Annotated in this window: 53 protein-coding genes, 1 tRNA gene and 1 pseudogene (2 of these 55 cut by a window edge); 28 read left to right on the top strand and 27 right to left on the bottom strand. The window is 54.4% G+C overall.

Features of this window, described 5'->3' with window-relative positions; translation table 11 throughout:
• On the bottom strand, positions 1–405 hold the 5' end (the start) of the coding sequence (locus WCX19_RS01935; protein ID WP_373004154.1) for a hypothetical protein. The gene continues 417 nt to the left of window position 1, outside the view; the window shows 405 of its 822 coding nt (coding positions 1–405); it begins with the start codon at positions 403–405; its stop codon lies beyond the left edge, outside the window.
• Between the two features lie 255 nt (positions 406–660).
• A pseudogene (locus tag WCX19_RS01930) lies at positions 661–852 on the bottom strand (hypothetical protein); the annotation flags it as partial.
• 47 nt (positions 853–899) lie between these two features.
• Between WCX19_RS01930 and WCX19_RS01925 the strand changes: the two are divergent.
• A complete protein-coding gene (locus WCX19_RS01925; protein WP_373004151.1) occupies positions 900–1,550 on the top strand; it encodes a DUF3800 domain-containing protein in 651 nt (216 codons plus the stop codon).
• A 128-nt stretch (positions 1,551–1,678) separates the two neighbouring features.
• On the opposite strand, the gene WCX19_RS01920 is transcribed toward WCX19_RS01925, so the two are convergent.
• The 12 genes from WCX19_RS01920 to WCX19_RS01865 form a co-directional block, all read right to left on the bottom strand.
• Positions 1,679–1,855, bottom strand: coding sequence for a hypothetical protein (locus WCX19_RS01920; RefSeq protein WP_373004149.1), 177 nt, complete (start codon positions 1,853–1,855; stop codon positions 1,679–1,681).
• A gap of 151 nt (positions 1,856–2,006) precedes the next feature.
• On the bottom strand, positions 2,007–3,392 hold the full coding sequence (locus tag WCX19_RS01915; RefSeq protein ID WP_373004146.1) for an NAD(P)(+) transhydrogenase (Re/Si-specific) subunit beta: 1,386 nt from the start codon (positions 3,390–3,392) through the stop codon (positions 2,007–2,009).
• Between the two features lie 3 nt (positions 3,393–3,395).
• Positions 3,396–3,707: an NAD(P) transhydrogenase subunit alpha gene (locus tag WCX19_RS01910; RefSeq protein ID WP_373004143.1), complete on the bottom strand. Its 312-nt coding sequence runs from the start codon at positions 3,705–3,707 to the stop codon at positions 3,396–3,398.
• Entirely contained in the window at positions 3,704–4,894 is a 1,191-nt protein-coding gene (locus WCX19_RS01905; protein ID WP_373004140.1) for a Re/Si-specific NAD(P)(+) transhydrogenase subunit alpha, read from the bottom strand. Before WCX19_RS01905 ends, WCX19_RS01910 begins: the two co-directional genes overlap by 4 nt.
• A gap of 73 nt (positions 4,895–4,967) precedes the next feature.
• Complete coding sequence (gene arcS, locus WCX19_RS01900; protein ID WP_373004137.1) at positions 4,968–6,614, bottom strand: archaeosine synthase subunit alpha; 1,647 nt, start codon at positions 6,612–6,614, stop codon at positions 4,968–4,970.
• On the bottom strand, positions 6,611–8,062 hold the full coding sequence (gene tgtA / locus WCX19_RS01895; RefSeq protein ID WP_373004133.1) for a tRNA guanosine(15) transglycosylase TgtA: 1,452 nt from the start codon (positions 8,060–8,062) through the stop codon (positions 6,611–6,613). The genes arcS and tgtA overlap by 4 nt, the downstream gene beginning before the upstream one ends.
• 46 nt (positions 8,063–8,108) lie before the next feature.
• On the bottom strand, positions 8,109–8,684 hold the full coding sequence (locus WCX19_RS01890; RefSeq protein WP_373004130.1) for a TIGR00296 family protein: 576 nt from the start codon (positions 8,682–8,684) through the stop codon (positions 8,109–8,111).
• Between the two features lie 379 nt (positions 8,685–9,063).
• Entirely contained in the window at positions 9,064–10,068 is a 1,005-nt protein-coding gene (locus tag WCX19_RS01885; protein WP_373004127.1) for a substrate-binding domain-containing protein, read from the bottom strand.
• 502 nt (positions 10,069–10,570) lie between these two features.
• A complete protein-coding gene (locus tag WCX19_RS01880; protein ID WP_373004123.1) occupies positions 10,571–10,924 on the bottom strand; it encodes an STAS domain-containing protein in 354 nt (117 codons plus the stop codon).
• A 353-nt stretch (positions 10,925–11,277) separates the two neighbouring features.
• Positions 11,278–11,362, bottom strand: a tRNA-Leu gene (locus WCX19_RS01875).
• Between the two features lie 68 nt (positions 11,363–11,430).
• Entirely contained in the window at positions 11,431–13,260 is a 1,830-nt protein-coding gene (locus WCX19_RS01870; protein WP_373004120.1) for an AMP-binding protein, read from the bottom strand.
• Between the two features lie 262 nt (positions 13,261–13,522).
• A complete protein-coding gene (locus WCX19_RS01865) occupies positions 13,523–15,190 on the bottom strand; it encodes an AMP-binding protein (RefSeq protein WP_373004117.1) in 1,668 nt (555 codons plus the stop codon).
• A gap of 189 nt (positions 15,191–15,379) precedes the next feature.
• Here WCX19_RS01865 and WCX19_RS01860 point away from each other — a divergent pair, with 189 nt between their 5' ends.
• Complete coding sequence (locus WCX19_RS01860; protein WP_373004114.1) at positions 15,380–15,934, top strand: TATA-box-binding protein; 555 nt, start codon at positions 15,380–15,382, stop codon at positions 15,932–15,934.
• A gap of 296 nt (positions 15,935–16,230) precedes the next feature.
• Here the strand turns inward: WCX19_RS01860 and WCX19_RS01855 are convergent, their stop codons facing one another.
• The 5 genes from WCX19_RS01855 to WCX19_RS01835 form a co-directional block, all read right to left on the bottom strand.
• The gene (locus WCX19_RS01855; RefSeq protein ID WP_373004239.1) at positions 16,231–18,921 is read right to left on the bottom strand and encodes a DEAD/DEAH box helicase; all 2,691 of its coding nucleotides are present in this window, start codon (positions 18,919–18,921) and stop codon (positions 16,231–16,233) included.
• Between the two features lie 5 nt (positions 18,922–18,926).
• Entirely contained in the window at positions 18,927–19,697 is a 771-nt protein-coding gene (locus WCX19_RS01850; RefSeq protein ID WP_373004111.1) for a metallophosphoesterase, read from the bottom strand.
• Positions 19,694–20,467 carry a hypothetical protein gene (locus WCX19_RS01845; protein WP_373004108.1) on the bottom strand — a complete coding sequence of 258 codons (774 nt, stop codon included), beginning with the start codon at positions 20,465–20,467 and terminating at the stop codon, positions 19,694–19,696. Before WCX19_RS01845 ends, WCX19_RS01850 begins: the two co-directional genes overlap by 4 nt.
• Positions 20,468–20,573: 106 nt before the next feature.
• Positions 20,574–21,092, bottom strand: a complete 519-nt coding sequence (locus WCX19_RS01840; RefSeq protein ID WP_373004105.1) for a tetratricopeptide repeat protein — start codon at positions 21,090–21,092, stop codon at positions 20,574–20,576.
• A gap of 26 nt (positions 21,093–21,118) precedes the next feature.
• Entirely contained in the window at positions 21,119–22,135 is a 1,017-nt protein-coding gene (locus WCX19_RS01835) for a DUF3821 domain-containing protein (RefSeq protein WP_373004103.1), read from the bottom strand.
• A gap of 171 nt (positions 22,136–22,306) precedes the next feature.
• On the opposite strand from WCX19_RS01835, the gene WCX19_RS01830 reads away from it, so the two are divergent.
• The 22 genes from WCX19_RS01830 to WCX19_RS01725 all read left to right on the top strand — a co-directional run bounded on the left by WCX19_RS01830 (position 22,307) and on the right by WCX19_RS01725 (position 44,640).
• The gene (locus tag WCX19_RS01830; RefSeq protein WP_373004100.1) at positions 22,307–23,275 is read left to right on the top strand and encodes a replication factor C small subunit; all 969 of its coding nucleotides are present in this window, start codon (positions 22,307–22,309) and stop codon (positions 23,273–23,275) included.
• Positions 23,276–23,283: 8 nt separating this feature from the next.
• The gene (locus WCX19_RS01825) at positions 23,284–25,395 is read left to right on the top strand and encodes a minichromosome maintenance protein MCM (RefSeq protein WP_373004098.1); all 2,112 of its coding nucleotides are present in this window, start codon (positions 23,284–23,286) and stop codon (positions 25,393–25,395) included.
• Between the two features lie 13 nt (positions 25,396–25,408).
• Positions 25,409–25,786 carry a dihydroneopterin aldolase family protein gene (locus WCX19_RS01820; protein ID WP_373004095.1) on the top strand — a complete coding sequence of 126 codons (378 nt, stop codon included), beginning with the start codon at positions 25,409–25,411 and terminating at the stop codon, positions 25,784–25,786.
• Positions 25,758–26,585: a TatD family hydrolase gene (locus tag WCX19_RS01815; protein ID WP_373004092.1), complete on the top strand. Its 828-nt coding sequence runs from the start codon at positions 25,758–25,760 to the stop codon at positions 26,583–26,585. The genes WCX19_RS01820 and WCX19_RS01815 overlap by 29 nt, the downstream gene beginning before the upstream one ends.
• A 68-nt stretch (positions 26,586–26,653) precedes the next feature.
• Positions 26,654–26,947: a DUF424 domain-containing protein gene (locus tag WCX19_RS01810; RefSeq protein WP_373004090.1), complete on the top strand. Its 294-nt coding sequence runs from the start codon at positions 26,654–26,656 to the stop codon at positions 26,945–26,947.
• Between the two features lie 3 nt (positions 26,948–26,950).
• Entirely contained in the window at positions 26,951–27,991 is a 1,041-nt protein-coding gene (locus WCX19_RS01805; protein ID WP_373004086.1) for a 60S ribosomal export protein NMD3, read from the top strand.
• 14 nt (positions 27,992–28,005) lie between these two features.
• Positions 28,006–28,884: a class I SAM-dependent methyltransferase family protein gene (locus tag WCX19_RS01800; RefSeq protein ID WP_373004083.1), complete on the top strand. Its 879-nt coding sequence runs from the start codon at positions 28,006–28,008 to the stop codon at positions 28,882–28,884.
• The gene (gene coaBC, locus WCX19_RS01795) at positions 28,881–30,047 is read left to right on the top strand and encodes a bifunctional phosphopantothenoylcysteine decarboxylase/phosphopantothenate--cysteine ligase CoaBC (RefSeq protein ID WP_373004080.1); all 1,167 of its coding nucleotides are present in this window, start codon (positions 28,881–28,883) and stop codon (positions 30,045–30,047) included. Before WCX19_RS01800 ends, coaBC begins: the two co-directional genes overlap by 4 nt.
• An 84-nt stretch (positions 30,048–30,131) precedes the next feature.
• Positions 30,132–30,998 carry a pantoate kinase gene (locus WCX19_RS01790; RefSeq protein ID WP_373004077.1) on the top strand — a complete coding sequence of 289 codons (867 nt, stop codon included), beginning with the start codon at positions 30,132–30,134 and terminating at the stop codon, positions 30,996–30,998.
• Positions 30,995–31,726, top strand: coding sequence for a 4-phosphopantoate--beta-alanine ligase (locus WCX19_RS01785; protein WP_373004074.1), 732 nt, complete (start codon positions 30,995–30,997; stop codon positions 31,724–31,726). The genes WCX19_RS01790 and WCX19_RS01785 overlap by 4 nt, the downstream gene beginning before the upstream one ends.
• The gene (locus WCX19_RS01780; protein ID WP_373004071.1) at positions 31,689–32,711 is read left to right on the top strand and encodes an AAA family ATPase; all 1,023 of its coding nucleotides are present in this window, start codon (positions 31,689–31,691) and stop codon (positions 32,709–32,711) included. The genes WCX19_RS01785 and WCX19_RS01780 overlap by 38 nt, the downstream gene beginning before the upstream one ends.
• Before the next feature lie 331 nt (positions 32,712–33,042).
• On the top strand, positions 33,043–33,387 hold the full coding sequence (locus WCX19_RS01775; protein ID WP_373004068.1) for a DUF5350 domain-containing protein: 345 nt from the start codon (positions 33,043–33,045) through the stop codon (positions 33,385–33,387).
• Positions 33,388–33,559: 172 nt separating this feature from the next.
• Positions 33,560–33,916 carry a hypothetical protein gene (locus WCX19_RS01770; protein WP_373004065.1) on the top strand — a complete coding sequence of 119 codons (357 nt, stop codon included), beginning with the start codon at positions 33,560–33,562 and terminating at the stop codon, positions 33,914–33,916.
• On the top strand, positions 33,903–34,430 hold the full coding sequence (locus tag WCX19_RS01765; protein ID WP_373004061.1) for a nitroreductase family protein: 528 nt from the start codon (positions 33,903–33,905) through the stop codon (positions 34,428–34,430). The genes WCX19_RS01770 and WCX19_RS01765 overlap by 14 nt, the downstream gene beginning before the upstream one ends.
• A gap of 36 nt (positions 34,431–34,466) precedes the next feature.
• Positions 34,467–34,805: a DUF555 domain-containing protein gene (locus WCX19_RS01760; protein ID WP_373004058.1), complete on the top strand. Its 339-nt coding sequence runs from the start codon at positions 34,467–34,469 to the stop codon at positions 34,803–34,805.
• Entirely contained in the window at positions 34,802–35,698 is an 897-nt protein-coding gene (locus tag WCX19_RS01755) for a carbohydrate kinase family protein (RefSeq protein WP_373004056.1), read from the top strand. Before WCX19_RS01760 ends, WCX19_RS01755 begins: the two co-directional genes overlap by 4 nt.
• Positions 35,699–35,702: 4 nt before the next feature.
• Entirely contained in the window at positions 35,703–36,359 is a 657-nt protein-coding gene (locus WCX19_RS01750; RefSeq protein WP_373004053.1) for a diphthine--ammonia ligase, read from the top strand.
• Positions 36,359–38,098: a DUF2070 family protein gene (locus WCX19_RS01745; protein ID WP_373004050.1), complete on the top strand. Its 1,740-nt coding sequence runs from the start codon at positions 36,359–36,361 to the stop codon at positions 38,096–38,098. Before WCX19_RS01750 ends, WCX19_RS01745 begins: the two co-directional genes overlap by 1 nt.
• A gap of 888 nt (positions 38,099–38,986) precedes the next feature.
• Entirely contained in the window at positions 38,987–39,742 is a 756-nt protein-coding gene (locus WCX19_RS01740; RefSeq protein WP_373004047.1) for an RNA-guided endonuclease TnpB family protein, read from the top strand.
• Between the two features lie 297 nt (positions 39,743–40,039).
• Positions 40,040–41,296: a response regulator gene (locus WCX19_RS01735; protein ID WP_373004044.1), complete on the top strand. Its 1,257-nt coding sequence runs from the start codon at positions 40,040–40,042 to the stop codon at positions 41,294–41,296.
• 528 nt (positions 41,297–41,824) lie between these two features.
• Positions 41,825–42,166 carry a hypothetical protein gene (locus tag WCX19_RS01730; RefSeq protein ID WP_373004040.1) on the top strand — a complete coding sequence of 114 codons (342 nt, stop codon included), beginning with the start codon at positions 41,825–41,827 and terminating at the stop codon, positions 42,164–42,166.
• A 329-nt stretch (positions 42,167–42,495) separates the two neighbouring features.
• Positions 42,496–44,640: a SpoIIE family protein phosphatase gene (locus tag WCX19_RS01725; RefSeq protein ID WP_373004037.1), complete on the top strand. Its 2,145-nt coding sequence runs from the start codon at positions 42,496–42,498 to the stop codon at positions 44,638–44,640.
• Positions 44,641–45,050: 410 nt separating this feature from the next.
• On the opposite strand, the gene WCX19_RS01720 is transcribed toward WCX19_RS01725, so the two are convergent.
• Complete coding sequence (locus WCX19_RS01720) at positions 45,051–45,977, bottom strand: DUF4349 domain-containing protein (protein ID WP_373004034.1); 927 nt, start codon at positions 45,975–45,977, stop codon at positions 45,051–45,053.
• Between the two features lie 843 nt (positions 45,978–46,820).
• Between WCX19_RS01720 and WCX19_RS01715 the strand changes: the two genes are divergently transcribed.
• From WCX19_RS01715 to WCX19_RS01705, 3 genes are all read left to right on the top strand, one after another.
• On the top strand, positions 46,821–48,023 hold the full coding sequence (locus WCX19_RS01715) for an argininosuccinate synthase (protein ID WP_373004031.1): 1,203 nt from the start codon (positions 46,821–46,823) through the stop codon (positions 48,021–48,023).
• A gap of 100 nt (positions 48,024–48,123) precedes the next feature.
• Positions 48,124–49,623 carry a methanogenesis marker 14 protein gene (locus tag WCX19_RS01710; RefSeq protein WP_373004028.1) on the top strand — a complete coding sequence of 500 codons (1,500 nt, stop codon included), beginning with the start codon at positions 48,124–48,126 and terminating at the stop codon, positions 49,621–49,623.
• A gap of 13 nt (positions 49,624–49,636) precedes the next feature.
• Positions 49,637–49,912 carry a hypothetical protein gene (locus WCX19_RS01705; RefSeq protein WP_373004025.1) on the top strand — a complete coding sequence of 92 codons (276 nt, stop codon included), beginning with the start codon at positions 49,637–49,639 and terminating at the stop codon, positions 49,910–49,912.
• Between the two features lie 37 nt (positions 49,913–49,949).
• Here WCX19_RS01705 and argF read toward each other — a convergent pair whose 3' ends face one another.
• Genes argF through WCX19_RS01685 form a run of 4 tightly spaced genes read right to left on the bottom strand, consistent with a single transcriptional unit; the run spans position 49,950 to position 53,212 of the window.
• Positions 49,950–50,861, bottom strand: a complete 912-nt coding sequence (gene argF, locus WCX19_RS01700; protein WP_373004022.1) for an ornithine carbamoyltransferase — start codon at positions 50,859–50,861, stop codon at positions 49,950–49,952.
• On the bottom strand, positions 50,862–52,145 hold the full coding sequence (gene purD, locus WCX19_RS01695) for a phosphoribosylamine--glycine ligase (RefSeq protein WP_373004236.1): 1,284 nt from the start codon (positions 52,143–52,145) through the stop codon (positions 50,862–50,864).
• Positions 52,146–52,202: 57 nt separating this feature from the next.
• Complete coding sequence (gene pyrE, locus WCX19_RS01690; protein ID WP_373004019.1) at positions 52,203–52,706, bottom strand: orotate phosphoribosyltransferase; 504 nt, start codon at positions 52,704–52,706, stop codon at positions 52,203–52,205.
• A 5-nt stretch (positions 52,707–52,711) separates the two neighbouring features.
• Entirely contained in the window at positions 52,712–53,212 is a 501-nt protein-coding gene (locus WCX19_RS01685) for a CDP-2,3-bis-(O-geranylgeranyl)-sn-glycerol synthase (RefSeq protein WP_373004233.1), read from the bottom strand.
• 162 nt (positions 53,213–53,374) lie between these two features.
• Here WCX19_RS01685 and tes point away from each other — a divergent pair, with 162 nt between their 5' ends.
• Positions 53,375–54,838: a tetraether lipid synthase Tes gene (gene tes, locus WCX19_RS01680; protein WP_373004016.1), complete on the top strand. Its 1,464-nt coding sequence runs from the start codon at positions 53,375–53,377 to the stop codon at positions 54,836–54,838.
• 520 nt (positions 54,839–55,358) lie between these two features.
• On the opposite strand, the gene WCX19_RS01675 is transcribed toward tes, so the two are convergent.
• The 3 genes from WCX19_RS01675 to dnaG form a co-directional block, all read right to left on the bottom strand.
• On the bottom strand, positions 55,359–56,294 hold the full coding sequence (locus tag WCX19_RS01675) for an ornithine cyclodeaminase family protein (RefSeq protein ID WP_373004013.1): 936 nt from the start codon (positions 56,292–56,294) through the stop codon (positions 55,359–55,361).
• 759 nt (positions 56,295–57,053) lie between these two features.
• A complete protein-coding gene (locus WCX19_RS01670) occupies positions 57,054–57,335 on the bottom strand; it encodes a UPF0058 family protein (protein WP_373004010.1) in 282 nt (93 codons plus the stop codon).
• A 63-nt stretch (positions 57,336–57,398) separates the two neighbouring features.
• Positions 57,399–57,671, bottom strand: partial view of a DNA primase DnaG gene (dnaG, locus tag WCX19_RS01665; protein WP_373004007.1) — the end only. Its footprint extends 972 nt past the window's final position; 273 of the gene's 1,245 nt are visible here — the last part of the coding sequence; the start codon falls outside the window, past its right edge — the gene reads right to left on this strand; it ends in the stop codon at positions 57,399–57,401.

Below are 57,671 nucleotides of genomic sequence, written 5' to 3'. Positions count from 1 at the left end.
CGAAATACTTGAATTTGCAAAAAAATTTGTTGGGTCTAAAATAAAAATAAAAATAACATATAACGGTATTGATAAAATTATGTAGTTAAGAAACATCTCCGGAAAATTAATTTGAAACGGTGTCAATTTTTCATCAGTTTGTAAATAATCATAAAGCCATTTTGGAAAAACACACTTATCAGAATATTCTCTATGATATACGCCGATTCTGGATACAAACTGGGATATTATAACAATTCCTATGACGCTAATAAAAACAAGTGTAAAAACCATATAGCAATATGCCATAGCTAAAGTTGATATGGCCGATAAAAATGGATAATATATCCAACTAATGAGTATTGTTGTAACAACAAATACTATAAGAGAGATAAATTTTATTAATTTTTTTAGTTCATGCGCCATGTCAGTATTTATTAAAGAATATGCAGTATGCCATATTAATAGACTGTTATATCCCCGGAATATGTGGTACTAAAAAATATCCATACTGACAGTCGAAAGGTCCATTATACTCCAGAATAAACAGTTCTCTTCTTGGTCAAGGCCCTCACTCCCCTACCCCGCCGTGCCCCGTGAGGGGCCCTGATGCGGGGAACCCTCGTTTTTATTCCCTAAAAGTAACCCGCTCAATTCTGAAAGAGAGGGATACAGAATGATCTAACCCTTTTTCAGCGTCTCCTTCAAAAACTGCCCCGTATAACTCTCCTTCACCGCAGCCACCTTCTCCGGCGTCCCGGTCGCCACGATCCTCCCCCCGGCATCCCCGCCCCCGGGCCCGATATCGATGAAGTAGTCCGCGGACTTGATCACGTCCAGGTTGTGCTCGATCACCACAACCGTGTTGCCCTTCTCCATCCAATGCTACCTATAATAAGCAGTTAGGGGGAATTTTCCCTGTGCACATCTACATCGACGAATCCGGGGATATGGGGTTTACCGGTCGCTCATCTCCTTACTTTGTCCTTGCGGCCCTCATTGTCCATGACCCGCTCCCGATCCGTCGCTGCTTTGCACGGCTGCGAAGGACAAAACTCAAGAAAAAATACCGTGAACTTCCGGAATTCAAGTTCAATAATTCAAGTGCAGAGATCAAGCGGCGCATCCTTTCCTGCATTGCAGCGGCAGATGTCGAGATCTGTTATTGTGTGCTTCGGAAAAAGCAGGTTCACGGACACCTGCGCAGCCAGCACCAGATCGTCTATAATTATCTGACGGGTTTATTGATCTCAAAGATCATCGGTAAGTACCACCCTTCCGGGGAAATTGAGATCACGGTAGATAAATCCTTAAACGGTATTCAGCGGGAGGCATTTAACCAGTACCTCGTATTCAAAACAATGGAAAAAAATCCCATTACGGCCCCGAAAATACCCGCAATCAGGATCGATCATACTGACTCTGCGTGTGAACCCTGCATCCAGGCGGTCGATTTTGTCGCCGGGGCATTGCACTACCAGTACCGTGAGGATGACGATACGTACCGGCGCATAATTGACGGTAAAATCTCAATAGCCCTTGATTTTTTCAAAGGGATGCAGAAACGATAGTGAACCCTTCCCTACTTCGTCCCATCCACCTCAGGGTGGCATCATCCTTTTCGGGAAGGACTTACTCACTGTCTATAGAATATGTATTGTATTATTAATAAACTTCGATCTTCTGACACCTTTTGCCTCTACTCCTTCCCCTCAAGCATCGGCTTGTAGAACTGCCCCGTATAACTCCCCTTCACCGCCGCCACCTTCTCTGGCGTCCCGGTCGCCACGATCTCGCCACCGGTATCCCCGCCCCCGAGCCCGATATCGATGAGGTAGTCTGCGGACTTGATCACGTTCGGGTTGTGCCCGGTCACGACAGCCGTATTGCCCTTCCTGACAGGATGCCTGGGCTACTAGATTACTAGCGACAATCTGAGAGAAATAGAATCAATTTTCCTAAAATACCTAAAGGATTCTTCATCCCGACTAAAAAAGAAAATTTCTGGTTTCTGTAAGGATGAAACCTTACAACTTCTTTAACGCCTGCACGAGTTTCCCGACGGTTTCCTGTGCATCGCCGTAGAGCATCCGGGTGTTGTCCCGGTAGAACAGGTCGTTTTCGATTCCCGCAAAACCCTTCCCCTGGCCACGCTTGAGGACGACGACATTCTTTGCCTGGTCGACGTCGAGGATGGGCATGCCGAAGAGCGGGCTTCCCTGCCGGTGCGATGCCGGGTTGACGGTGTCGTTTGCCCCGATAACAAGGACGACATCGGTGCTCGGGAACTCCGGGTTGATCTCGTCCCGGTCGAAGAGGTGGTCGTAGGAGACTCCTGCCTCGGCGAGGAGCACGTTCATGTGCCCGGGCATCCGGCCGGCGACCGGGTGGATCGCGAACTTCACCGGGATGTCTTTTGATTCGAGCAGGTCGGCGAGCTCCTTGACCTTCTGCTGGGCCTGGGCGACTGCCATGCCGTAGCCGGGAGCAATAATTACCTTGTCTGCGTAGGCAAGCAGGATCGCGGCATCATCGGCCTCGATCGATTTCATGCTGCCCTGGATCTGCACGTCTTTCTCCTCGGTCGCGCCAAACGCACCGAAGAAGACGTTTGTTATCGACCGGTTCATCGCCCGCGCCATGTTGAGTGTCAGAAGCGAACCTGCGGCGCCGACAATGATACCGGCAATGACCATCGCGTAGTTGGGGGTCGCAAACGAGAATCCGTCAAGCGCAACGGCAAGACCGGTGAATGCGTTGTACATCGAGATGACAACGGGCATGTCGGCCCCGCCGATGGGCAGCGTCATGAGGAGCCCGAAGCCGAGCGCGAGGATGAAGAACAGCGGGAGGTACAGGGAGACGCTGAGCGGTACCCATGCCGGCTGGAGGACGACAAGCACACCGGCGATGATCGCGAGGGCAAGGACCGCCATGTTGAGGATCTTCTGGCCCGGGAAGGTGATCGGCCGGGGCCGCATCCAGCCCTGGAGTTTCAGGAATGCGATGATGCTCCCCGCAAACGAGACGCCCCCGATAAGGCCGCCGACAACTGCAAGTGCACTGGTGGCGGGGTTCGTGGTGCTGAGGAGCGCGACTGCCGAAATCCCGGCCGCTGCGCCGCCGCCCATGCCGTTGTAGAGTGCTATCATCTGCGGCATATCGGTCATCGCGACGCGCTTGGCCGCAAAGTACCCGAAGCCTCCGCCGATGACGATCGCTATTGCCATCAGGGCGAAGTTGGTGAGGTTCGGGGTCAGGAACGTGACGAGCGTTGCGATGACCATCGCGGCGCCGGCCCAGACAATCCCGCTCCGTGCCGTGAGCGGGTGGCTCATCCGCTGGAGGCCGACGATGAAGAAAAAGATCGTCGCGATATAGATCGGGTCGATCACCCAGGAAAGGTCGATCATCCCTTAAGCCTCCTTCTTGGGCTTTTTCCCGCTGCGGTCAAACATCTGGAGGATCCGTTCCGTGACCACGTAGCCACCGGTGACGTTTGCCGCGCCGAGGACGACTGCGATAAACCCGATGATCTGTTCCAGGGGTGTGGTCGCAAGGCCGAGCGCGACCATAGCGCCGACAAGCACGATCCCGTGGATGAAGTTCGAGCCGCTCATGAGCGGCGTGTGGAGAATGACCGGGACCCGGCTGATGACGACATAGCCGGTAAAGGCAGCGAGCATCACGATGTAGACCGCGGTCCAGAGCGTAGTGGAATCAATCATGGCTTTCCTCCGTTCAGGAGATCGCTTGTCGGTTTATGGACGACCTTCCCTGCGTGGACCAAGAGGCTCGCGGTCAGGATCTCGTCGGTGAATTCCGTGACAAGCGTCCCTTCCTTCGTGATAAGGAGGGCAAGGAACGACTGGAGGTTCTTTGCGTACATCTGGCTTGAGTGGAATGGCACCCGGGCCGGGAGATTCTGCGGGCCGATGATCATAACGCCGTGCTCATGGATTGTCTTACCCACCTGAGTCAGCTCGCAGTTGCCGCCAGATTCGGCAGCCATATCGATGATAACAGCACCCGGTCGCATCGTCGCGACGGTCTCTTTTGTCACAAGGACCGGGGCCTTGCGGCCCGGGATTGCGGCTGTCGTGATGACGATGTCTGCCCGTGCGACTGCGGCAGACACCATCTGTTGTTCCTGTGCCTTCTCTTCTGGGGTGAGCTCGCGGGCATATCCGCCCTGGCCTTCGGCGTTGATCTCAAGTTCGAGGAACTTTGCGCCGAGGCTTCTGACCTGCTCGCCGGCGGCGCGCCGGACATCGTAGGCTTCGACAATGGCGCCGAGCCTCTTTGCCGTGGCGATCGCCATGAGGCCGGCAACACCGGCCCCGAGGATGAGCACCGTTGCCGGACGGATTGTGCCGGCGGCGGTTGTCAGCATCGGAAGGAACTTCGGGCAGTTGTCCGCACCAAGGACGGCTGCCACGTACCCGCCGGCGGTTGCCTGCGAGCTGAGCGCGTCCATGCTCTGGGCGCGGGTGATCCGCGGGACAAACTCAAGGGCAAAGGCAGTGATCTTCCGGTCGCGCATCCGTGCGATCGCATCGAGGTTGCGGGCCGGGTTCATGAACCCGATGACCATGGTGCCTTCGGAAAGCATCTCAACATCGGCAACGGTCGGGGGCTGGACGCACAGCACGACCTTTGCGTCGGAGAAGAGTTCGGCCCGGCCGGCAACGATTGTAGCGCCGGCGGCGGTAAAGAGATTGTCGGGGTAGTACGCGCCGGTCCCTGCGTCATGCTCGATCCGGACCACGTGGCCCGCTTTCGTGAGCTTCTGGACGACCTCCGGCACTGTCGCCACCCGCTGTTCTCCCGGGGTCTGCTCCTTTGGAACAGCAACAATGACCGGATTTATCCCTTTTGTATCCTGTGCACTGGCGGGAGCGCTCAAAACTTCCACCCGCCCTGTTCGGCTTTTAGATGACGGAACAACGTTTTCACTCCATGGATGATCTGCACTTGTATCGTATGCGTTAGATCGCAAGCTTCTTTATTTTACGCACCCGGACGGCAACGCCACGCTTGGAATTTTTCATTTCAGCCGCCGACATCGCGGCCCGGCCGGTCGCCATCGCCTTTGGCCCGACCACGAGCACTTCGTCGCCGTCCCTGATTTCGGGATCGGCATCGACCACGCCCGGCACGAGCACGTCGCCCTCGGGCAAAAAGTCGCTGATTGTCACGCGGTAGCCCTGCGGGATCAGTTCCCAGCCTTCAAAGGTCGGGCGCAGCAGGCCGTTCCCGGTGTCAATGGAAAAGCGCTGGATGTTCGCTTTGGCATAGAACAGCTCCGGGAAATGGCCCCGGGACAGCATGCTTTTTGTGTCGACATCGCAGCCGAACTGGTACGAGAGCATCCCGTGGAGCCGGTCATCCTTTACCCGGCGTTCGCTGTCAAGCGCCCGGCTAAGTTGAGTGAGGGCTTCATCGCCGGTCGGGTGCTCGCGGCAGGAGTATTCAAGCGTGATCCCGCAGGTTTTTGCCGCCATCTCCGCGACCTTAAGCGCCCCGCCTTCGAGGTGGGCGATCACCCGCTCATACTTGTGCAGGGTAAGGTAGCGGGCGACAATGTCCGAGATGTACGCGCACTCCTCCGCGTCCCAGTACCCAGTGACCGGGACATCGTAGTGCATCGCGGGATACACGCATTCGAGTTCCCGGGGGACAAGACCGAGCGGCGAGGTGATGATGAGCTCATGGGCCCGGCCGTTAATCGCCATCTGGAACCGGCGGTGGCTCTGCGAGAGCGAGTAGGGTTTCTTTGCCGAGCAGGGGAGGAGGACGGCGACCGTTGCCTTCGGGGGTTTATAGCGGTAGAGAAGCCGTTCGGCAAACCGCCTGACCTCGACTCTCTGCATCGATTCCCCGGAGTTTGCCCGCATCACGCCGCTCCGTGCGACCGGGGCATACGGTTCTGTCCCGGCATAATCCACGTCAAGGTGGCGCATGATGGCGACATGGTTTGCATTCATCCGGCACCGGGCCTCGACAAGCTCCCGGAGCTTGGACTGCCCGATGAAATACCGGACGAGCGCGACCTCGCCTTCAAGGGCGAGCCGGTTGTGCAGTTTCAGGTCGCCGTTCCGGCAGCCTTCGCACGCGCAGATGCCAGCTTTCTGTGCATCGGCCGGGAACTCTCCTTCCGGCGTGCAGAATCGTCCCTGCGCTGATTTGAGATCGGCTGCGATGTAATCAAAGAGGCCGAATCCCGAATAACAGAGGATATGGACATTTGACGGGAGGGCGGTGCCCGGCGCGTACCAGAGCGTATCGGTCGGCGTCTTCTCCCGGATATTTTTAAGCCATTCGGCATACCTGCGGGGATTTGAGAGGGCCGTGTGCCAGTTTGCGACCATCACGACATCGCCGCTCTCGGCCGGGTTCTCAAGTGCCGGGTGGATCGTGACCGGCTGGTCCGGGCCCCGGGGAATATAGGTCTTTACCAATTCCGCAGGTGCAGAGAGCGGGACATTCGTGCCGCTGCGTGACGCGAGCGTTGGAAAGACTGTTTCTGTTTCAAGCACCGCGGGAAATGGAACCTGCGGGACGGGCCCGCCCTCGCAGGTGAGGATACCGGACCGGGCAAGGCCGTCGCGTTTCCTGATATCGATCCGGATCATTCGATCAGCTCCGCAGTATCGCCGATTTCTTCGGTAAAGATGTTTTTCCATTCGGCATGGAGGCCACAGACCCGGATCCGGCATCCCTTGTGGCTGTCTGCAAGCATACGGATCCCTTTGCATCCCTGCCTGACCATCGCCGCATCCCACTCGGGGATCTCGCTCTGGCCGATGGGGAAGGTCTCCTTTAAGTCCGGGGGATAGGGTCCGAACGGCGGCTTGAAGTACAGTACGGTGTCGTATCCCTCGCGGATGCCGTTGTCGCACGCGACAAGAACATTTTCCCCGAGGCGCTGCCGGGCAATCATCCGCTGGTACCGCAGGACCTCGGTCCGGGCGCAGCTCTCGTCGCCCCGGTAGAAGAACCGGCGCTTGTGGGCCCGGTCGAACTGTTCGAGTTCTGCGTTGTGCTGGAGCAGCCTCCGGTACCCTGACAGGAGCTGCGGGTGGTTCCGGCACCGCTCGTCCACGAGTTCCCAGAGCGTGCCGTCCGTGATCGCCTGCCGGATCCGTGCAATCTCTGCGAGGGTGACGGCAAGGTTGTGGAGGGCCAGAAGCCGGGTCCGGTCTTTTGCGGTGCGGAGCTGTTCTGCCGTATGGCTCCGGCAGACTGCACACGAGCAGGGGAGATCGGCGAGTTCGTCGATCTTGAAACTCCCGTGCGTGGTGAGGTACCGCCCCTCTTTTGCATAGAGCGCGTAGGCGGCGGAATCAAAAAGGTCGCAGCCCATTGCGGCGGCGAGCGCAAACATCACGGGATGGCCGGCGCCGAAGAGGTGGATGCAGGCCGAGCGCGGGAGCGTGCGTTTTGCGGCAAGGACCACGTCCACGAGATCCCGGTACCGGTAGGATTCCATGAGCGGCACGACCGCACCGATCGGGCAGAATGCGAAACCGAGGTCGCCGACTTCCTTTCCCGCCCGTTCGCGGAGGTCGGGGTAGAGACTGCCCTGCACCGGCCCGGCAATCGGGGCATCGTTCCCGAAGAGTTCCTTTGCCTCCCGGAGGCGTTCCATCGTGATCGCGAGTTCCCGTTCCGCGGTCTCGCGATCCGCGTCCGGGGAGGTGGGGATATCGAGCGGCACCCAGATGTCGCTCCCGATGTCGCGCTGGTAGGTGAGGGTCTGCTCGTTTGTGATCGAGACCTGACCGTAGACCGAGAGCTGGAATGACCCGGAATCGGTCATGATAACGCCGTCAAAATCGAGCAGTTTGTGGAGGCCTTCCTCTTTGACTCTCTCGCTGTACTGTTTGCTCTGCGAAAAAATGTAGGCGTTTGTAATAAGCGCCTCGACACCCATCTCCCGCAGTTCCTTTGGGGTGACAAGCATCAGGTGGGGGTTGATGACCGGGAGCAGCGCCGGTGTCCGGATCACTTTTTTCCCGGCGACCAGTTTACCGGTTCTGCCTGCAATATCGCTGTCCAGGCTCTCGAATGAAATCGCCATGCAGTGGGGGTACTCCTTGTAGCCTTAGGATACGCACGCCGCTCTGTTAAACCGATCCCTTAAACGAGCCGGTAAAGATCTGGCCCTCGAAGGTGAGGATCTCGATGATAGGCTGCTGCCAGCAGTGGGTCGGGAGTCCTGCCTTCTGGCAGGTCTGGTCGAGGAATGTTTTTGCATCCCAGTGGTACTCGGTTGCCACCTGGGGGAGCAAGAGGCCGCTCGTGCCATAGCCCCGGGCAATCAGGCCGTGGCGTCCGACCTCGATATGTGTCGGCCGGTCGGCCGGGTCGCAGTCAAGCGGGACCGGGATCGTGAGCACGGTCACTTCAAAATCAAGAGAGGCAACTTCGTCCTTTTTTACACCCGGGAACCGGGGGTCTTCGAGCGCGGCAGCAACCGCGGCACTCTCAATGGCCTCGCCAAGCGGCAGGACCGGGTAGGGAAACCCGATGCAGCCCCGGAGCTCGCCGCTTTTCGTTAGGGTCACAAAGACCCCGCGTTTCTCAGAAAAGACCGGTGTCAGCGGGATCGCCGGCTTTGGCTTTTTTGTGATCGTATACTCAATGGCCCCCCGGGCGAGCCGGACGGCAAGCAAACCTTCATCGGGAGTCAGCAGCTGCATGATACAAATCACCTGTTCTGTGACACATTCTGCATGGCCCGTTTAATTAGTTATCCCTAATGGGACTCAGTATTTCTCTGATTTTTCTTCCGCCAAAAAAATAATCAACAACGATACCGACCCTAACCCTAAATTGGAGTTTTCATTATCGGGATTTTATCAATAATACCGAGAGTTGAATAAATATACTCCCAAATCATCATGCGAAACGGATCTAACCTAAAGATGGCGAATATCTACAGTCCTTGATCCTCTATTTAATGTTCTGCGGACCGGCTCACCTTACTCGAACTGCTAAATAACTTATTTTTAAAAAATATCCATAGGAACAAACGAGCCTCGGTCGGCCGGAATTAAAAAAAGGGAAAGTCTGGGAGAGTTATACCGGGGATACGAATCCCGAGCTTGTACAATTGAATTGTGCTGCCTTGCTCACATCCGGTGTCAGTGACGTAAAAAGACTCTTCTTGTAGGTATCCACACCATACGTACCGACAACCTGCTTCCCCTCATCTGACATAAGCCAGTTAATGAACCGATCGGCCTGTACCTCATTTACATTCGGGTTCTTTGCGGGATTTACCGCGATTGCGCTGTACCGGTTCAGAAGATCATTCCCTTGTATTACAAGGGGCGTAAGCTGGAGCTTGCTCTTATACGCAAGGAACGTCCCCTCATCAGTCAGCGTGTATGCATTTTTCTCGCTGGCAAAGACCAGTGTATCGCCCATTCCCTTGCCGATTGAAACATACCAGGGACCTGAATTTGAAATGTCAGTCGTGTAATTGAACCCGGCTTTCTTCCAGAGTCCCTGCTCGGCTGTGTGGGTACCGGAGCTGTCACCACGTGACACAAAGGTAACGTTTGCCGTACCGTTCATGCCCGCTGCTCGGATCTTTGCAAATGCATCTTTAGGAGTAAGGTTTGCAATGTGGGCAGGATCATTTGCTGGCCCGACAATCATGAAATAATTGTATGCAAAGCAGCGTGCGTTTGTACCATACCCGTTACTGATGAAGGTCTGTTCCTGTGACGGGGAGTGTACAAGCAGGAGATCCGCATCGCCCCGCTGTGCGAGCTGGATTGCCTGACCTGTGCCCTGTGAGGTGATCTTCAGTTTAACGCCGGTTTCTTTCTGGTAAACATCCTGTATGTGGTTGAGAAGTCCTGTATCATAGAGACTTGTCGTTGTAGCAATAATGAGCGTTTTTGAATCATGCACGACGGGTGTTGCAGTCGCGGTTGGAACCACCGTTGTCGTGGTTGCATTCACGGTTGGAACCACCGTTGGAATATCAGTTGGAGTCGCGGTTGGGGTTGTTGTGGTCTTTGATGCGGATGGAGTACTCGTACATCCGGTGCTCAACACGATCAGAAAAATCACCAGTGATATGGCGAAAATAAATGAAAGTTGTCTCTTCGACATATGATATATTGTCTGAATAATGTTATTTAGTTATTACGATATTTAGCCCCTGAATTGTAATTGAAGGCATTTAATTTAATTCTTTCAGGTTAACTCCCGATGAAAAAATATTAACAATTACTATAAATTAATACTTTTACATAAACTTCAGACGTTATTTTTTAGAATTACAGGGATCACAATCTACCACCTGAACGAACACAGGATAAAATATGATTGTTTAGCTTCTTTTGAAAAGCATACAATTTGCATTAAATTTTTAAAAATGGGGTATTAGTAATTCCTGACATTTAACAGCATAAATTTTATCAGGAATTACTTTATTTAAGTATTACCTGTAAAAGTTTGATGAAAAGTCGGTATGAGATACGTGCCAGTCCAACGAGCCATACAAATTGTTGGACAGACCCCTCTCATATCCTTTTATTCAAAGACCAAAACAAAAATCTAATCCGGGTTTTTAACGGTTCTTTTCCGTATTTTCGCTGGATAGTGCCTGCAGTGCCTCTGGAACCGAGGGAACTACATGAAAAATCCGGTTAAATCCAGACATTTCAAGAATCTTATTAGTAAACCCTTCACTTTTCTCCACGAGGATGAGGGGAGTTCCGTGTACCTGGAGGCTGCGTTTAAATTCATGCAGCGCCCTGAGCGCGCTGCTATTGACATACTCGACCTGAGTCACATCGAGAATAATTGGCTTATCCGGAAAATTAAAAGTGGCTACGCCCAGTTCTTCAGTAAAATAGGAATCCATCCTGCCGGTTATGGTCAGGATCAGCACACCACGGATAACATTTGTTGAAATCTCCATATTTATTCCTCTATTGCTTTGAATATCTGACGCGCATTGCCCATACTTTGATTAATCCATGGGCGGGTATAATCTTTTTGCATCTACCCGCAGTCCAATTACATTAAACAATGTAGCAGATGTTCCCCCCGATCATAGTCTCCCCTCCGGTTCCCCCGGATATTGATCGGGATGTTTGCCATCTGCATGGGAATCATACTGCCGATTTCCAGATGGGGACGAATATTGTAATACGTCTGCATCCAGATAGCAGATCCTCCCTGCATTTAAGTGGGCGGTTCTCATGCCCGATAAATATTCGTCTGGGTCAAATAAAAAAAAGGATGGTTTTGAAGCGACAGAAAAAACAGAAATGCGAGGGATGGGATTCGAACCCAAGAACTCCTGCGAGACTAGGCCCTGAACCTAGCGCCGTTGACCTGGCTTGGCTACCCTCGCGCTTGTATAGATTATGTTCCCGGTTTAATAAATGTAGGGGAAAACGGTACAGAGGGGGGATGCAGTGATTATAGTTTCTGCCCGTTTGCATACCGCTTGAGTTCCTTCTCCCGAAGTTCGATCCTGCGGATTTTGCCTGATATTGTTTTTGGGAGGGAATTGACAAACTCGATTGCCCGGGGATACTTGTAGGGTGCCGTGACCTTTTTCACATGGCTCTGGAGATCCTTGACCAGCGTCTCCGATGGCGCAAAGCCGGGTTTCAGGATCACGAACGCTTTGACAATCATGCCCCTGATATCATCCGGTGAACCCACGACGGCCGCTTCCTGTACGGAAGGATGTTCGAGTAATGCACTCTCTACCTCGAACGGCCCGATCCGGTAACCCGATGCCTTGATAACATCATCATCGCGGCCGATAAACCAGAAGTACCCGTCCTCATCTTTGTACGCTTTGTCGCCAGTATAATACCAGCCATTCACAAATGACTTTTCGTTCTCTTCGGGATTGTTGAGGTATTCCATGAACATCCCAACAGGTTTTGGTTCAGTCTTGATCGCAATCCGGCCTTCTTCGTGGACACCAACCGGGTTTCCATTCTCATCATGGAGCTCGATGACCCAGCCCGGCGAGGGTTTACCCATTGACCCAAACCGTGCTTCCATGCAGGGGAACGTCCCGATACAGAGCACCATCTCTGTCTGGCCATAGCCTTCGTAGATAGTGAGGCCGGTTGCATCCTTCCAGGCTTTTATGACTTCGGGATTGATCGGTTCGCCAGCACTCACACAGTGCCGGAGTTCGGTGAAGTCGAATTTGTCGAGATCGGCAAGGATCAGCATCCGGTAGATTGTTGGCGGGCAGCAGAAAGTAGTGATCCCGTATCTTTCTATAAGAGGCAGGAGCTCGGTTGCATTGAACCGGCCCCGAATATCGTAGACGAAAATGGCCGCACCTTCAAGCCATGGACCGTACAACTTGCCCCACGCGCTTTTTGCCCAACCGGTATCCGAGAAGGTGAAGTGCAAGTCGTTGGTGTGAACATCATGCCAGAACCGGGAGGTGATGATATGGCCGAGCGCGTAACTCTGGCTATGGACCACCATCTTCGCCTCGCCGGTTGTCCCGGACGTAAAGAAGATCACCATCGGATCCGTAGCCTTGGTCTTTTTCATGCCTGTAAGGTTGACCAGTTTTGCAGAGACCGGTGCAGGGTAATCGAGCTCGACCTGGTAACTGATCCAGTGCTCACGTTTCCCGTCAATCATCAACCGGCAGGTCAGGGACGGGCATTCATTAGCGATGGAGTCAATCTTGTCAGCCTGGTCCTCGGAGGTGATCACCATCTTGATCTCTGCGGCATTGATCCGATATTTGAGGTCGTGCGGGGTGAGCATGGTCGGCGCCGGACAGTAGATCGCTCCGCGCTTGATGAGTGCGATAGTGGCGATCCACCACTCCGGCACCCGGGGCAGCATGATCATGACCCGGTCACCCTTGTTGACACCGTACTTGATGAGCATGTTTACGATCTGGTTTGAGAGTCGCATCAGGTCCCAGAACGTGAACTTTTTCTCCTCGCCCTTCTGGTTGGTCCAGATCATCGCAAGCTTGTTCCGGTCTTTTTTTGCCCAGGCATCAATCACGTCAAACCCGAAGTTGAAGTATTCGGGGACATCGAGATGAAAGTCACGGTACGTCGCATCGTAGTCCTGCATATTAGGCCCGGACGCACCGGGTGCAGGTATTGCACACGCAAGAATCGGTGCATTTGTGGTCAGATGCCCGGTGCAGGCTTCAGCGATCCAGTCGGAGCGCGAGATCTTCCGATGTTCACAAATCTTGTCGATATTTTCCGTCAGGGTATCATCCATGGAAACTGAATACCGCACCATGACTGATCTGTATGGTGGTGCACTTTATCATCGTTTTGCTTTTTTATGCACCAAAAGCGTTTGTTATCCGGCAGGGAACGGGCAGTTTGGCGTTTGTTTTTCCCTTATGGATGTCCAGCGCAGGGATAAGTGCACCATTCCGCAACAGATAATGCTTAAGATAAAAAAGTCCGGGTGAAAACTGTATACTCCGCAGAAAATCAGCAGTGGCAGGCAGGATACCGGTCAGGGTACCCTGACCTTGGCCAGCCTGCCACCGGGATTACTTAAATTCCCGGTACTTCTGCAGTTCCTTCTCGCGCAGTTCGGCCCTCCGGATCTTGCCGGAATGGGTCTTTGGAAGTTCGGTGACAAATTCGATTTCCCTCGGGTACTTGTACGGCGCCGTAGTGCGTTTCACGTAGGACTTGATCTCTTTTACCAGCGTTTCAGATGGCTCGTAACCCTTGTTTAAGACAACAAATGCCTTGACGATCAGACCCCTGATCCGGTCCGGCACTCCCACGACGGCTGCTTCCTGCACGGACGGGTGTTCGATGAGCGCGCTCTCCACCTCGAACGGTCCGATCCGGTAACCGGACGATTTGATCACGTCATCGTCACGGCCGATGAACCAGAAGTACCCGTCCTCATCCTTGTACACCTTGTCCCCCGTATAATACCAGCCGTTTACAAACGATTTTTTGTTCTCTTCGGGGTTATCGATGTATTCCACAATGAGGCCGGGTGGCGGGGGGTTACAAGAAATCGCAATCCGTCCCTCCTCCCGAACACCAACTGGTTTACCCTCATCGTCGTGGATCTCCACGTTCCAGCCGGGCGAGGGTTTCCCCATAGAGCCGGGTTTTACCTCAAGGCACGGGAACTCGGCGACACAGCAGCACGTCTCGCTCTGCCCGTAGCCTTCGCGGAGGGTAAGTCCTGTTCCCTCCTTCCATACCCGGATCACCTCAGGGTTGAGCGGTTCACCCGCGCTCGTGCAGTGGCGCAGGGAGGAGAAATCAAACTTGTCGAGATCGGCAAGGATCAGCATACGGTAGATCGTGGGCGGGCAGCAGAACGTCGTGATCTGGTATCTCTCAAGGAGCGGGAGCACTTCAGTCGCGTTAAATTTCCCGACAAAGTTGTACACAAAGAGGCAGGCGCCCTCGATCCACTGGCCGAAGATCTTACCCCATCCACACTTTGCCCAGCCGGTATCGGTAACCGTAAAGTGCAGATCGTTGTGCCGGATATCCTGCCAGAAACGGGCGGTGACGATCTGACCGAGCGGGTGAGCGTGGTTGTGGAGCACCATCTTTGGCTCCCCAACAGTACCCGATGTGAAATAGATCATCATCGGATCGGTGCTTTTTGTGCGCTGCTGGTCCGGGATACTCACGGAATGGTGCGAAACCGGCGCCGGATAGAGAAGCTCATAGGGCCAGCTTGCCCAGCCGTCGAGTTCGCCATCAACAACAAACCGACAGGTAAGTGTCGGGCACTCGTTGCAGATCTCCTCAACCTTGCCCGAATTTTCTAGATTGGTAATGACCATCCGGAATTTGCCCTTGTTGACCCGGTATTTTATATCCCTTGGGGTGAGCATGGTCGGGCATGGGCAGAAGACCGCGCCGAGCTTGATGAGCGCAACTACAAAGATCCACCATTCGGGAATCCGGGGGAGCATAATGAGAACCCGGTCGCCCTTGTTGATCCCGTACTTCAAAAGGACGTTTGCTGCCTGGTTGGAGAGGTTGGACATATCGAGAAAACTGAACTTCTTTTCCTCGCCCTGCTGGTTTGCCCAGATCATAGCAAGCTTGTTACGGTCCTTTTTGGCCCATGCATCAACAACATCAAAACCGAAGTTAAAGTACTCGGGAACCTCGATTGAGAATGTCGCCGTGGTCTGTTCGTAATTTTCCATGTTATGCTGGTCTTCACCCATAGAATCAGCCTGGTAATTGCCTGAATATTGAGGGTATTTCCATTTCAATCTGTCTTTATTCATGCAGTATCTCTCTGCTTAATGATCGGTTTTTGCCGTTCACCCAACCGTTCCCCGTCAGAGGATACTAATCAGGCCATAAAGATTCTCCATTAGTATTATGATTGGACAGACTGCATAGTACACAGGATGGCTGACAAACGGTACGATTCATTGAAAATTGAGAATGTCGTGGCTTCCGGAACCATTGCCGAGTCCATTGATCTTAACGATGTATCCAGCAAGATCAAGGGCTGCGATCTCAACACGAAACGGTTTCCTGGTGCGGTCTACCGAATTGAGAACCCCAAAATTGCATCCCTGATCTTTTCCTCGGGCAAAATAGTGCTCACCGGCCTCCGTAATAACCAGGCATTAAAAGAAGGCCTTGCGATTATCATCAAGAACCTCAAGGAAGCCGGTGTCGAAACACTCGACGTTCCCAGAGTTGAAGTTACCAATATAGTCTGTTCCTACGATATCGGCAAGTACATTAACCTCAACAAGGTTGTTGTCACCCTCAATCTCGAAAATATCGAGTATGAACCAGAGCAGTTCCCGGGCCTTGTATACCGTGTCAAGGATCCAAAGATTGTCGCACTCCTCTTCTCTTCCGGAAAGATCATCCTGACCGGTGGGAAAACGATCGAAGATATCAAGAGAGGGCTCGATTTTCTCGAACAGAAACTTGAAAGCATTTTGTAATACAGGTGCCGGCATCGTACCTGCACCACGATCTTTTTTATAATATTATCCAAAAAAAAAACCCGCATGAAGTCAAAGATTTCGCACCAAAGCAATGAAAATTTTGCACTCCAAACTCGAATTTCCATTTGCCTGCTCTATCGACTGAAGTTTTCAAAATTTTCATGACAAATTCACTGCGCTCATTTCGGCACCGTACTCCCTGCAGGCATACCGTTGTTCTGCACGTTTCAGATAAAAACGGTTTATCATAACGGCAAGCTGTTGAAGCCTTCCCCGGGAATTGCAGGGAAAAGTTACGACCAGTACCGGTGAGTCTGAATAAAGTTCCGCTCTGCCTTGAGGATCTCGCGGTAGAAAGCATCGCCATCCGAAAGGGTCGCAAGGATCCGTGAGGCGTTTTCGGGACCCACGCCCCGTGCCGAGAGCGCGATCACAGCTTTTTTCCCGCTTGAAAGTACGATGTTAGCGTTCCGGATCAGGCGCTGCTCGATAGCCCGCTCATCTGAGGTCTTCTTTGTTTTTGAGAACACGTCGTACGCTTCGGCCTCGTAGGGCTTGATTGCAGCAATCAGCCGAGCGCCGCATTTCGGGCATTGGGGCTGTTCGGGAACCCGCGAGACTACGGTGCGGCTTTTCCAGTTCCGGCAGTTCATGCACGCAAGAATGACCTCGTCCTGTTCGAGCCGCCGTTTCAGGGTTGCAATCACTGCCTGGTCTGCGGTCGGCGGCGGGATCTGGTCACGAGAGGAAAGGATGCCATCCGCCCCAATGATCGAATGGGGGCCGATAACAACTTCGATGGTGCCCTTTTTTATCATGCCGACAATCTGCGCTGCGGCATCCACGTCCATGTAACCGGACAATAGTTCGCGGTATGCTTCCTGCTGGACAACCGTGTTGTCGAAATAGTCGAGCAGGCGCTGGATGCTGATCCTTTCGTAGTCCGCATCCGGATCAATTGCACCAAATTTTTTTGCGATCTGCACCAGTTTCCATTTGAAGAGCGCCGTGCGCTTCAGGGCGAGTTTAAGGATGCCGGGCATGTGGGCGGGTTCAAGGGCCAACAGGAAATCACGGACATCCGCTGCCCGGATCGCGGAAGGGAGCCGGAGCAGGATCCGGTATGCGTCCAGTTCGATCCCCACGGTCGTCCCGTGCCGTGCAGAGATCAGGATCGAGAGCACCCGGCCGAGCGCCTCGTTTGCCTTATGGCCGGCGCAGACATTGCAGACCACACCGTCATCAATGTTCTCAAAGGTGATGAGCCGGTCGGTCGGGATTTTGCACCGGTTCTTCTCCATCTCAGAAAGGATGTGAGCGGCAAACGCGATGCTCTCTTTTTCTTTTGTATAATTTGCCGTGGTGCGCTCGCGCCGGATCGCCCCGACCTCGCGGGCGACCGCAAACGGGACCGGGATCTGCTCGCCCTCCCATGACGGCAATTCACCAATCGCTTTTTTCGCCGGTTCTACCGTGAGCCGGCCGTCGTTCATCTCCAGCACCCGCCAGAGCTGGCCCTTGGTGATGAAGACCGCGCCGGTATGCACCCAGCCGACCACGAACGATTCGTCAAGCGACCCAACCGTCCGGCGCGAGACCATGTCGAAGATCGGGATCTTGCGCTCGTCGTGGATCATCGAGAGGTTGCCCGAGAGGTAGCGCCGGGCCCGGGCGGTCGTGACAATACGGCTGCCATCGATCCGGACGAGCCGGTGTTCTTCGAGCTGGGTGCAGACATCGTCAAGGAGCGTGCCGCACCCGGCAAAGATCGCGGATCGTTCTACGATCGCGCGGATACGGGAGCGTTCGATCTCGCCATACTCCACGGCAATTGCGGCGATCTGGTTGGCGAGTACATCGCCCGCGTTCGTATCCGGCACCACCGGCTCGATCTCGTTTGCCTTTGCCCGCCGGGCGATCACGAGCGATTCCAGCAGGTCGTCAAATCCCGTCGCAAGGATTGTACCGCGCGAGATCGTATTGAGCTGGTGGCCGGCCCGGCCGACCCGTTGCACGAGCCGGGCAACTTCCCTCGGGGAGCCGAACTGGATCACGTGATCGACCCGGCCGATATCGATCCCGAGTTCCATGGACGATGTGCAGATGAGGGTCCGGATCTCGCCCTTCTTGAACCGCTCCTCGGCATCGATCCGGATCTCCTTTGAGAGCGAGCCGTGATGCACCTCAACATCGCCCCGGGAGTACAGGGCATGGCCGAGCGCCTCGGCGGTCACCCGGGTGTTGACAAAGACGAGTGTCGAGCCTTCGTTCCCGAGCAGCCGGTCGAGCGCCTGCACCTGGTGCTTGAAATTATCGCCGACATAGCTGACGGTGATCTCCAGATGTTTTGCGACCGGCACCTGCACGATCTCGCAGTGCCGCGCCCCGCAGAGGAACTGACCGATCGTCTCCGGGTTCCCGACAGTCGCGGAGAGTCCGATGCGCTGGAACTCCCCGGCATACTCCGCGAGCCGTTCGAGTGCGACCGTAAGCTGCGCCCCCCGCTTGCTCCCCGCCATCTCGTGGATCTCGTCGATGATCACGAACTGCACGTGTTCGAGGTGCTTACGGAGCCGCTTTCCCATGAAGAGCGCCTGGAGCGTCTCCGGGGTCGTGATGAGCAGGTCGGGAGGCGAAAGCGCCTGCTTCCTCCTCTCGCCCATAGGGGTGTCACCATGGCGGACGCCAACCGTGAGGCCCAGTTCATGGCACCACCATTCCATCCTCGCAAGGATATCCCGGTTGAGGGAGCGTAAGGGCGTAACATAGATCGCCTTGAACCCGCCGCCGGCCGGCATTTTCAGGAGCGCGTCAAAGACCGGGAACATCGCGCTCTCGGTCTTGCCGGTGCCGGTCGGGGCGATCAGGATGAGGTTTTTCTTCGCAAGGATAAGGGGAATCGCCTGCTCCTGTGCCGGGGAGAGCCGGGTAAAGCCCCGTTTCCTGATACACTCGCGGACTTTTGCATCAAGCAGTTCCAGCACCACGGTCAGTCACGCCCCCTATCGTCCTCATCGTCCAGCAGCATCGCGAGCGTGCCGATATAGGTCCCGTCCGCAAGGATAATCTCTGCATCGTCCTGTTTCATGCACCGCGAAATGGGCGAGAATGGGTCGCGGGCGATCTTGATGATGTCGTAGCCGGCGATCTCGTTGAACGCGGGTACAAAGAGAGCGCGGGCGGGAGTCGGGCTGACGCTGTCCGGCATTTTGAGGCCGAGTGCTTCAGTATCGATTCCTGCCCGCAGGTATGCCGGCGCCTGGAGGGAACAGCCCACCTCGTCGTACAGGCTGACCTGCGGGTGGTGGTGACCGGTGACAATGAGGTGGCCGCCAAGGTCCGGGGCCGGGTACGTGTGGCCGTGGAGGTACGCGACGCCATCGATGACTTTACCCTCTTTTGGCTGGAGTTCGCCAGGTTCGAGGAACCGTTCGATGCCGATGTCATGGTTCCCCGGGAAAAGAAGAAAGGGGATACGGCGCCGGATCGTATCGAGGATCCCCGGGATCTCTCTCCACTCCTGACGGGTGAGCGAGGGGATGCTGTGCTTGACGTCCCCGAGAATGATGAGCCGGTCCGGCTGTGTTGCATCAACCGTCTGCATGAGCCGGGCAAGGCGTTCGGTACTGTGGCTTTTGAAGTGCATGCCGTGTGCGGCGAGATCTGCCTCGATCCCGAAGTGGAGGTCAGCAACGATGAGCAGGCGCTCGGCGTTCTCGATCACGAGCGCCGGGCCGTCTTTAATAAATTCCATTTTCATAACGGTTTGACGTATCCTTTCTGGGGCTGATAGCAGTCGTCGTTTTCAACAAGCGTCCGTATCGCGGCAAGCACGGCGTCCTCGGTATGTCCTCCGATGCCCGCCTCATCGATCACATCCTGCACGGCCACACCCCGGGGGCCGCTTTTTGCATGGATAATTTCCATGATGATCGCGCTGATATCGGCCTCTGCGGCCGGGGGTGCCACCGGGACAGTACTAACACCGGCAAGTGCACTTTCGATCAGTGCGATCATCTCGCGGAGCCGCTCCCTGGTGAGCCCGTAGTGCCGGACAACCGTCCCTGCCCGGGGATCGGTGACCTGCCCTTCGATCACAGAGAACAGTGTTTCGAGACGGGTAATTGTCATATCCGCTGTCATGGTGATCCAGCGATCGCGGACGGCCCGGTCGATCACCTGCACGTACTCGGGCCGGACAGAGACCGCCCAGCCCCTGTTTCTCTTGTAGATCTGCGCGGTTCCCGTGACTGCAACAAAGGACGGGACCGGGATCTCACGGAATTGTCTGGTGATCGCGGCCTGCCGCCCCCCGGAAACAATGTCGAACGCCCCGGTCGGGTCGGCCACCCGGCAGTGGAGTACATCGGCGATCTCCGCAACCTCGGTGAGCGCTCCGCAGAGGTACAGCGACCGGCACCATGCTCCGCCCGGGGTCACGACCCAGGCCGGGCTCCCGGCATCGTCGGCCGGTACCGCAAGGGTCGCTCCGGAAAAATCCCCGGCAAAAACACGGGTTGCACCTTCCATGGTTGTAATCAGTACTTTTGTAAAAGAGAGGTATTCAAGGTATAGGCGTTGATAAGCGGTCGGAGCAGAGTACACACGCAGGGTGGCAGAATTCCAAAAAATTGTATTATGGGTGTTTCAGCGTCGGATCGAGCGCGGTGGCATTCGCGTACGCGGCATCCGCTTCCGAGATCCTGCCTTCAGCCCTGAGTGCATTGCCCTTGTTGTACCATGCGATGGATCGCAGGGTTGTCAGGTTCCCGGGTGCGTTGATCGCAACATCTGCTGCCGCAATGGCCTCATCATTCCTGTCCAGCATGGCCAGGATCCCGGCCCGGTTTGACTGGATCAGGGGCGTGAGGGAACTGACGTTTTGTGCGAGTGCAGCATCTGCCGCTTCCAGCGCGTCTTTGTAGTTCCCGGCATTTGCCAGATCCACGCTCTTTGAGTACAGTGAGCCGGCTGACGTGAAGGATGCTGACGTATTTGCCGGCACCACCGGAACCCACGGGCCCTGCTTTGTGAGGACCAGCCCGGCGACAACTGCAATGCAGATGACCAGCACAACACCAATTGCAAAGAGGTAAGTCCTAGGTATCCTTGTTGCGGGTTTTTTCTCCGCATTTTTGCTGTTTTTAGGGCTCATGAGATAAAAGAAGGGATGAATTACGATTAATACTTCCGTTTCACCGTAATTGCGAGTGCCGCGATGCCAAGACCGATGAGAGCAATTTCAGTGGGTAGTGGGGTATAGGTCGTCTTTTTCGGGATCGTTGTAGCCGACGACTGCGCGGTCACCTGCTGTATGGGAGTTATTAATCCCGTCACTGGGGCCGTCGTCCCGGCCGGGGCGGTCAGGGACGGCAGTACAGTCGGTGATGGGGTAAACGTGTCGGCAATAAAGGTAATGGGTTTGTCCCCGCTCCTGACCGTCCCGTATACCGCAGTACCATTGTAACTGCTGCTCATATGGTTGAGGTCCTGCGTGACCACAAAGGTATAGGTACCTGCCGAGTAAACGCTGCTACCGTCAGTACTTTTAGCGTTCCGGTCCCATGCAGGGCCGTTTTTCCAAATATACGGTGAGGACTTGATCAACGGGTTGCTGTCAAAGTTGAGAATCTGGGTGGTCGACGCTCCCAGGTTCCCGGTATAGATCTGGGGTATGACCGCTCCGGAAGGGGATGTAAGTTTTACAGTAAAAAAACTGTCTGCCGGGTTATAGTTAGGACGCTTTGAATAATCAAGCGCCATGTACAGGTTTGTATCGATCCTGTATGTGATATTCGCAGACATCGGGACTGACTGGCCTGTGATGTCTTTATTGGCATCAACATCCCAGATCGAGAGGTCAATCCGGGGCTCGTACAGGACAAAGACCGGTGTCTCTGGTTGAACATCGTGCGTGTACCAGGTGCCATTATAACCGGTGAAAATGTCAGGATTGACGTAGAACGATTTTGCATCCCCGGAAATTGTTACCGTCTTTGACGGCTCACCACTCCTGTCAGAACCGGCTGGCCACCATGCCATCACGGTGTGCCCATTCATAGGCGCGGTAAGGTCCAGGTTGCGCTCGCCAATAAAGACCGGTGCGCCATTGGTTACCTTGGTCAGGCTCGCGGCGCCCGGGACAAGAATGAGGCACATGAGCAGGAGAAAAACAAGAAGGATGCGGCTCGGTATCATGAAAAGTAATTTCAAAACTCTTATGATAAAGATTATTACATTCTCTAGTGATAGCAAAAGGACATTTTTCGGGCCATGCAGGATCGTGCCTGGATGTACCGGACACTTTGAGCAGGAAAAAACAACATAGTCCAAAGTCAATCTAGTCATACAACGCGAAGGAGGATGTGCATGGACGAGAACCATACTATCTGGATAGAGAAATACCGGCCGACAAAACTTGCGGATATTGTCGGGCAGGACGAGATAGTTGAGCGGCTCTCATCTTACGTAAAGTCTGGTAATCTCCCTCATCTCCTTTTTACCGGGAGCGCAGGTGTGGGAAAAACAACCGCAGCGGTTACCCTTGCGCATGAATTCTTTGGTGAGTCATGGCAGATGAACTTCCGCGAGCTCAATGCGTCCGACGAGCGTGGGATCGATGTGGTGCGCAACCAGATCAAGCAGTTTGCCCGCACGACACCCCTCGGGGATGCAACCTTTAAGGTCCTTTTCCTTGACGAAGCCGATGCGCTGACGACCGATGCACAGGCTGCGCTGCGCAGGACAATGGAAAGTTATGCGAAAACCTGCCGGTTCATCCTTTCGTGCAACTACTCATCGAAGATCATTGACCCTCTCCAAAGCCGGTGTGCGATCTACCGGTTTCGGCCACTTGCACCGCAGGCAGTAAAAGAGGAGATTGGCCGGATCGCAACAAAGGAGGGACTGAAGGTAACTCCCGATGCGCTGGATGCCATGGTCTATATTGCCCAGGGCGACATGCGCAAGGCGATTAACGCCCTGCAGGGTGCCGCGATTATTAGTACAACGATCGAGGCCCCGATGGTCTATGCGATCACATCCAATGCCCGGCCGGATGAGATCGAAGAACTCCTTCGGCTTGCCCTTGCTGGGGAATTTGACGGGGCCGAATCCCTGCTTATGCACCTGCTTCACGAACGGGGGATTGCACCGAACGAATTGATCAACCAGTGCTACCGGGCGCTTGTGAAACGCGGGATGGACAGGGCACTCAAAGTGGAACTGATAGATGCCCTTGGAGAGACCGATTTCCGGCTCTCGGAGGGGGGAAACAGCGACATCCAGATGGAGGCGCTGATCGCCCGGTTCGTGCTTGCGAGCACAAAGAAGCGGTGAGATAAAAAATGGAGAAGGCACCCGAACTGCACCAGGGAGACCGGACCGACGACTGGGCCCGGCTCCTCAAAAGCCGGTACAAAAAGGAGCTCGGCGAGATCTCGCGCCTGTACCCGCACAAGCGCTCGCTTTTTATCGATTACCGGCAGATTGAGCGGTTCGGGAAGGCGGGTATCACCCTTGCCGATGAACTGCTGGAGAACCCCGGCAAGGTGCTCGAAGATGTCTGGGATGCGATAAAAAGCAACCAGCTGATCCGCACGAAGGATGGGAAAGAGCCAAAAGCCGTCAATATCCGGTTCACGAACCTCCCGAAAAAGACCGCGATCCGCGAGATACGCTCCGATGATATCAATATGTTTGTCTCGGTCGAGGGTATCCTGCGGAAGACCACCGAGGTTCGCCCCCGGATCGTGGAAGCGGTCTTCAAATGCCCGGCCGGCCACTTCACAAGAAAGGTCCAGAAGTATGGTAAGTTTATCGAGCCGGATGGCTGTGCCACTGATGGGTGTACATTCAAGAAACTGGACCTGGTACCCAAGCGCTCCACCTTTGTCGATTCCCAGAAACTCCGGGTGCAGGAATCTCCCGAGGGTCTTAGAGGCGGCGAGCAGCCGCAGACGCTCGATATCGATGTGACTGATGATCTCACGGGGACGGTCGCGCCGGGAGACCGGGTCATCATCAATGGCATTCTCCGATCCATGCAGCGGATCGTGAAAGGCGAGAAGAGCACGGTCTTTGATATCTTCCTCGAATGCAACTCGATCGAGATCGCGGAAAAGGATTTTGAGGAGGTCGAGATCGATGAGAAGGCAGAGGACGAGATCAAAAAACTCTCCTGCGATCCGATGATCTACCGGATGGTCACCCACTCGATTGCCCCTACGATCTACGGGAACGAGGATGTCAAGGAAGCGATCACCCTCCAGCTCTTCGGAGGAATAGCAAAAGAGATGCCCGATGGGACCCACCTGAGGGGCGATATCCATGTGCTCCTGATAGGAGACCCGGGTATTGCAAAGAGCCAGCTGCTGCGCTACGTTGTGAAATGCTCGCCGCGTGCGATCTATACAAGCGGCCAGTCATCGACATCCGCCGGTCTCACGGCAACGGCAGTCAAGGATGAGTTCGGGGAAGGGCGCTGGACGCTTGAGGCAGGTGCGCTCGTGCTCGCTGACATGGGTATTGCCGCCGTCGATGAAATGGATAAGATGCAGAAGGAAGACCGCTCCGCGCTCCACGAGGCGATGGAGCAGCAGTCCATCAGCGTCGCAAAGGCCGGCATCACCGCGACGCTCAAGTCCCGGTGCGCGCTTCTCGGGGCAGCGAACCCGAAGTACGGGCGGTTCGACATGTACGGCGACATCTCCGACCAGATCAACATGCCGCCGTCGCTCCTTTCGCGTTTCGACCTGATCTTTATCATGACCGACCAGCCGGAGCAGAAAAGGGACCTTGCTATTGCCGAGCACATCCTCAAGGCGCACGGTGTAGGGGAACTCATCGCCCAGCACAAGATAACGCCGATCCCCGGGGTCACGCAGGAGTTTATCGACCAGCAGCTCAAGCCGGTCATGCCGGATATCGATCCCGCATTTTTCCGGAAGTATGTCGCGTACTCCAAGCGCACCTGTTTTCCGATCCTCTCTGCGGAGGCAAAAGAAGCGATTGTCGGATACTACCTCAAACTCAGGGGAATTGCAGAGCCCAACAAGCCCGTCCCGGTAACGGCCCGGCAACTGGAAGCACTTGTCCGGCTTGCAGAGGCGAGCGCCCGGATCCGGCTTTCAAACAAGATCGAGGTGAGCGACGCGGAGCGCGTGATCCATATTGTGGATGCCTGCCTGCGCCAGATCGCTTACGATGCAAAGACCGGGAACTTCGATATCGACAAGGTAGCGACCGGCATCTCCAAGGAGAAGCGCGATATCGTCCGGGTGATCAAGGATGCAATCCGGGATATTGGTGGCGAGGGACGGCGTGCCTCGATCGAGCAGGTGATCGAAGCCGCCGCCTCAAAGGGCTTTGCCCATGACAAGGTCCGGGAAGGGATCGATATGCTCCTGCGGCATGGTGAGGCGATGGAACCCAAACAGGGAATTATTCAGCTGATCTGACGAGGTGAACGTGATGCAACAAGGGCACAGAAACGGTGAGCACAGCGATCACGAACAGGCTATCTTCGAAGCCGGGATAAAACTCGGGGCGCTCTACCACCAATGGGTCGGGACACCTGTCTCGCAGGAATCTGCGGGAAGCGTGGAAGAGGCAATTGAAAAGGCCGTGATCCTCCAGCCCTTTGTTGAGGAGATCACGGTGAGGCTCGACCGTTCCTTAATGAAAAAGAATGTATTCGGGTACAGCGAACTCTCCGGTCTGATGTATAATGTGGAGATCGTGACCCGGGTGGGATTTTCGTACTGCCGGGCCGCTCTTGCTCCGGAGAATGGTTACCCGCTTATGAGGATCGTGGAGTGCCATGAGATCACGCATCTTTCCGATCACTGACGATCATATCCATTTCGATCCGGTGAACGGTCGTGGGGTCGAAGCGGCAAAGGATTTTCTGCACTCGGGCGGAACCCATATGTTCCTTGTCTCGAAACCTTCGTGGTCGCTTGGGATCGCACCGACCTGTGGCGCCGATTACGTGAAAGTCTTTGACGAGACGCTTCGGGTTGCAGGAATGATCCGGGAAACCGGGCTGATCGTTTTTCCTATCCTTGGCGTGCACCCTGCCGAGATCAGCCGGCTTGTCGAGCGCATGACACTTTCAGAGGCAGTTGGGGTGATGAAAGGCGGACTTGACTGCGCTTCTGATTATGTCCGGGATGGCCGAGCCGTGGCGCTCAAGAGCGGGCGGCCGCATTACGAAGTGAGCCCCGAAGTATTTGCGGCATCAAACGAGGTACTTTCCCACGCGCTCGAACTTGCAGCAGGATGCCGGTGTGCCCTCCAGATCCATGCCGAGAGCGGGCCGTGCGCCGATGTTGTGGACATGGCCGATGCTGCGGGTATGCCAGTCGGACGCGTGGTCAAGCACTACGGCTCACCCGAAACACCGCTCCACCCCTCGCTTGTCGCCCGGCACGAAGCGGTACCAGTCCTTGCGCGTGAGCGTCGATCGTTTACCATGGAGAGTGATTTCATGGACGAGAACTCGCGGCCCGGTGCCGTGACGGGGCCCAAATCAGTCCCGAGAATCACAAAAAAACTCCTTGAATCAGATGTGATCACCGAGGAGGACTGCTGGCGTATCCACGGCGAAACCCCGGAAAAAGTGTATGGCGTCAGGATCACGCTGTAACCGGCACAACCTGCGTGCCTTATTTTCCTCCCATCTTTTATCTGGTGGCTCGGCTAAACAGCTGATCAATGTTTCTCAAAATCCACCGGTCGCCCGGAACAGGTGACGTGGTTGCGGTCTGCGACCGCGAACTGCTTAATACGACAATCACCGGTGGCGACCTCAAAGTAATTGTATCTGAATATTTCTACGGCACCACTCCCGTGGACGAGGCAGCAGTCACCGAAGCCCTGAGCAAGGGCAACAACGTCAATCTTATTGGAGAACGCTCGGTTGGAGTGGCGGTAAAACTGGGACTTATCGCACGGTCGGACTGCATCATGATCGGCAGTGTGCCTCATGTCCAGATCTACAGGTTTTAAACCATGACAATCCAGGACCGGTTCTGCCCAAAATGCGGTAAACCTTCGGAGACTGATGGGCTCTGCATGAGCTGCCGGGCGGCAGATACCCCGTGGGCCGAATGCGATACGCGGGTGTCAAGTACTCACTGCCCCAGCTGCGGTGCAATCAAGCAGGTGAACACATGGACGGACACGGAACGTGATCAGGCAGCGCTTGCACCCGACCTTGCACGGAGTGCGGTACATTTCCACCCTGACGTGAAGAAACGCTCGATTGCCGTGGAAGTGCGCGATATCAGCCCCAACCGGTCCCGGGCCTACCTCACAATCATGGGTATCCTGTATGGTGTTTCCATGGAGAAGACCTGCACGGTTGAACTTGTCTGGCACAAAGAGCAGTGTGACCGGTGCAACCGGATCACCGGCAGTTACTACGAGGGGATCGTGCAGGTGCGTGCAGACGAACGTAAATTAAGCACGTTTGAGCTGCAGTCGGCTGGAGCCATCGCGACCCAGATTGAGGACTCTCTCATCGCAGGAGGCGAGAGGCTCTCGTTTATCAATGATATGACCGAGAACCGGGATGGTCTTGACATCATGGTCGGCTCGCAGCATATCGGCCTTATGATCGTGCAGGCAATAACGGCGCAATTTGGCGGGCAGTACACGACGCACCCGAAACTTGTCGGCGAGAAAAACGGGCGGCAACTTTTCCGTATCACATATCTTGTCCGTCTGCCCCACTACCAGCGGCATGACGTGGTCAAACTTGACCGGGTCTATGTTGAGGTGGAGCAGGTGGACTCCCGTCATGTGCGGGTCTTCGATCTGTCCGAGGGCCGGAGCCGTTCCATTAGAGAAGATGAGATCCTCCGGAAGATCGGTAATGCGCGGAATGCCCAGGCAGCACTTGTCGCGTATATTTCAGGAGGGATGATGGGGATTCTCGACCCTGATACCGGCGTAACAAAGGAATACAAAAAAAAGCCGTGGCAGACGATTGTGGCCGGGGAGAACGTGCAGGTACTCCGCGACGGGGATACCCTTGTCGTGATGAGATAATTTTTCGGAATATTATGCGAGCGCGGGCAGTCCGGGTGGATCAACTGACAGCGGTCCGCGATGCAGACTGGGTCGATGAGACCCGGCGTCCTTACGTGGAAGGGGAAACCGCCTGGGTGCCGGTGAAGGAAGGTTTTTCATTCGAGCGCGAGCTCCCGGACCGGCACGCGTACGGCGGTCGCGGTTTTTTCATACTGGGCGATGTGGCGGTCATTCATGGGACCCGGCCCACTGCTCAGGAAATAGATAAGATCATCAGTTTCCGGCACCCGCGCGGTGTACTCTGGATCGAAGCGCTTTCCGATGTGACCCGTACCCCCGAAACGGAGTGCCTGTGGGGCGATGTCGGCGAGGTGTGCCACCGGGAGAGTGGGTATACCTACCACCTTGATCCGCGGAAAGTGATGTTTGCGCAGGGGAACCGGGACGAGAAGATACGGATGGCCCGGCTCATCCGTGATGGCCCAAAGGATGCCCGGGTGGCAGACATGTTTGCCGGTATCGGTTACTTCACGATCCCGATGGCAGGAAGCGGGGCCCGGGTCCATGCGATGGAGATCAATCAGATTGCGTTTGAATACCTTAAACGCAACATTGCCCAAAACGGGCTTGGCGAACGGGTCGAGGCGGCCTGCGGGGACTGCCGCACGCTCCTTTCCGGCGACTATGACCGGGTCGTCATGGGGCATTTCGATGCGGTAAAAATTCTGCCCGTAGTCTTTTCCCACGTGCATGCGGGAAGTGTCCTCCACGTGCACAGCATCGGCGATGCGACTGAGGCGATCCAGGGCTGCGTTGAAGGCGCAGGTTTTTCTTCATCAATCCATGTACATAAGGTTAAGAAATACCGCCCGCACACATGGCATATAGTACACGACGTGACCCTTGCATGACCGTACAGACCCTTGCCGGAAAAGAGATCGTAATCGGCGTAACCGGGAGCATCGCGGCTGTTGAGACAGTAAAGCTGATCCATGCGCTGCGCAGGAAAGGCGCCATTGTCCAGCCGGTCATGAGCGCAGCGGCACAGGTGATCATCCACCCTGATGCACTCACGTACGCGAGCGGCAGGCCGACGATCACCCGGCTCTCGGGCATGGTAGAGCACGTGACCTTCTGCGGTGACGGCGGAAGTGCTTCTCTCCTGCTTGTTGCACCCTGCACGGCAAACACGATCGGCAAGATTGCATACGGGATCGACGACACCACGGTCACGACCTTTGCGACTACGGCTATCGGGAGCGGGATGCCGGTGCTCGTGGTTCCTGCGATGCACCACAGCATGTACCGGCACCCGGCGGTTATCCGGAATATCAAGACCCTTGAATCGTGGGGCGTCGGGGTTGCCGGCCCGAGGATTGAGGAAGAGAAAGCAAAGATCGCCGATATTGAAGAGATTGTTCTCCGATGTGAACGGGCGGTTCTCGGCCGACCGCTTGCCGGAAAAAAGGTGCTTGTCACGAGCGGGGCCTGCCGCGAACCGGTGGATGACGTGCGTGTGCTGACCACTCGCTCGAGTGGCCGAATGGGCCAAGAACTGGCACTCGAAGCATACCGGCTCGGCGCCGAGGTTACCATCGTTCACAACGATACCCTCCCCTGCGTGCAGAACGTGCCGGTTGAGACCTCGGGTGAGATGCGCGAAGCGGTCATGAAGTACCTGAAAAAAGGGAGCCCTGACCTGTATATCAGTGCGGCTGCCATCTCGGATTTTGCCCCAAAGAAGGTTGAAGGAAAGATTGCAAGCGGTAAACCGGTCACGCTTGACCTTTCCCCGCTCCCAAAACTGATCGACAGTGTCCTGAAGTGCAAAACCCGCGTCATCGCGTTTAAGATCGGGAGAACACCACTGCCCGAGGCAAAAGCGCTGCTCGCACGTGGCGCATGGATGGTGGTGACAAACACCCCCGAAAGCATGGGTGCCGCCACCGGCTCGTACCGGGTCCTGACCAAAAAGACAAAGACAGGCAAACCCATCGCCGGGACAAAAGGGGAAATTGCTGCCCTTATCTGGCAGGAGATCCTTTCGGGTATGAAAAAAACCGGTGTCTCTTGACCGGTGTCTGTCCCGCACACATCCGTGAGCACAACTCCTAAAAAAGCCGGACGTCCAACAGTGTATGACAGGTACCAGACTGCAATGACACCTGCATCCGTAACAGCATTCTGTCCCGGCCATATCTCCGGGTATTTCCGGAGAGTTGACGGTAGCAATTCGGCAACAACGGGAAGCTTGGGCGCCGGTATTGTGATAAGCGAGGGGGTGACGGCGATCGTAAGATCCGCTGACCGGTCATCGGTGGTTGTACGGGCCCGGTCACCCGAAGGGGTGCCCCGGGAAGTTTCCCGCACGTCCCCCCCACTCTGTTCGGCGCTCGATCGGCTGGGTGCCGCCGTCGCGGTAGAGACAGTCTGCCGGCTTCCTATCGGTGCCGGCTTTGGTCTTTCGGCAGCGGCGCTGCTTGCCACGCTCACCGCCACAAACCGGCTTCTCGATCTCGGGTTCACGGCCGATGAGATTGCTGAGATTGCCCACGAAACAGAAGTAATCTTCCGCACCGGCCTTGGTGATGTTGCCGCGTGCCAAGGTGGCGGGCGCGTGGTAAGGACCGGCCCCGGCATTAAGGGCACGATCTTCCGCAGTTTCGATCTTGATGCCCCCATCTGCGCCGTCAGTTTTGGCCCGATCCATACCCCGGACGTACTCGGATCACCAGCGCAGATGGCGCGGGTGGCAGCGGCTTTCCCCGCACGGCAGCCTGAAACGTACATGGATTTTTTTGCCTGCTGCCGGGAATTTTCGGCAAAAAGCGGGCTTGAGACACCTGTGGTCCAGATGGTGCTTGCCGAATGCGACCGGCACCACATTCCTGCGGCCATGACGATGCTTGGGGAAGGGGTATTTGCCTACGGCGACCATGCCTGTGACGTGCTCCGTTCGTTTGGCGAAATTTACGAAATGGGTATGGCCGATACCGGTGTCCGGCTCGTGGAGGTCGCCACATGATCCCCGAAGATCATCCCCGTTACAAATCGCTCGTCACCCGCGAACACCTTGCCGACTGCGCACGAAAAGGGATCGTCTCGTGGGAAGGCCTTACCTCTCACGGGCGCGGCGAGGCATTTGATTACCTGATCGGTGAAAAGACCAGTGATAGTGCCCGCCGGGCCGAGCGGACAGCTGCCGCCCTGCTCCGCACCGCGAGCCGCCCGGTCATCTCGGTGAATGGCAACACCGCCGCGCTTGCCGCACGTGAGATCGCGCTTCTCCAGAAGGCAAGCGACGCACTGGTCGAGGTCAACCTCTTCCACCGGACCCCGGAACGCGTGCAGCAGATAGAAGCCCTGCTCCGCGAGGCGGGGGCCGATGTCTTCTCGGGCGATGCCGAACGCCTGCTCCCGCTCTCGCATGACCGGGCCTTCTGCCGGCGCGAAGGGATGTATGCGGCAGATGTGGTGCTTGTCCCGCTCGAAGACGGAGACCGGTGTGAGGTGCTTGTCGGGATGGGGAAAAAGGTGATCGCGATCGATCTTAACCCCCTCTCCCGCACCGCAAAGAAAGCGACCCTGACTATCGTGGATGAAGTGACCCGGGCCCTGCCGGTGATTGCCGATGCCTGCTCGTCACTCACGGATGAGGAGTGCCGCGCACTTGTCGCGGCGCTGGACAACCCTGCGTTCCTTAAGGAAGCACGGGATGAGATGGCAGCGAGGCTTTGTCATGCTCTGGACTGAACGTTACCGCCCGGCGCGGCTTGAAGATATCAGGGGACAGGACCGGGTTATCCGACTCCTGACTTCATTTGCAGCCTCCGGCACAATCCCGCACATGATGCTTACCGGCCCACACGGGACCGGCAAGAGCGTGGCGATCCGGTGCTTCGCAGAGCGGCTGTATGGGGAGAACTGGGAAGCGAATACATCGATCTTCCAGACCTCCGACCTTTTTTCGCAGGGAAAAAAACTGCTTGAAGAGGACGAGCGGTATACTCACCTGTACCAGAAGGGCCAGAGCTTGATCGTGAACTTCAAGTATATCCTGAAATGGTATGCCTCGATGCGTCCTCTCGATGCGAACTTTAAGTTGATGGTCTTTGAGGACGCGCATGCCCTCACCCGCGATGCACAGCAGGGGTTGCGCAGGATCATGGAGCAGTACAGTGGCACCTGCCGGTTTGTCTTCACTACCACCAACCAGAGCGCGATCATCCCAGCGATCAGCTCGCGGTGTCTTCCGTTGTTCTTTGCACCGGTTACATCCGACGTTATTATTGCGCAGCTCGGGACGATCAGGGAACGGGAGCAGCAGGACGCACATTTTGCCTGCACAAACGACGATCTCGAACTTATTGCCGAGGCCGCGCAGGGGGATATGCGCCGGGCAATCCTGATGCTTCAGGTCGCATTTAATGCCGGCTCCTGCAGAAACCTTGCCGCGCTGTCGCAGTCGGAGACTGACACGGTCGCAGCCTCTGCCCTCAACCTGTTGAAAGCAGGCGACCTGCGGGGCGGTATCCGCCAGCTCGAATCGCTGATGATCGATTACGGGCTGTCGGGCCGGGAAATCCTTTTTGAGATCCGGACTATTGCTCACCGGGAATACAACCACCCGCTGCTTGCGCTCGCCCTTGCCGAGGCAGATGCCCGTATGGGACATGCGAACAGTGAATATATTCAGATTGATGCCTTTGCAACCCGTGTAAAGGAGATCTTCTCATAATTACAGCAAAACCGGAGTGGATCCAACAGCACTACGATGTAATTGCCGAAGTCTATGACACTCACCACGATTACCCCCACGGGCAGTGCTACCAATACACACATCACCCGTCATCTCATGGACACTCTGCCTGAAGGTAGCGCACTCCTCGATATCGGATGCGGCACCGGCCTCTTTATCAAGCTCCGGATTCCACAGATTGCGTATAACATCTGTGTGGATACAAAGGAAATCCGAATGATTGAGGGTGTTTTTTTGCGTTTAAGGGGGAAGGAACCCCTCCCCAACCTTTATCAGCCACACGGCAGAATTACATAAGGAGTTTTAACACATGGGCAAGACAGGTACAACCCTCTGGTCACAGGTAAAGGGCGTCAAGGGCCAGATTCGGCTCGTCCCGAAAAAAGAAGGCGAACGCAAGAGCCCGGGACCAAACCAGAGATTCAAATCAAGCATCAACTTAAAGAAAATCGATCAGGCAGCAGCTGAAGAGCAACGTGGCGGCCGTGGTGGCGCACGGCGTGGCGGCGGCCGTGGTGGCCGTGGGGGAAGACGCGGTGGCGACCGGTCCGGTGGCTCAGGCCTGAACGAATCTACCGCAAGCCCGCTCATCCGCAGGCGCATGCGCCGCGCGAAAGTTTCCGCGCTTGGCATGAAGGCAAAGGCCTCACGGTAACCTTTGAGCATTCATTTTCTTACGGCTGGCCCGTGACTGGTGGATAATAAACGGGGCATACCCCTGCCCCGCGAGCAATTTTTTAATTTGTTTTCCGGAGCAGGCGATGTACGTTTTTTATTCCAGCCGTTCCAAGCATAATTATCATTTATCTCCAGCGACTATGGTGAGTATGGATCTTCCAACCGCAGTGAAAAGTTACCAGTTCGGCGAACGGGCAAAATCCGAACTGATTGTCATCTCCCAACTCTGCCAGGCGCTCACCGGTTTTGCCGACACCCAGAAGAGCGGCGGCAGGAAAATGCTTCTTCTCCTCATGGAGCAGGTCAGGAGCGAAGTACTCTTTGCTGCAGGAAGCACAGGGGAGAAGGATTTTGAGCGGGCGGCAAATTTCTTGAACAATGCGATCTCTCTCGTGGAGAGCGACCAGCCCGAACAGGCCGTAGAGAAACTCGCCGCGGCCATCAGCGCATCCACCACCCCGGCGCAAGTAGCATGGCAGGTACTCTCGGATCATGAACTCCTCTGATTTTCAGGGCTTTCTCTCGTGCCGGTCATCGGTGCGGGAATACGAGGAAACACCGCTTTCAGAGGATGAGATTGGTTATATCCTTTCCTGTGCGAGCACTGCACCGAGCGCCGGCAATCTCGAAGCATGGGATGTCGTGGTGGTTACTGATGAAGAGGTCCGGCTCGCACTTGCGGCCGCAGCGTTCGGCCAGCAGCATATTGAAGACGCACCCGCACTTTTTGTAGTCTGTGCGAATTACGTGCGCTCAATGTCGCAGTACGGCGAACGGGGCATCCTCTACGCAGTCGAAGACGCAACCATTGCCTGCACGTACATGATGCTTGCCACCCATGCCCGGGGCCTTCATTCCTGCTGGACCGGGGCGTTTGATGAGGACGAAGTGCGGGAAGCCCTTGGGCTGCCCCCACATATACGGCCGCTTGCGATTCTCGCGGCAGGCCACGGTCACCCGCCGGCTCGGCTGGCGGAGCGCATGGATACCGGGGAGCATGTCCACCGCGATGTGTGGTAAACCGGGTGGGAATACTAAAACAAGGGAGACACAAAAATGCCGGACTATCAGGTAACACTGGAATCAGCGTGGTACATCAAGGAAGCAAAGTCACTTGATGATGCCATTGGGATCGCGATCAGCGAAGCAGGAAAACGGCTCAACCCGTCGGCAAAGTTCGTGGAGGTCGAGGCGGGCATGCTTGCCTGTCCGTTCTGCGATCAGCCGCTCTCAAGCGCCATCGTGGTTGCGGATACCGCGCTCGTCGGCCTTGTGCTTGAGATGAAAGTTTTCAGGGCCGAATCAAAGGAGCATGCCGGCCGTATTGCAAAGTCGGTGATCGGAAAAGCCATTCGTGATATCCCACTGAAATTGCTGGATGTGCAGGAACTATGATCCATATCGTCGGGCACACAGCAGTCGATCACATCTCCCGCGTGCATCACCTCCCCGCAGCAAACCAATCGACACACATCACCGACAGGCAGATATTTTTCGGTGGCGGGGCGGCCAATATTGCAGCGGGAATTGCCATGCTCAGCGAAGAAGTCACGCTCCACTCCTGCGTCGGTAACGACTTTGCCGGCAGCGACTACGAGCAGTGGATGAAAAAACTGGGCATCCACCGGCAGTTCTTTGAGGTGCCGGGAACTCACACACCAACCGCGTTTATGTTTACTGACGACGCCGGCAGCCAGATGACATTCTTTGAATGGGGCGCTTCAAAAGCGTTTGCGACCGCCGAAGCACCGTCACTGCCCCTTGTCCACATGGCAACAGCCGATCCTGATTTCAACTGCCGGGTGGCGGAAAAAAGCGAGTTTGTTTCTTTTGACCCGGGGCAGGACGTATTCTGGTACACAAAAGAGCAGCTTGAATCCATTATTTCCAACACAGATGTCCTGTTTGCCAACCAGCACGAGGTAAAACAGATGTGCACGACGCTCGGGGTGACACGAGAAGCGCTCATCAATGAGGTCAGCATGGCGATCTTTACCATGAGCGGGGACGGGAGCACACTGTACATGAACGGTATGGCGCATTTCATCCCGGTCGTGCCGGTTACACTCTCTGACCCGACTGGCGCCGGCGACGCGTACCGGGCCGGGTTCCTCTCTGCTTATGTCAGGGGCTACACTCCTCTTTCCTGCTGTCGGATCGGGACAGTTACCGCGTCCTTTGTCGTGGAGCACGTCGGCTGCCAGACGCACCTGCCCACATGGGAGCAGATGGTTGAGCGGTACCAAATGCATTTTGGCGCGCTGGAACAACCGCCATTACGAGGTTAATATCATGAGCTGGGCATCACTTACGTCGGGAGGCAAGGATTCCATGCTTGCCTGCCAGAAAGCGATCGATGCAGGAAAGGATGTCCGGTACCTGGTCACCGTCAGGCCGAAGAATTCCGAGTCCTACATGTTCCATTCGGCGAATCTCGACGCGGTGCCGGTCATCGCCCGGCTTGCCGGTATGGAGTACGTGGAGATCACGACCGAAGGGAGAAAGGAGGAGGAACTCGCCGATCTCGAGGCAGGGCTTGCCGGGCTCGATATCGAGGGAGTTACGGCCGGTGCGGTTGCCTCGGCATATCAGGCAGACCGGGTAAAGGCGATCACCGACCGGTTGGGTATCGATCTGTTTACCCCGCTCTGGCACCTGGATACCGAAACACTGCTCCACGAAGTGGCAGAGCGCATGGATGCGATCCTTGTGGTAACGGCAGCCGAAGGGTTAGACGAGAGTTTCCTTGGCGCCCATATCAATGCCGATCTGATTGGCCGGCTCAAACGTGTTGCCGCAAAATACCGGATTAACCTTGTCGGGGAAGGCGGGGAATACGAGAGTCTGACCTTAAACGCCCCGTTCTATTCTCGTCCCTTGACATACACGACCACGGAGGTCCGGGTGGGAACAGGCCGGTCGGAACTGGTTCTTGGGGGCTTTGCCTGATGGCCACCGGAAGTGATGTCAAACTCGGGCAGCTCACGAAATATGTGTTTACGGCCCCATCGTGGCCGGTCTCGCTTCTTATTCTCGTCATCCTAGGCATTGTCATTGACGGTGCGAGTGCCCGCGCTTGGGTGTATTTCCCGTTCTCGGGCACGCTTGCCTTTACCCTCCCGGCGATTGCTGCATTTTTCCTGACAAAACCTATTATCGAGCACTCCGACAAGACAATGACCTGGAACCGGTCGGCGCTCCTTGCACTCTCCTGCACAGTCTTTGCCGTTATTATCACCTTTGCCTCGCTTGTTGGGGGTATTAAGTATCTCCCGCTCTTCTACGGGATCTCTCTTGGATTTGTTTTTGGCCTGCGCCTCTTCGTGCTCGTTGCGATTTCGGATTACCGCGTGTCACGGATGATCCTGCCGGCAATTACCCAGAGCGGTGTGGGTGTTCTTGTGGGGTTTTTCCTCTTCTCACCCGAATGGGCGGTCTTTGCCCTTGTCCTCCATATCGTCTTTGGCCTCGGTTTTGCCATCCTTATCTGGCTAATCGAGCGCCCGCTTTACCGTGCGTTCCATATACGGGGGCTCGCGTTTGTCAACGCGTTCATCGCGCACATGACAGATGGCTCGTCAAAGGGCATGGAGCATTTCTTCCGGGATATCGGCGAGGAGATTTTTGTCCCGCAGGTCTGCCTCTTTTTCCGTCGCGTTTCAAAGAAACCCGTACTCTTTACCGTCCCTAACCTGCATCCCGGCCCTATGGGCGAGATCGGGGGTGGCAACCTGCCCCGGGTTATCCACGACCGAATGGAAGAGGAGACGCTTGTCGCCCATGGATGCGCTACGCATGATTTCAACCTTGTCTCTGAAAGCGAGATCGAAAAAGTGATCGATGCAATCGAGCGCACAAAAAAGGACCGGGTCTACCTGCCCGGGGCAACCCGTTCCGGCCGACTTTCCTGCGGCTCGGTCCATGTGCTGTACCAGCGCTTTGGTGAGGCGATGATGATCGTTACAACCCGGTCACCGCAGAAGACCGAGGACCTGGATTTCTCCATTGGCATGGCGATCATGGCCGAAGGGCACCGCTGGTTCCCGCACGTTGCGTTTGTCGACGGCCACAACTGCATGACCGATCTTTCCTCCCCCGTACTCCAGGCAACCCTGACGGCAACCGAATACGAGCGTGGTGCGATGCAGGCGATGGAGGCATGCCGCACGGCAGAACTTACGCCGTTCTCCATCGGCTACGCCCGCCAGCACCTGCCCTATACCCGTGAGCAGGGATTTGGCGATCTCGGTGTGCAGGTCATGGTCGTGGAAACTGCCGGCCAGAAGACGGCATACGTGCTGTTTGATGGCAACAACATGGCCACCGGTGTCCGCGACATCATGCTTGAAAAAATTCTCACACTTGTCGATGCGGCAGAAGTGATGACGACCGACTCCCATGTGGTCAACACGATCACCGGGAAGAACCCGGTGGGCCTGGCTATCCCGGTCGAAACGTTCCTTCTCTCGGTCCTGCAAACCGTGCAGGCCGCGATCGATGACCTCGAACCATCAGAGTGTGCAGCAACAACGGCGCAGTGTGAGCATATCGTGGTTTTCGGGTCCAACCGGATATCTCAGCTCGCGAGCACCGTGAACGCGATGCTCGTCTTTGTAGCTCCGCTCTCGCTTGCGATGCTGCTGCTGGCATTTTTGTTATCGCTGGCGGCGTATCTGTTGATGGTGTGAGACCGGATTATCAGAATTTTTAGATGGCCACAAGCCAGTGTTAACAACGGATGGCAGCAGCCCCCATATTCTGAATCCGCCAAAGGCATCATGCCCGGTTCACTGGCGGATAATTCCGGAAAAAGTCCGACACAGCAGCTGAAGATTCTGGAAAAAGAATGACCCGATTGCCGGACTTTTAAAAAAAGCCGGACAAGTTGTTGAACAATTTTAAAAAAAGCCGGTAAGGTTGGCGGACTTTTATAAAAAAGTACAGCAACGTTATCGGGATTTTATAAAAAAGTCCGGCAACGTTATCGGGATTTTATAAAAAAGTCCGGCAAGGTTGGTGAACTTTCAAAAAAAAGTCCGGTAAAGTTGCCGGATTTTTTGTGAAAAAATCGGTGTCCGGATGCGCATTTTTTCATCTGAACCTCCGAAATGATTTGCCGAACGTTCCTGAAAAAGTCCGGTAAGGTTATCGAACATTTACAAAAAAGTCCGGCAAAGTTGGTGAACTTTCAAAAAAAAGTCTGATGAAGTTATCGAACTTTTACAAAAAAGTCCGGTAAGGTTCGTGAAGATTTCTGAAAAAGTCCGGTACAGTGACCGAACATTAAAAAAAGAACGGATACCGATCTGGCAATTCTGGAAAAATGCCGGCTCACGGAGGTCACCCTGCCGTGATGAATGGGCATGCGCCGATCCCGATTATCCTAAAAAAATATTTTCCGCATACATAATCCCGCACGATTAATCATCTCTTTTCCTAATCCGGGTCGTTCTACCGCAAGATATAAAGGAACGGGATGCATAATCACGAATCAGGACAGGAGGACCAAACCACTAGAGAGATCCAATGACCGTGTAAAGGCAGTTTGTATCGCAGGCGAACTTGGGTAGGAAAAGGTGATCGAAGTTCATCAATCCACACACATACCTGCCCGCTGGATCGGTGTTGATCTCAACACGACCGGACACGCGGCAGTCGCCGCCGACCCGGACAGCGGGAAGATCCTGAAACTGGGGAAAAACACACACTATGTCCGCAGTAACTCCACCAAAAACTGCACGAAACTCTACAGGGAAGGAAAACTCTGGAAACTAAAAAAAGACAAAAGCCATGAGCGCAAAGCGTTCAAGGCAGCCATAAACAGAATCTCCCGGCAGATCGTATCCTTCGCGGAATCGCTCGGCTCGGGTATCAAGTTTGAAAAACTCTTCTCCAGCCGTTACTCGCACTCTCACGATGCAGCGGGTTTTATCGAGTTCTCGTTTGGGAACGGATCGTTCTTCTCGCTCCAGCGGCTGGTGGAGAAAATGGCGCTACGGCGGGGTATCCCCGTCATCTATGTCAATCCGGCCTACACCTCGAAGAGATGCAGCCGGTGCGGAGGTATAGGACGGCGGAGCAGGAAGCGTTTTGAGTGCCCGCACTGCGGGTTTGTCGCACACGCTGATGTTAACGCCGCGTTCAATATTGCACTTACATCCCGCCGGTCTGCGATCCAGAATTTCCGCGAGGAAGAGCAGGAGGAACGTGTCCGACTCATAAAGAAGGAGATGCGCCGTCATGCACGCGAAGAGATATTTACTCCGCATCCTGGTGTTCCCGGTGTCGCGGCACAGGCACCGTGCGAGAACCTGCTTGCAGTGCTGCAATAACCCGTGTCGCATGGGACCGCTTGATCTTCTTTTCTTTTTTGGAGAGTAACAAGGCGCGGGATTTTACCGGTTCCGGATTTTAGTACCATATTATACTATAAATAAATACTCATTAAAAATTATCTGAAACATTTAGTTTTTTTACAATTTAACGAAAATTCTGGATTTATTTCCTAACTTATCAGAAAAAAATCGCAACGCATATATTTTATACAGGCAAATAAGCGGTTTGAGTGTGAGTAGCATGCGTGCTCTTCCGAACCGGGTTTCGGGGAGCAGGCTCGCAGGAACGACCGGATGTATTCAATCCTTTATGTTGATGACGATGAGGCTTTACTTGCTGTCAACAAGTTACTCCTGGAAAACACCGGGGATTTCTCGGTTGACACCCTGCTCTCTGCAAAGGAAGCACTCGAACGGATACCCGCCGTCAAGTACGATGCAATAGTGTCCGACTACCAGATGCCGGGGATGGACGGCATTGAATTTTTAAAATGCGTCCGGATACGCCATGGCAACCTGCCGTTTCTCCTCTTTACCGGCAAAGGCCGGGAAGAAATCGTGATAGATGCACTCAACAACGGGGCTGATTTTTATATCCGGAAAGGACCCGACATGAAAAGCATGCTTGCGGAGCTCAGGCACAAGCTTCTCAATGCCATAGAACGCCGCCGGACCGAGACTGCGTTAAACGAGTCACGGCAGCTCCAGAACGATATTATCAATTTCCTCCCGGATGCGACGTTTGTTATCGATACGAAAGGAACGGTCGTTGCCTGGAACAATGCAATAGAAAAAATGTCCGGAATTAAAAAGACAGAGATCATCGGAAAAGGAGACTATCTGTATGCGATTCCTTTTTTCGGGAAACCGCGACCGATCCTTATCGATCTCGTCCATGGCGATTATCCGGAGATCGAATCAGGCTATTCTTACTTTGGGCGGCGCGAACGGGACATCCATGCAGAAATTGTCCTTCCCCTTTTTAACGGGAGAGCGAATGTGTATCTCTGGCTCACGGCAGGGCCGCTCTATGATCTCAGCGGGAACCTGACCGGGGCAATAGAATCGATCCGGGATATGACTGAAATCCAGAAAATCCGTCATGATCTGCTGATATCCCGCAAGATGAACCAGGATTTTGCCGAGATGATGCCGGTAGTTGTCTATGAAATGGATCTTTCGGGTACCCTGACATTTGTTAATTCACTTGCTTATGAGTGGTTTGGTATCACACAGGTTGATTTTGACCGGAAGATCTGTATTTTTGACTATATTTCCCCGGAGGACCGCGAGCGGGCGGCACGAGATATCCGGATGAGCATCACCGGAACAAAAAGCATTGGCCATGAATACAATCTCCTGAGAAAAGATAAAAAAATATTTCCCGGTCTCATTTATGGTTCCGCGGTCATCGATCCCGGTACCGGAAAGTGTACCGGCATGCGTGGGATCATCACCAATATGACTGAAAAAAAAGAGACCTCCCGTGCACTTTATGAAACCCGGGAGCGGTTGGAGATGGCACTTAGATCCGGAGATACCGGGGTATGAAACATCAGTATCCCCAATTTGAAGATAGACCGTGTGGATGAGGTTTACCGTACGCTCGGATATGATGCAGGATCAGAATGTTTTACCCTTAAATCCATCTTCCGGCTTATCCCGCCGGAAGAGGTTACTCGGGGTCAGGGTTTCCTTCGAGGCCCCGGTTAAAAACAGACCGCTTTTTTTTTAACTGATATACGCATGCTCTACCGGGATAAAACCTGGAAATGGGTACTCGTTTGGAGAAAATTGATAAAATGGGATGCCCTGTTCGCATCACCGGAACGGTCACCGATGTTACCCCAGATTAATTATGTTAAATTTTCCGGTACAGATAATACAGAGACATCGTAATACGCCCCACAATGGGGGCAGTGCTGGCACAAAGGGGGTGATCACCTCTATGAAAAAAAAGATTTTCAACAAAGCAGGATATTTTTCAAGATAGCCATAAGAAAAAAAAGCCGTTCCGGGACGTGGCTTTTTTGGACTCACAAGAAAACATTTCTCGTTACCGAATGAAGAATTCCCCGTATGACTGAAAACAAAGGTCTGCTCTACAGTTTCGCATTATTCAAGCAGCGGTACACCCGGGGAACGTCATGGACCCAGATTCTCTTAAACTTCGGTATCATCACGGCAAACGCCAAACTTTTCGAGGACTTTTTTTACATCCACCTGGGCCTTACCCTGCCTATGGTCATCGCCCTCGCAATTCCCTGTTATATTATCATCTGTTATCTCATCGGTCATTTTGATGAAAAACTCGGATTCTGGCAGATCGAGAACAACCTCAGCTACCGGTATACTCCGTATTCCGAAGAGATGCTCAACTCGATACGGGAGATCAAACAGAAACTGGACCGGGAACCATAAAGGGTGACCTTTACCCTCGGGACAATCTTTTTCCCCGGCATTCATGCAGGTCAATAAAAACGGTGTAGGATTGCCCATCCACTTATAGACATTGTATACCATTCCGGGAAGCGTTTGCGGGACAAGCCGGCATACCTTCGGCATGGAGAACGGGGTGGCAAATCTCCGGCGCCAAAGGCAAAGCCCCCGTAATCTCCGCAAAATTCCTGCAAACCCGTAGTGATGCAGAAATGCAGCTGACAGAAGAGAGAGTCTGGTAAAAAAGAGATGCACTTTTTACCGATCACGACATTTATGAGAACATACCGGCTGATGCCTGTGGTATCCCCATGAACCTTCCCGCTCGTCCCAGGATTGCACTTACCCTCAGGGCCAAGATCCTTATCCTCTTTCTCGCGCTCTCCCTTGCCGCCCTTGCCATAACGGGTTATTTTGCGTTCTCCGCAATCTCCGATGTGGGTTCCTATGCTCAGGGAAGCAGCCAGGCGCTGGGGGAGGGCGTGGTAAATGATAGTTCCGCGGCCCTGCTTTCCCTTGGTGAGGAGTACCTCGTCCGTATCGCATCCGACAAGGCAGAGATTACCAATGTACTTTTCGTGGATACCGAAACTGAAATGAACATTCTTGCCGCTCAGACTGCCGAGTTCCAGTACAACGCTCCGGTGACTGCACTTACACCAGTATATCCCGGGAATACCCCTCCATCCGATCCTAAGTCAGGGGCGGTCCTCACGTTTGCGCCCGGGGTAACCGCAACTCCCGGTTCGGAGGAAGCACGGACACTGTCCGGCCTTTCTGACGTTCTCAAAGCAATATTTACTGCCGATAATGATATGACAAGCATCTATATTGCCACTGATTCCGGCATGATACTGATGTACCCGGGAGATGCGAATCTTCCCAAAAATTACGATCCCCGGACACGTTCATGGTACGTGCAAGCTGTCGCGCAGGGTGAACGGGTCTGGTCGGATGCACCGTACGTTGATGCAGGCAACAGCGATCTGGTCATGACCTACTCACAGGCAGTAACAAGCCAGAAATACGGCCACTGGGTGATCGGATCGGATGTGTCGACAAAGACGATTAATGATAATTTTATAGGCCAGACGTTTGGCGGACAGGGATATGCGGTTCTCCTCAATCAGAACGGGGATATTATCAGCCGTCCCGGGTTATCTGCCGGAAACGTGCGATGGAACGAGCCGGTTGGCCCTGAGAATGCCTTTTCCGGCAACGATCCAGGTCTCGGTGCGGTGGCCGCAAACATGACCGCCGGTAAGACAGGTATTGGAAAAGTCTGGTTCAATGGGACTGAGACGTACGTTGCCTATGCGCCGGTCAGTTCGATGAACTGGAGCCTTGCCATATCCCTGCCGGTCAGCGAGATCACCCGGCCGGTTGAAAATTTTACGGGAAAAATTCAGGATGCGACGCAGGATACCGGAACACATATCACCGCCCAGACCGACCGGTTGAGAACCGTTTTTATCTTCCTTTTCGTTGCGATCCTGCTGTTCGTGCTCATGGTGTCGGTCCTTCTCAGCCATGTGATCACCCAACCGGTTGCAACCCTCAAGGAGGGCGCGATGGCTTTCGGTGACGGGGACCTGGATTTCCGGGTAACGATCCGGTCCGGTGACGAGTTCGAGGATCTCGCCCGTTCGTTTAATTCGATGGCTGATATGCTCAAAGAGAATATCGCGAATCTCAAAAAAACGACCGCTGAAAAAGAACGGTATGCAAAGGAAATGGAAATCGCACGGAGTATCCAGACCAGTTTCCTGCCGGGGAAAATGCCGGAAATCCCCGGCTTTGATCTCTCTGCGGTAATGATCCCGGCGATGGAGGTCGGCGGGGACTTTTACGATGTTATCCCGCTCCGTGACGGCGAGTGGGCATTTGTGATCGCCGATGTATCCGGTAAGGGTGTGAGTGCGGCGCTTTTTATGGCGATGTCGCGGACGCTGATACGGGCGGGTCTTGAGGGCGCGACGGAGAGCACACGTGGGCTCTATACGGCAAACCGCCTTATTGCCCGTGATGCACCATCCGGCATGTTTGTCACAGTGTTTTCAGCGGTTCTTGATCCGTGGAAACTGACATTTACCTGTACAAATGCCGGCCATAACCCACCCCTTGTTATCCGGGGGGACAGCGGTGAAGCGGTGTTTTTAGAGGAGCATGGGATCGCGATGGGTGTCCTTCCAGATATGGATATTACACCGGAGCACATGCAACTGAAACCCGGGGATCTGTTCATACTGTATACCGACGGGGTAACGGAGGCATTTGATCCTGGCTATAACGCATTCGGGGAAGAACGACTGGTCCACGTCGCAAAAGAATGCCGCAGCCTTCCCTCGGGCATAGTCCGGGACCGGATTATCGCGGCGATCCGGGAGTTTACCGGTTCTGCTCCCCAGTCTGATGATATTACGCTCGTGGTTATCCGGGTGCTGCCGCAAACCTGATACGGGGTGCCCGATACTCTCTTGCAGAAACGTCCCGGACAATACCTCAAAGTAACTCTGCTGACCGCAATAATGAGACAAAAAAATACGGCGGTCAGAAGATCTCATCTAATATCAGGAAGCTCTTTTTTCAAGAATAATATTTTTCAAAGTCCCAAACCAGGTAAGCCGGGAATTTTCCACATGGATATTCAACAGACGGCAGTGAACCGTAGATCTCCAACGACCCCCATCCCGTTCCCCTGTATGTTCCCTGGCAGGGAGTAATCCTGAAAAGGAGTGGTCCCGCCATTCAAACGTAATATTACACCTGCCACATCCGGATAAGTGACACTTGCCCTAGCAGAATTACCCGCATACGTTAAATGAGGTGAATTGTTTTCGGATTCAAATATAACGACGTGAAAAAATTATTGTGTCTCTTTTGATTCAGTCGGCACTGCTGCCGGTTTTTTCCCTTTTTTCCACCGGTAGATCCCGTATGCCGCCCCGCCAATGATAATGAGCGGGAGGAGAGTAAAAAGAATGACAATAAGCGCATCGATCATACCGAGGAATCCGGCTATACCCTCATTGAGGGTCGAGACAAAGTTGTGCCCGGTCTCTCCTCCTACCGGTTCCGGCTCCTGGAGGGTTACGGTGATTGTGGACAGATCGACACGACTGTTGAGGTATTTCAGCCTGCCTTCAAGGCGATCCAGTTCGGTCTGAACCCGGTCAATCTGCTGCTGGACGGTAATAACATCCTCCACATTCTCTGCTTTTTTCATAATGGTGTTATACTGCGCCAGCTGATTCTGGTACGAGGTTTTCTGTGCTACAAGATCGACATATTCCTCGGTTACATCCTGGCTCTGTGCTGATACCGACCTGACCGTGCCAATACCTTTTATCCCTGCAAGTGTGTCATCAAACGCAGATGCGGGAACACGCAGCACAACTGTGCCGTACAGCCTGCTGTCAGAAGTCTTCTGGATACTCGTTGACGAGACATAACCGCCTTTTGAAGTTACAAGTCCTTTTAGCGTCTCTGCCGCACCGGTTACATCAGGTACCTCAATTGTAAGTGATGCAGTCCTGATGATCTTTGTGTCCATCACGGCACTGGTAGTCCCACCACCAGACGTGGCGGATACCGGGTTTGACACCTGTATAGGGACAACAGCATTACCGGCTGAGGTATAAACACCGGACTTCATGGATATGTCCTGACGGGATGCTGTTTCGGATACAACACCCGTCTGACCGGAGCCCTGGGGGGATAGCCCCATGCAGCCGGCTGCGGCAACTGCCACAATACACAGCACAATGAGAAGTGCAATACCCGGGTACTTCATACAAACTGCATCATACAGGAAAATATAAGAATAAACCGTATACTTCGAATTTTTTGGAAGTTACCGGTTAAAAACATGAATCGAGGTAACGAGAAGTATCGGCAGATCCGAACCGCCGACGGAATGCATGCAACCGTTCGGTTCAATTCCTGACCTTTTGTAATTTTACAGATTTATGACCCGGGCTGCTGGGAATCCAGACATGCTTCTGTCGGGAGTACATGAGTATCTACTGATTATTTCCGGAATAATTATAACATCGCACGACGAGAAATCGATAAAACGGACGCAGTACAGAAAAGATCCTATAAACCTGCGGCGGCAGGGGAATACCCCGTAGTTACCAGCATATCCCGGAAATATGACGGATTCACAATGATGACGCGGATCATTATACCTTTAATTATCTGACAAAAAAGAGATCCTGCTCCGGTCAGTAAACTATAGAACAACAAAAAGGTGATACCTCGATCAGGGAAATGATACCTTTACGGGATTCAGAAGTCCATAAGACGATACAGGTATCATTCACAATAAAAAACAACTTTCATGTATCTTGCGGTTGGGGTAAAACCCAATCAGGATCATCTTTTTCCACGACCCTTGCACGTGTCCGTGGTCCGAACATTCCCTGATAGCCGGTCACATCCCTAAAAACAGGTCACGCACAAGCGTTTTAAATTTGGGTGATCCGGTAAACTCCACCACGAACCTAAAGGAATGCAGGATAAAATGCAAAGCAGGGTTTTCGAGAAAGGGAAAGACTCATTTCAGATGAGAGAGCCTTTGGAAATATATGGTGAGACAGCCAACCAGATGATCTGACAACAGGAAGTATCTATTATGGGAAAAGGTACGATCGTACTTGCATATTCCGGAGGTCTTGATACCTCCATCTGTATACCCCTTTTAAAAGAACGGTATGACTATGATCGCGTGGTCACCGTTGCCGTCAATGTCGGCCAGCGGGACGAGGAGATCGAAGTGGCGACGAAAAAGGGCCAGAAACTCGCCGATCGCCATTACACAATCGATGTTCGTGAACGATTTGTTGAAGAGCACATCCTCCCTGCGATCAAGGCAAACGGCTCCTATGAGGGGTACCCGATGGGCACCTCGCTTGCCCGGCCCCTGATTGCAGAAGAAGTAGTCAAGATCGCAAAGAAAGAGAAAGCGACCGCAATTGCTCATGGGTGTACCGGCAAGGGCAACGACCAGCTCCGGTTTGATTTCATCATCCGTGCAGCCGGCCTTGAAGTTGTCGCGCCGATCCGGGAACAGAACCTGACCCGGGACTGGGAGATCGAGTACGCAAAGGAGCACCGGATCCCGGTGCCGGTGAAAAAGAGCAAGCCCTGGAGCATGGACGAGAACTGCTGGAGCCGGAGCATCGAAGGCGGCCGGCTCGAGGATCCTGCCTTCCACCCGCCAGAGGAGATCTATCTCTGGACAGTCTCCCCGGAAAAGGCCCCGGCAAAACCGGAGAAACTTACTATCACGTTTTCCGGCGGTGTTCCGGTTTCCTTAAACGGGAAGAAACTTGCCGGTTATGATCTGATCCAGAAACTCAACGTCCTTGCCGGAAAGCACGGTGTCGGGAGGAACGATATGATTGAGGATCGTATCCTCGGGCTCAAGGCACGGGAAAACTATGAGCACCCGGCAGCGACCGTTATCCTTGCCGCCCACCGGGATCTTGAGAGCCTGGTACTCACCCGGCAGGAACTGGCGTTTAAAAGGATGGTTGATGACAAGTGGTCGGAACTGGCGTACAAGGGTCTTGTCTATGAACCGCTGTATGCTGCGCTCAACGCATTTATCGATACGACGCAGGAACGGGTAAACGGCAGCGTTGATCTCGAACTCTACAAGGGGAGTGTCAGGGTGCTCGGTCGCAGTTCCCCGCAGGCAATTTACTCAGGAGATCTCGTCTCCTTTGACAGCGCATCCATTGACCAGTGCCATGCGATCGGTGTCTCCCAGTACTTCGGTATCCAGGCACGCCTGGTTCATGCCATGAAACAGAAAAGGGTACACCGGAAATAAGTCCCCCGTGTCACTATAACCCTATCAGTTTCCCTTTTTTTATCGGCTTTTTTTACCCCAAAAAGAAATCTATATCCCGTAACAACCTGATCGTTAGTGTATGTGCGCCGGTTTTTTTTCCCGCATTGGAAAACCCAAACCCCATATCGTTGAAAGCCCCGAGCCCCCGTCAATATCCCATGGCGCCGGGATGCGGATACCTGAGTACAAAAACAAGCCCTATTTTATCGTGGCCTCTGTGGAGATGGGGAACACTACCACAAAGTGCATCCTCACCGGGGTAAGCCTGGAAACCGGCAAATCGTACGTGATCAACAAGACCGTGAGCATGAGCCGGGACATCCGGCCGCCAAAGCCTGGTGAGGAGACCTTCGGCGAGACCCTGGACGGGACCAAACTTTCACGGGAGGCGGTAACTGAACTGGTGCGGGACACGCTGATCCAGTGCCACAAAGATGCACACCTTGATATCGTAAAAGACCTTGATTTTGTTGTCCGGAGTACCGGAGTTGTGGCCGAGATGGAATCCCCGGATCAGGTCGGGGATTTTGTTATCGCCCTTGCAAACGGCTGCCTGATAGCCGGAGTCCCGCCACGGAAGATGACCCCCCCCATGGCAAAGGCCAACCAGTCTGAAAAACTCCAGCCTTTCAGTTTTGCCGACAAGGTCGTGTTCATTGGTGCCGTTGCCGGGGTGATCCCACCGGTGGGTTCGACCGGGGTCGAGATGGTCGCAAATGAGATGGAAGGGGAACTCGCGATGGCCGGGATCAAGGAAGGGGCAAAGTGGACGCCGGTCGATTTCCGTAATCCCTGTGTCTCCATGGATTTCGGGACGACGCTTGACGGGCGGATCACAAGCGACGTAAACCCGGACGATCCGAACCCGTTTGCAAAGACCATCGGGAACTTCTGCGGCCTTGCCGGGGCAATTCCCGATGCGATTGTCCGGGGGACCGGTCTTGTTCAGGAACGGACCGGGACTGCGCTTGACATTTTCGGTGAACACAGCGTGACGGGCGGTTTCTTTTCGGGGGGCAACCGCAGGGTTATCGATGATTTTGTGAACCGGTGCCATGAGCATATCGATATCCGGATTGTCCCGTCGGATCGTGACCGGTTCGGGCGCGTACCGGTCAACGCGAAGCTTGCAAAGGAGTCGCATGTCGCTATGATCGGGTGCGACTGCGGGGAGAACAGCAGCGATCTCGACAAACTCCTTGAGATCGGCGCTGAGATCCACAAGAACTACAACCTCTCGACCTTAAACGAAGTGGTCGACCAGGTCTGCGCAAGGATGGCACTCCGGCTTACTGATGTGGCCGTTGAAGAGCACCTTGTCCCGCGGAATGCGTCGATCGGGTTTACCGGGCGGGCGGCAATTTCGGGACGAAAACCCGAGTATATCCTTGAGGGGATTACCGAGCGTAACCTCTTCGATGATCCCAATGATCACCTCGTCTTTGTTGACGACGGCTTGGCCCGGGGAGCCTCCCTGATGGGGCGGTGCATGAACTCGCTCGGGAAACCCAAAAATCCCATCGGTGGCGTGCGGGGAGGGCCCTGTATTATGAACCGGCGGATCAAAATAGGTAAGTGAGGATTGGTGTACTATGCCAGACGAGACAGATTCCGAACAGAACCAAGCGTGCGAGACCGGTGAAGAACCATTGTTTGATGTTATCATTCCCCCCGGGGTACCACGTTCCGTGATCTTCGATGTCGTCAAGAAATTCGATGTAGAAGTGGTCGAGTGTAAACAAAAACTGTACTTCGCGAATATGGAGGGCGACGAACGGGAACTCCTTGCTTTCCGTGCCCCGCGTGAAACCGCGGAACAGGTCGAAAAATATATGGTAGAAAAAGTCCGGGCATTTATCGGCTCATAAGCCGTAATCCTCTAAAAACGGGATACTGAAGTATCCATTACCTTTTTAAGAGTTTTACCAGCAGCGCTTTCTGGGCATGCAGACGGTTCTCTGCTTCGTCCCATACCAGGCTCTGCGGGCCATCGAGCACATCGCCGGTGATCTCCTCGCCCCGGTGGGCAGGCAGGCAGTGAAGTACCCGGACATCGGGAGCGGCATGCCGCAGGAGTGCCTCGTTTACGGTAAATCCTTTGAATGCAGCGAGCCGTTTTTCCTTTTCCGCCTCATCGCCCATCGAGATCCATGTGTCAGTGACGATGACGTGGGCGTCTTTTACGGCTGCCTCGGGGGTTTTTGCTGTAGTTACCCTGCCGCCAAGGCTCCGTGCCTTTTCTATGAGCTCCGGTGCCACCTCGTAGCCTTTCGGGCTTGCCACGGAGACCTCCATGCCGGTAAGGGCAGAAGAGAGGACAAGGGAATTGCAGACATTATTGCCATCCCCGATCCATGCGACACGAAGATCCCTGACCTCACCGAAATGCTCCCTGATGGTCAGGATGTCGGCAAGGAGCTGGCAGGGGTGTTCGCGGTCGGAAAGCCCGTTAATAACCGGGACCGTGGCGTTTGCCGCCAGTTCTTCGACCGTGCTGTGCAGGTAAGCGCGGATCATCACGGCAGAAACATACCGGGACGCGACCCGTGCAGTATCCCGGATCTCCTCCCCTCTCCCGATCTGGAGATCCTTTGCGTTTAAGAAGAGCGCATGGCCGCCGAGTTCATGCATGCCTACTTCAAACGAGATATGCGTCCGGGTCGAGGACTTCTCGAAGATCATCGCAAGGGACATGCCCCGCAAGAGTTCGTGGGGGACTCCTGCCCGCTTCTGGCGCTTGAGGCGTTCTGCGCCGGACAGGATCTCTTCAAGTTCAGTTGTATTGATATCCAGAATGGAAAGGAAATCTTTCTTCATTTAGAGCTCCTTCATATGGGCGATGCGCCGGTCGAGCAGTGCCTGTGTCCCGATATCGCGACGGTGACAGATGTCTCCTTGTACTGCCGATGCTGCCTGCTCCGCGATGCGTTCTGCCGCGGCAAGGGTATCTGCCTTCCCCACAAATGCAAGCGTCCGGGATGTGAGGGTAAAGAGTCGTCCGGCCCGCTCTTCAACGTTTGCATAATAGAGGATCGCGTCACCGGTTTTCCCCAGGTCTAGCGGTCTGCCAACCCTTGGGGCCGCAGGATAACCCTCGGGCACAAGGTACTTGCAGACCGTTGCCGCGTGCTCAAAGGAGATCTTCGATGCGGAGAGGGTTCCTTCGGTGATCCCGGTAACCGCATCGCAGAGATCGGAGGAGAGAAGCGTGAGCACATTCATTGCCTCAGGATCCCCGAACCGGGCGTTGAACTCTATAACCTTGGGCCCCTCGGTCGTATTCATGAACTGGCCATACAGGATGCCCTTATACGGGATCCCGTCTTTTGCCATCGCGGCGACAACGGAGGCCATGATGGAGAGCGCAGCCGTGTGATCCTTCCTGCTCACGAAGGGGAGCATGTGATCCGGCATCGTGTACGATCCCATACCCCCGGTGTTTGGCCCGGTGTCTCCGTCAAACGCCCGTTTGTGATCCTGCACGAGCGGCATTGGGATGAGATGGAACCCGTCGACAAATGCCTGGAGGGTGAACTCCTCGCCAATGAGGCGTTCTTCGAGAACGACGTCCCCTTTGATCTGGTGGATGTAGTCGATGGCACCGGCAAGATCCACCTGCTCCCCCATGATTCGGACACCTTTCCCGCCAGTGAGACCGATCGGCTTGATTGCCAGATCCCCGTCATGGTCCTTCACAAACGCGATTGCATCGGTTGTGTCGTGGAAGACCCGGTAGGCCGGGTTACCGCCGATGTGATGGTGCGTCATTAAATCCCGGCAGAATGCCTTGTCGGTCTCGATACGGGCCGCCGCTTTTGTCGGGCCGACGCACGCTACGCCTTCAGCGGAAAGACGATCAACCACCCCGGCTTCAAGCGGTGCTTCGGGCCCGATGAATGCATGAGTGACCCCGGTCTTTTTGGCGAACGTTAAGATCCGGGCGAGATCCGTCTCTTTGGAAATGCAGACTTTCTTTGCGAGACGGGCAATACCGGGGTTCTTCCTTGCCATTACCGAATAGATCTCGGTCTCGCTGTTGCGGGACAGGGCAGCGGCTATGGCATGTTCCCGACCGCCACCACCAACAACGAGGATCTTCATCATCGATCACATGGGTTCTTTGGTTAAAAATGGTTTACGCTTAAGGGAAGGTACGCGTCAGAGAATCTCGCTGACCCGGACAAGTGGGTAGAGTGCGATGGCCTGCTCTTTTAACGTGGCTGCCGCGCCCTGCTCACGGTCAACCACGGTGACGACACGGTCAGCCCGTGCCCCCGCATTCCGCAGCGTAGAAATCCCGTAGAGAGCCGATCCCCCCGACGTGGTTACATCCTCGACAAGGAGGATATCCTTTCCTTTCACATCCCCGATGATCAGTGACTTCTTGCCATGGTCTTTCTCTTCTGCCCGTATGATCGCGAAGGGTTTTTGAGCGGCAAGCGCAGTGGCTACCGCCAGAGGCACCCCCCCCACGGCAACACCGGCCACTACATCGAATTCGTATCTCTTTACTATCTCTTGAGCTATTGCCGCGAGAAATTCTGGATGCGTTACTGCGGTTTTCACATCGACATAGTACCGGCTCTTTGCGCCGGAAGCAAGGGTAAAGTCACCGAACTCGATGGCCTTGTGCCGTATAAGGAGATCTGCGAGTGCATTCATAGTGTTCACCAGGGTTCCTTCTTGACCCCGCACAGGTACCCGATAATGTTGACCGCACGGTGGAGGACCGGGGTAAGGATCAGGATCACGATAAGTATCTGCCACGTAATGTTTGAGAGAAGCCACGCCGGGTCAAAGACAAGCATCAGGACAAAGGCACCGACCACGAGGTCGTACTGGTCGGCAATCGGCCATGCGTCTCCCCGGTTTTTCCCAAGCCGCCTTTTTATAAAACTCTTTCCCATGTCCCCGAGGAGTGCCCCGAGCGAGAGGAGGACGATCGAAGCTGCCGTATGCTGCGGCAGGAATGCCCAGCCATAGGTACTGGCAAGCCAGATCTGCATTGCCCCGACTACAATGCCGGCAAGTACGCCGCATATAAGACCCCGGTACGTCTTGCCATCACCAAGGAGCCTGCGGCCATCTGAATAGTTTTTGTTAAAATCAATCGGTGTCCCACCGCCGCAAAGTGCCGCGACGGGGTTAGGGACATAGGCAGGAACCATGATCCAGAATGCGGCAAGCAGTGTCGAGAGCAATGGTATTATGAATGACTCAGCACTAATAATGTTGCACTCCAATACCTGTAATAAAGAGCAGACAAAAAGATTAAGGTTACTAAAAGAAGCAAAATAATCCTGTTATTGCTGCCTCGGGTGGATTAAAATATGTTGATTAAAAAAACACGCAGCCTTTGCCCAGTCTGTGGATCAGTCCTGGAAGCGGAGATTGTAGAAGAAGAGGAGAAGATCTGGATCGTGAGGACGTGCCCGGAGCATGGTCTGTTCCGACACGTCTACTGGTCCGACCCTGAGATGTACCACCGGTTTGCTCATTATGATGCGATCGGTCGCGGCGTGACAAATCCCCAGAACCCCGTGACCTCAGATACCTGTCCTACCGCGTGTGGCCTGTGCAGCAACCACCATTCGGGGACGCTCCTTGCAAACATCGACCTGACCAACCGGTGCAATCTTGACTGCAGTTTCTGTTTTGCCAATGCCCGTGCCTGTGGGTTTGTGTACGAACCGAGTTTTGACGAGATTGTCAGCATGATGCAGATGCTCAGAAATGAGAAGCCTGTGCCGACACCCGCCGTGCAGTTCTCCGGTGGCGAGCCGACCATGCGGGACGACCTTGTCGATATCGTCAAAAAGGCAAAGGAACTGGGATTTCCGCAGGTCCAGATCGCAACCAACGGTGTGAAACTGGCAAATAACCCGGCTCTTGCCCAGCAGCTCAAGGATGCCGGTCTCTCAACGGTTTATCTCCATTTCGATGGTGTTACTCCTGCGACAAACCCGTATTTAAAAATCGACCTGAAGGCGCTGGAGAATCTGAATAAGGCCGGGGTTGGCGTGGTGCTCGTGCCGACAATTATCAAGGGAACCAATAACCAGGAAGTCGGAGAGATCCTGAAATTTGCTGCCGAGCACATCTCGATTGTGAGGGGCGTAAACTTCCAGCCCGTGGCATTTACCGGTGCTGCAAAGGATGAGGATCTTGAGAAGGAGCGAATCACAATCCCCGAACTAATTGGGGATATCGAGACCCAGACTAAAGGAATATTGAAGAAAAGCGATTTTTACCCGGTACCCTGCGTGCTGCCGTTTTCCGATCTGGTGGAGGCCTATACCGGCCGGCCGCAGGTACGCTTCACAGCTCACGAGCACTGCGGCGCGGCAACGTACGTCTTTGTCACTAAAGACGGAATGACACCAGTGACCCGGATGGTCGATGTGGAAAGCCTCTTTGCGGCGATCGAACAGATGTCAAACAAACTCAAGAAAGGTGGCACCATCAACAAGTACGCGACGCTGCTCGAAGGTGTCAAAGAACTCCATGCATCGTTCAAGAAAGGCGAGAAGGGGAACACGGCTGAGTTCTGGAAACTGATCGGAAAGACGCTGATTGGCCAGAATTTTGATGCACTGCGGGAGTTCCACTGGAACGCGCTCTTTATCGGCACGATGCATTTCATGGACCGGTACAACTACGATATTGAACGTGTCCAGCGGTGCTGTATCCACTATGCGACACCGGATGGCAAACTTATTCCGTTCTGTACCTACAACAGTGGCCCGATCTACCGGGAACAGATCTGGAAGAAATACGCAAAAGAACAGCAGTAATTTTTCAGATCTTTTTTTGGGTATTTTGTTAATAGGGTTTTACCGGCTTTGTTTCCTGCCGGCTGTGGAAGTGCTCTGTCGGGATTTGCAATACATCTCGTGCTTGGAGTTTGTATACCGTTTTCGGGAGTTGAAGCCCCAAAAAACCTCCCCGTCAGTCAAACCCGACGCAAGACGCACCCCGGGTGTACCCCTTCATGAAGGTCACGCTGCTCGCATCCGTGAAATACACGCGTACCATGTACATCCAACTAAAAATCCGGCAGCCCATGCCAAACATTCCGGAACCGGCTGGGGGCGTCTCATTTAGAGAAAGTAAAAAAGGGGTGGCTGCACGCCAGCGGATTACAGGAGATCCTCATGGGGTACCGCTGGGACCCACGTCTCCCATTCTCATTACAGGTGAGCGTGGATCCGCATTTGTCAGAACCATGCCGTAGTTTGGATTTCCTTTTGTTGCATATCCGGATATTCCGAGTCGCACAGAATTCATATGTAAACATGAGGTGAGATCCTGTTTTTACAAAAACGGCAGATCCATGCCGATTGCCTGTCTTATTGCGATCGATGCGATCGCCAGATCCTGAATGGCAAGCCCGGTAGAGTCAAAGACTGTGATCTCATCCGGGTTTTCACGTTTTTGTCTGCCGATCACAACCTCGCCAAGGGTGCCAGCGATCATCCAAGGCTCGTAGAGCCCTTTCTTGATGGGTACGTTTATTTCTCCAGAATGGAATGCCTGCGCCGGATCGTCAACAAAAACCCGGGCACGGTACAGGATCGCCGGGTCGAGTTCCTCCTTCCCCGGCGCATCGGCACCAATCGCGTTAATATGCGTGCCCTCGTGGATCCATTCGTTTTTCACTATGGGGGCGCGGGACGGCGTCGTGGTGACAAGTACGTCGCAATCGCAGGCATGTTCGATGGATACGCTTTCTGCATCGAGAGGTGCGAGCCGTGCGGCAAACGCTTCGGCATGAGCAGGGTTCCGGCCCCAGACCCGGACTTTAGTGAGGGAAAGTACCTGTGCCGTGGCTAGTACCTGTGCTTCTGCCTGCCGCCCGGTGCCGATGACTCCGAGAACGCACTCCTTTTTTGGCGCAAGATATTTTGCGGCAACTGCCCCGGCAGCCCCCGTCCGCATGTCCGTGAGCCTGGTCGCGTTCAGGATAGCCGTCGGCTGACCGGTTGCCGGGTCGAGAATGAGTGTCAGTGCCATTACCGTCGGGAGCCCCACATCCCGGTTGCCCGGGTGGACGTTGACGATCTTCACCCCGGCAATCCCAAGAGAAGGAAGATACGCCGGCATCGTCCGAAAATCACCGGTCGGCAGGGTAATGTAGACCTTGGGCGGCATCTGCACGAGACCATTCCCGTGATCGGCAAATGCAGCTTCGACGGCCCGGTTAACGTCGCCGATATCGAGGCCCTGATCCGGATCAGGGTAGTAGCGCATGAACGATTGGTACACCTGCTCGGATTTAGCGTTATGCCCCCTCACGGGAGCTCCCTCACGAAAAATACCTGACCATAAAAAGGAGTTTTAGTACTTCTCTGTTTTCAAGTTGAATAAACAACTGCTAAAAATTTGTTTAAGCCAGATCTGGAGGCACAAGTATCCCTTTTTTGGCAGCAGACGCCCTCCCTTTATGGCAGGAGAGGGTACCCCCCATTTGTACAAAGGTGGCACCCCCCACCCCCGGGCCACAAGAGGGGGGTGGGGGTATCATGCTTTTAAAAAATTGGTCGGGGTGTGGGGGGGCCTCTCATTTTTGGGAGCGGGGGGTACCCCCTTGCAAGAAAAGAGGCACCTACCCCCCAAGCCATCGGCCGGCAAAATACATCTTCAGATGATAACTCCACGCGAAGCACAGGTTTTGGAAATGCGGGAAAGGGAGGCAGTCCCCCACGTATGCCCGGATAGGGGGGTGGGGGTATCATGCTTTAAAAAAAATTGGCCGGGGGTAGGGGTACCTCCCGTTTTTGGGAGAGGGGGGTGCCACCCCGGGCTCGCAGGAGGGGGTACCCCCAATGGACCGGGAATTACTTTCTCAAAATCTCCTCATAAATTCTGCCATGTTTGTGAAGGAAAATTTTTAAGAAGTACTTGAGTTCACTCATTTCCCGGTGCAGCTGATGCCCGTATGGCCGGGCCGACTCATCACCAATCCTCCATCACAAATTAATAATAATGATCAAAAAAGCAAAGAAAGATTCAGGCGTATTCCATTTCCTTGAGTGTCTTTTCTGCCAGATCCTTCATACGTGCCGAGATCCGTGATGATGATGTATAATCGACGTCTTTCATCGCATTTGCGATCTCGTTTCCCAGCACGAAGATGGCATACTTGTGTTCAAGCTTGCTCTTGTGCAGTTGGGAAGGTGTAATCTTCAGGGCATTATACTGGGAAAACTTCAGGTCAGGATTGGCGTCTTCAAAATAGTCCTTGACCTCGTAGAGTATCTTGTGAAGGGTGATAAGTTCTTCCTTGTGCATACTGCCGCTCCAAAGTGTTACATGGGGCGCAACTTGCATAAATAAATTTGTGTAAGTCCGGTTTTACGTGCTTATTTTCATTAACCGGATGCTTAAAGGCCTTTTTATAATTCCTTTGAAATCTTTTGCTGCGACATATTCAAGTCCTTTCCAGACCAGCCGGTCGAGCAGTTTCTGATCGACGGTGCGGTCAACCACGAGGCCGGCCGCTGGCGTATCCAGCGTCTCCACGGCTTTTTCTACTTCTTCAGACCGAATCTCCCTGATTACTGCCATGTCCTCGTTCAGGAACCGGGCGACATTCCTGCCTTTCACGTCTTCCATATGATCCCGGAT

Source organism: Methanoregula sp. (assembly GCF_041663825.1).
Classification (GTDB): domain Archaea; phylum Halobacteriota; class Methanomicrobia; order Methanomicrobiales; family Methanospirillaceae; genus Methanoregula.
The sequence above is the reverse complement of the archived record's forward strand: the minus strand, read 5'-3'. Positions and strand labels throughout refer to the sequence as shown.

Excerpts from the sequence above, each read along its gene's own strand:
- WCX19_RS01710 (WP_373004028.1), top strand. The coding sequence starts at position 48,124 with ATGTGCGCCGGTTTTTTTTCCCGCATTGGAAAACCCAAACCCCATATC.
- WCX19_RS01685 (WP_373004233.1), bottom strand. The coding sequence starts at position 53,212 with ATGGTTCCTGCCTATGTCCCTAACCCCGTCGCGGCACTTTGCGGCGGT.
- WCX19_RS01810 (WP_373004090.1), top strand. The coding sequence starts at position 26,654 with ATGTTTCTCAAAATCCACCGGTCGCCCGGAACAGGTGACGTGGTTGCG.
- WCX19_RS01830 (WP_373004100.1), top strand. The coding sequence starts at position 22,307 with ATGGACGAGAACCATACTATCTGGATAGAGAAATACCGGCCGACAAAA.
- WCX19_RS01805 (WP_373004086.1), top strand. The coding sequence starts at position 26,951 with ATGACAATCCAGGACCGGTTCTGCCCAAAATGCGGTAAACCTTCGGAG.
- WCX19_RS01745 (WP_373004050.1), top strand. The coding sequence starts at position 36,359 with ATGGCCACCGGAAGTGATGTCAAACTCGGGCAGCTCACGAAATATGTG.
- arcS (WP_373004137.1), bottom strand. The coding sequence starts at position 6,614 with ATGATCCGGATCGATATCAGGAAACGCGACGGCCTTGCCCGGTCCGGT.
- WCX19_RS01890 (WP_373004130.1), bottom strand. The coding sequence starts at position 8,684 with ATGCAGCTGCTGACTCCCGATGAAGGTTTGCTTGCCGTCCGGCTCGCC.
- WCX19_RS01840 (WP_373004105.1), bottom strand. The coding sequence starts at position 21,092 with ATGAGCCCTAAAAACAGCAAAAATGCGGAGAAAAAACCCGCAACAAGG.
- WCX19_RS01785 (WP_373004074.1), top strand. The coding sequence starts at position 30,995 with ATGATCCCCGAAGATCATCCCCGTTACAAATCGCTCGTCACCCGCGAA.
- tes (WP_373004016.1), top strand. The coding sequence starts at position 53,375 with ATGTTGATTAAAAAAACACGCAGCCTTTGCCCAGTCTGTGGATCAGTC.
- WCX19_RS01750 (WP_373004053.1), top strand. The coding sequence starts at position 35,703 with ATGAGCTGGGCATCACTTACGTCGGGAGGCAAGGATTCCATGCTTGCC.
- WCX19_RS01880 (WP_373004123.1), bottom strand. The coding sequence starts at position 10,924 with ATGGAGATTTCAACAAATGTTATCCGTGGTGTGCTGATCCTGACCATA.
- WCX19_RS01780 (WP_373004071.1), top strand. The coding sequence starts at position 31,689 with ATGAGATGGCAGCGAGGCTTTGTCATGCTCTGGACTGAACGTTACCGC.
- WCX19_RS01800 (WP_373004083.1), top strand. The coding sequence starts at position 28,006 with ATGCGAGCGCGGGCAGTCCGGGTGGATCAACTGACAGCGGTCCGCGAT.
- WCX19_RS01725 (WP_373004037.1), top strand. The coding sequence starts at position 42,496 with ATGAACCTTCCCGCTCGTCCCAGGATTGCACTTACCCTCAGGGCCAAG.
- WCX19_RS01730 (WP_373004040.1), top strand. The coding sequence starts at position 41,825 with ATGACTGAAAACAAAGGTCTGCTCTACAGTTTCGCATTATTCAAGCAG.
- argF (WP_373004022.1), bottom strand. The coding sequence starts at position 50,861 with ATGAAGAAAGATTTCCTTTCCATTCTGGATATCAATACAACTGAACTT.
- WCX19_RS01755 (WP_373004056.1), top strand. The coding sequence starts at position 34,802 with ATGATCCATATCGTCGGGCACACAGCAGTCGATCACATCTCCCGCGTG.
- WCX19_RS01865 (WP_373004117.1), bottom strand. The coding sequence starts at position 15,190 with ATGGGTGAAGACCAGCATAACATGGAAAATTACGAACAGACCACGGCG.
- WCX19_RS01760 (WP_373004058.1), top strand. The coding sequence starts at position 34,467 with ATGCCGGACTATCAGGTAACACTGGAATCAGCGTGGTACATCAAGGAA.
- WCX19_RS01670 (WP_373004010.1), bottom strand. The coding sequence starts at position 57,335 with ATGCACAAGGAAGAACTTATCACCCTTCACAAGATACTCTACGAGGTC.
- WCX19_RS01815 (WP_373004092.1), top strand. The coding sequence starts at position 25,758 with ATGAGATCACGCATCTTTCCGATCACTGACGATCATATCCATTTCGAT.
- purD (WP_373004236.1), bottom strand. The coding sequence starts at position 52,145 with ATGAAGATCCTCGTTGTTGGTGGTGGCGGTCGGGAACATGCCATAGCC.
- WCX19_RS01675 (WP_373004013.1), bottom strand. The coding sequence starts at position 56,294 with ATGCGCTACTACCCTGATCCGGATCAGGGCCTCGATATCGGCGACGTT.
- WCX19_RS01765 (WP_373004061.1), top strand. The coding sequence starts at position 33,903 with ATGAACTCCTCTGATTTTCAGGGCTTTCTCTCGTGCCGGTCATCGGTG.
- WCX19_RS01870 (WP_373004120.1), bottom strand. The coding sequence starts at position 13,260 with ATGGTGCGGTATTCAGTTTCCATGGATGATACCCTGACGGAAAATATC.
- coaBC (WP_373004080.1), top strand. The coding sequence starts at position 28,881 with ATGACCGTACAGACCCTTGCCGGAAAAGAGATCGTAATCGGCGTAACC.
- WCX19_RS01790 (WP_373004077.1), top strand. The coding sequence starts at position 30,132 with ATGACACCTGCATCCGTAACAGCATTCTGTCCCGGCCATATCTCCGGG.
- WCX19_RS01715 (WP_373004031.1), top strand. The coding sequence starts at position 46,821 with ATGGGAAAAGGTACGATCGTACTTGCATATTCCGGAGGTCTTGATACC.
- WCX19_RS01910 (WP_373004143.1), bottom strand. The coding sequence starts at position 3,707 with ATGATTGATTCCACTACGCTCTGGACCGCGGTCTACATCGTGATGCTC.
- WCX19_RS01860 (WP_373004114.1), top strand. The coding sequence starts at position 15,380 with ATGGCTGACAAACGGTACGATTCATTGAAAATTGAGAATGTCGTGGCT.
- WCX19_RS01850 (WP_373004111.1), bottom strand. The coding sequence starts at position 19,697 with ATGAAAATGGAATTTATTAAAGACGGCCCGGCGCTCGTGATCGAGAAC.
- WCX19_RS01770 (WP_373004065.1), top strand. The coding sequence starts at position 33,560 with ATGGATCTTCCAACCGCAGTGAAAAGTTACCAGTTCGGCGAACGGGCA.
- WCX19_RS01825 (WP_373004098.1), top strand. The coding sequence starts at position 23,284 with ATGGAGAAGGCACCCGAACTGCACCAGGGAGACCGGACCGACGACTGG.
- pyrE (WP_373004019.1), bottom strand. The coding sequence starts at position 52,706 with ATGAATGCACTCGCAGATCTCCTTATACGGCACAAGGCCATCGAGTTC.
- WCX19_RS01835 (WP_373004103.1), bottom strand. The coding sequence starts at position 22,135 with ATGATACCGAGCCGCATCCTTCTTGTTTTTCTCCTGCTCATGTGCCTC.
- WCX19_RS01720 (WP_373004034.1), bottom strand. The coding sequence starts at position 45,977 with ATGAAGTACCCGGGTATTGCACTTCTCATTGTGCTGTGTATTGTGGCA.
- WCX19_RS01735 (WP_373004044.1), top strand. The coding sequence starts at position 40,040 with ATGTATTCAATCCTTTATGTTGATGACGATGAGGCTTTACTTGCTGTC.
- tgtA (WP_373004133.1), bottom strand. The coding sequence starts at position 8,062 with ATGGCGATTTCATTCGAGAGCCTGGACAGCGATATTGCAGGCAGAACC.
- WCX19_RS01915 (WP_373004146.1), bottom strand. The coding sequence starts at position 3,392 with ATGATCGACCTTTCCTGGGTGATCGACCCGATCTATATCGCGACGATC.
- WCX19_RS01775 (WP_373004068.1), top strand. The coding sequence starts at position 33,043 with ATGGGCAAGACAGGTACAACCCTCTGGTCACAGGTAAAGGGCGTCAAG.
- WCX19_RS01845 (WP_373004108.1), bottom strand. The coding sequence starts at position 20,467 with ATGGAAGGTGCAACCCGTGTTTTTGCCGGGGATTTTTCCGGAGCGACC.
- WCX19_RS01820 (WP_373004095.1), top strand. The coding sequence starts at position 25,409 with ATGCAACAAGGGCACAGAAACGGTGAGCACAGCGATCACGAACAGGCT.
- WCX19_RS01705 (WP_373004025.1), top strand. The coding sequence starts at position 49,637 with ATGCCAGACGAGACAGATTCCGAACAGAACCAAGCGTGCGAGACCGGT.